This is a genomic window from Streptomyces sp. NPDC001492 (assembly GCF_053597275.1).
Window position 1 is genome coordinate 1 of the sequence record NZ_JBSFHW010000060.1, and the last position, 54,333, is coordinate 54,333.

A 54,333-nucleotide genomic window follows, 5' to 3' on the forward strand; every position below is an offset into this window, starting at 1 on the left:
CCGATTTTCTATCGCCCCCGCCGCCCCTACCCGTCCCGTACCTGGGGGCTGCCGCCCCCAGACCCCCGCTTCGGCCTGAACGGCCTCGTCCTCAAACGCCGGACGGGCTGAAAAGATCAAACCCGGGCCGGCGCTTCAGACGCTGGCGGCTGAAAAGATCAAACCCCCGGCCGGCGCTTCAGACGCTGGCCGGGCTGAAAAGATCAAACCCCCGGCTGGCGCCTCAGGCGCCGGACGGACTGAAAAGATCAAACCCGGCCGGTTTCCTACGCGGGGCGATGGCCGTGGTTGGAGCGGCCTTTCTTCAGGCGCCACTTGCGTTTGCGGGTTTTCTTCGACATGTCCCTCGTACTTAGTCGAAGGCGGGACAGCCGTCGAGGGGTCACGCACGGCCGATGGGGGCCACCACCGCTTCCGTCAGCTTGGTCAGGTCCTCGGGGGAGAGTTCCACCTCCAGGCCGCGGCGGCCCGCCGAGATGCAGATCGTGGCGTGGGCTGCGGCCGAGGCGTCCAGGACCGTGGGGAGCTTCCTGCGCTGGCCCAGGGGGGAGATGCCACCGCGGACGTAGCCCGTGGTGCGTTCGGCGAGGGCGGGGTCCGCCATCGCGGCCCGTTTCCCGCCGACCGCCGAGGCCAGGGCCTTGAGGTCCAGCTGGCCCGCCACGGGCACCACGGCCACCGTCAGGGCGCCGTCCACGTCCGCGACCAGGGTCTTGAAGACGCGGTCCGGGGACACGCCCATCGCCTCCGCTGCCTCCTCGCCGTAGGAGGGGTGGGACGGGTCGTGGTCGTAGGAGTGGACCGTGTACGGCACCCCGGCCGACGTCAGGGCGACCGTCGCGGGGGTGCCGCCCTGCTGCTGGTTCTTCTTCGGCTTCTTCGCCATCCCGGCCTTCGCGGTGACTGATGTGGTGATTTCAGTTGAGGCTTGTGCGGCCGCGCGTCAGGTCCGACGCCGGCAGTGACGGCAGGTTACGGATGATCGCGGTCTCGGAGCGAAGGAGTTTCAGCTCGTCGCGCAGCCGGGACGCGGTGTCCGGGGCCTGGAGCAGGCGCTGCTTGGTCGGGGTGTCCAGCATCATCGCCGCCGCCACCAGGTAGGAGACCACGGACGGTTCGTCCGGGAGGTCGGCGCCGGTCGTCAGGGACCGTTCGCGCGCGCCCGCCAGGCGTTTCTGGTACTGGCGGAATGCCCGCAGCACGCCTTCGGCCAGCGCGCCCGCCTCCTCGCCCGGTTCCTCCGGGAGCTCTTCCAGGTCCGCCGTCAGGAAAGGGCCCGACGCGTCCACGGACACCAGGCGGGCCCGGGTCGTACCCGTCGCCAGGACCTCGAAGGTGCCGTCCTCGCGTTCGCGGATGGTCGCCGCGTCCGCGACGCAGCCCGTCGAGTGGAACGACTTCGCCGGGTCGGCGCCGAAGCCGGCCGCGGGCCCGAGGTCGGGCAGGGCCGTGGGGTCCGGCATGCCGGGGGCGCTCGGCGCCACCTCGTGGCCGTCGCGGATCGCCACGACGGCGAACCGGCGCGGTTCGTCCTCGGGTGTCTTGAGCAGGTCGCGCATCATGGCGCGATAGCGCTCCTCGAAGACGTTCAGGGGCAGTACCAGCCCCGGGAACAGCACCGAGTTCAGAGGGAAGAGCGGGAGACGGACGGTGGTCACGACGCAAGAGCCTAGTGGTCGGCGGAGCGGGCGCGTCCGGCGCGCCCACTCCGTGGATGCCGGGGCGAGGGCATGAGGCCCGCCGTACGGGCGAGGATCTCGCCGCGCACCTTCAGGAAGAGCGCCAGCGGATCGTCCGACAACCGGCCCCACGGGAAGGACGTGGCGTACGGGCCGATCCGGTGCAGTTCGGTGAGCGCCTCCTGCCAGCGGTCCAGGCGTACGAGGACGTACATCAGCTTGTTGCGGATCTCGGCCGGCCACGGGTCGGCCGCCGGGAAGCGGGCGGAGAAGGCGATCGCCCGGTCGGCCGCCGCGTCCAGCCGTGCACGCGGCACCTCGGCGCCCACGCCGTCCGTCAGACAGGTGAAGGCCGCCCGCGACGGCAGCGCCTGGATGAGGGAATCGGCCGGGGCGTCCTGCGCCGCCAGGTCCGCGAAGTCGAAGCACTCGCGGTGGGAGCCCTGCCAGGAGGCGGCCAGATAGCGCAGGGCCGCCACATGGCAGCCGTAGTGGTGCGGAGCCCGGCGCAGTGCCGCCTCCCACAGCTCGCCGAAGTACTTGGGACCCGCGGCGCTGCCGCGCGCATGGTCCAGCGCGAGCCGCCAGGGCACGGGGTCGTGGTCGTCGCCGCGCGCGGCAGCCGTGATCAGAGGGCTGACCTCGCGCAGCAGCTCCGCGCGTGCAGGGGAGCGCCAGGCGTCGTCCACCGCGAGCTGGGCCGTGATCAACAGCACGTCCGGGTCGTGCGGGGTGGCGGTGGACCACGCCCCCAGCCATTCCGGGCGGGCGTGCGCGAAGGCCGCGAGACGTCTCGTGTACCGGTCACGGGTCTCCCAGTCGCCGCGCGTGCGCGTGTCGGCGAGCAGCGCGGAGGCGGGGCCGTGTTCGCCGCCCGCCGCCGCGACCAGAGCGGAGCCGAGGCGGTCGTCGGGCACGTCGAGCAGCACCTCGTCGTCGGCGGGGAGTCCGGCGGCGCGGAGGCCGTCGGCGGGGAGTCCGGCGGCGGGGCGCGCAGCGGTCCGGGAAGTCCGGGCCGCGCGGCTGAACGGATGCAGCAGAGCCATGGTGTCGACCATTGAAAGGCCGCTGGTGAGCCCGGCGCCAGAGCCCCCGGACAAGTCGTGGAAAGTTGTACGCCGATCGGTCAAGTGCAGGTAAAGGGTGACTGTTCGCCACCTGTTGGGTTGCCGTGTGTGAAACGCAGGTGTTCCCAGGACTTCAGTTCCGTCTCAGCAGCCGCGTCGCCCCCGCGGCCACCGTCGTCGCCAGGATCCAGCCGAGCATGATCATCGCCGCCGCCAGCCACTGCCAGCCGCCGCTCAGCTGCCAGACGCCGACCTGGCCCAGGTCGATGACGGGGAGCAGCAGGTCCAGCGCGAACAGGGCCGGGTTCCACGGCGGGTGGGCCCCCGGCTGCAGCGGTGGATGGCTCGCATGCGCGAAGGCCAGCGAGCCCGCCGCCCACAGCACCGCCATCCATACGGCGGCCCGGCCCGGCCGGTACCCGTAGGCCACCGTCCAGTCCTGCGCGTATCCCCACAGCTTGGCGGCGATCGGCAGGCTCTCGCGGCGCCGGCGCTGCTTGGCGAGGAGCACCTCGCGCGCGTCCTCGTCCTCGCCGCCGGCCCGCAGTACGGAGGCGAGCCGCTCGTACGGCTCCGGGTTGTACTCGGCGGTCGCGGCCGTCACCCAGTCCAGCCGCTCGGTCAGCGGGAAAGGGCCCTGCGGCACCAGGTTCTCGTACTGGAATCCGCCCATGTGCAGGTTGCCGGGACCGGGCCAGGCGCTCGCCCGGTCGACCAGGTTGACCACCCGCGCGCCCGAGAGCACGACCTTGCCGCGCTGCGGCCGCTCCCCGAGGAAGCGCAGCTCGGGGGTCTGCACCCGGCGCAGGGACAGCTCCTGGTCGTCGGTGAAGGTGAACCGGGCCCGCTCCAGGTCGACCGCGTCCTCGAAACGCCCGTCGTCCAGGCGCACCCCGCCCTGGCACTCGAAACGCTGGATCCGCGTCCCGCGCGCGGGCGTCGCACCGCTCAGCATGGCGGCGCCGACACCCGCGGGCGTCAGATACAGCGTGCGTCCGACGCTCAGCTGGGGCGCGTTCAGTGCGAGCCGGCCGTACGCGTTGGCCAGCCGGGCGCCGCGCAGGCTCAGCGACACGCCGATCTTCGCGCTGCGCAGGCTCAGCTCGCCGTGCGACTCCAGCAGCTCGGCCTGCAGGTCCTGGCCGACCATCATGCCGTCGCCGGCGATCGAACGGCCGCTGCGGTCGCGGTGGACGATCGCCTGGTTGAGCAGCAGATCCGTACCGATGTGCGCGTCGGTCAGCCGGATACCGTTGAGGAAGCGGCAGCGCGGGAGGTGCAGATCGCCCTCGGTGCGCACCCGGGCGGCCTCCAGGCGGGGCACCGAGCAGTCCACCATCCGCATGGTCGTGAAGTGGGCCTCCGGCAGCAGCACGTCCCGCTCGAAGCGGCAGCCGCGCATCTCGACGTACGGCACCACCACGCCGCCCGCCAGGTCCAGGGAGCCGCTGATCTGCACCCCGCGCAGCTTCAGCGAGGACACCCGGCCCGCGAGCGCGGGCGGGCCGTCCAGCAGCAGCCAGCACACGATGCGCGCCCGCACGGTCCGCTCGGGCCCCCAGGGGTGCCCGCCGTGCGGATCATCGGCAACGGAGTCCCCGCTGCTCAGGTCGTACACACTGCCGTTGCGGAAGGCCTGCCACATGCCGGCCTCGGCGGCGGTCAGATCGTCCGGCAGGTCTCCGGCGCGAAAGCCGGCCCCTTCGGTCACTGCGCTTCCATCCCCCTGGTCCCTCGTAGCGGTCGCACAACCGTTCATGCCCGCTGTGTGACGCCCCGAACGCTAGACGTGAAGGCGATCTTCCGGGTTCCGCCGGGGTTCTGTATCAGCCATTGGAACGCGCGGACGGCGCCGAACCCCGGTCTGAGAGAATTGGGCACGTGATCTCCCGAATCGATCTGCGCGGCGACGCCCTCCCCGAGGGCCCCGCCCTGCGCGACCTGCTGCCCCGAGCCGACTTCGACGTTCAGGCCGCCCTGGAGAAGGTGCGTCCGATCTGCGAAGCCGTGCATCATCGGGGCGACGCGGCGCTGATCGACTTCGCCGAGAAGTTCGACGGGGTCAGGCTGGACCAGGTCCGGGTGCCTGCCGAGGCGCTCACGCGCGCGTTGGAGGAGCTCGACCCGGCGGTCCGCGCGGCCCTGGAGGAGTCCATCCGGCGCGCCCGCCTCGTCCACCGCGAGCAGCGCCGTACGACCCACACGACCCAGGTCGTGCCGGGCGGTTCGGTCACCGAGAAGTGGGTGCCGGTGGAGCGCGTCGGGCTGTACGCGCCGGGCGGCCGCTCGGTCTACCCGTCCTCCGTGGTCATGAACGTCGTCCCGGCGCAGGAGGCCGGCGTCGAGTCCATCGCCCTCGCCTCGCCCGCCCAGGCCGAGTTCGGTGGGCTGCCGCACCCGACGATCCTCGCCGCCTGCGCCCTGCTGGGCGTCGACGAGGTGTACGCGGCCGGTGGCGCGACCGCCGTCGCGATGTTCGCGCACGGCACCGAGTCCTGCGCGCCCGCCAACATGGTCACAGGCCCCGGCAACATCTGGGTCGCCGCAGCCAAGCGCTACTTCACCGGCAAGATCGGCATCGACGCCGAGGCCGGCCCCACCGAGATCGCGGTCCTCGCGGACGACACGGCCGACCCGGTGCACGTCGCCTCCGACCTGATCAGCCAGGCCGAGCACGACCCGCTGGCCGCCGCCGTCCTGGTCACCGACTCCGTGGCACTCGCCGACGCGGTCGAGAAGGAGCTGGAGCCGCAGGTCGCGGCCACCAGGCACATCGAGGACCGGATCGTGCCTGCTCTGCAGGGCCGGCAGTCCGCGATCGTCCTCGTCGACGGCATCGACGAGGGCCTCAGGGTCGTCGACGCCTACGGCGCCGAGCACCTGGAGATCCAGACGGCGGACGCCGCCGCCGTGGCCGACCGGGTGAAGAACGCCGGCGCGATCTTCATCGGCCCCTGGGCGCCGGTCTCCCTCGGCGACTACGCGGCCGGCTCCAACCACGTGCTCCCCACCGGGGGTTGCGCCTGCCACTCCTCGGGCCTGTCGGTCCAGTCCTTCCTGCGCGGCATCCACATCGTCGACTACACGAAGGACGCGCTGGCCGAGGTCGCGCACCACGTGGTCACGCTGGCGGAGGCTGAGGACCTGCCCGCGCACGGCGCGGCGATCAAGGCACGGTTCGGGTGGAAGGTACCGGCGAGCAAGTGAACTTCGGAATCGACGATCTCCCCGTACGGGACGAGCTGCGCGGCAAGTCCCCTTACGGCGCGCCCCAGTTGGACGTCCCCGTACGGCTGAACACCAACGAGAACCCCTATCCGCTGCCCGAGCCGCTGGTCGAGCGCATCGCGGAGCGCGTCCGCGAGGCCGCCCGTGACCTCAACCGCTACCCGGACCGCGACGCCGTCGAGCTGCGCACCCAGCTCGCCAAGTACCTGACGGACACCTCCGGCCACCAGGTCGGCCCGGCCAACGTCTGGGCCGCCAACGGCTCCAACGAGGTCATCCAGCAGCTGTTGCAGACCTTCGGCGGACCGGGCCGTACCGCGATCGGCTTCGAGCCGTCGTACTCGATGCACGCGCTCATCGCGCGCGGCACCGGCACCGGCTGGATCTCGGGCCCGCGGGGCGCGGACTTCACCATCGACCTCCCGGCCGCCGAGCGCTGGATCGCCGAGAACAGGCCGGACGTCGTCTTCATCACCACCCCCAACAACCCCACGGGCAACGCGGTTCCCCGCGAGACGGTCCTCGCGCTGTACGAGGCCGCGCAGGCGGCGAAGCCGTCCGTGGTGATCGTGGACGAGGCGTACATCGAGTTCAGCCACGGCGACTCGCTGCTGCCGCTGATCGAAGGCCGGCCGCATCTCGTCGTCTCGCGGACGATGTCGAAGGCCTTCGGCGCGGCCGGTCTGCGCCTCGGCTATCTCGCCGCGCACCCGGCCGTCGTCGACGCCGTCCAGCTGGTCCGGCTGCCGTACCACCTCTCGGCGGTCACCCAGGCGACCGCGCTGGCCGCCCTGGAGCACACCGACACGCTGCTGAAGTACGTCGAGCAGCTGAAGTCGGAGCGGGACCGGCTGGTGAGCGAGCTGCGCGCGCTCGGCTTCGACGTCGTCGAGTCCGACGCGAACTTCGTGCAGTTCGGGCGGTTCGAGGACTCCCACACCGCCTGGCAGAAGATCCTCGACCGGGGTGTGCTGGTCCGGGACAACGGCATCCCGGGGTGGCTGCGGGTGTCCGCCGGAACCCCCAAGGAGAACGACGCGTTCCTGGACGCGGTACGTGAACTGAAGAAGGAGCACAGCGCATGAGCCGGGTAGGACGCGTGGAGCGGGTTACCAAGGAGACCTCGGTGCTCGTCGAGATAGACCTCGACGGCAGCGGCAAGGTCGATGTGTCGACAGGGGTCGGCTTCTACGACCACATGCTCGACCAGCTCGGCCGGCACGGTCTGTTCGACCTCACCGTGAAGACCGAGGGCGACCTGCACATCGACTCCCACCACACCATCGAGGACACCGCCCTCGCGCTGGGCGCCGCCTTCAAGCAGGCGCTGGGCGACAAGGTGGGGATCTACCGGTTCGGCAACTGCACGGTGCCCCTGGACGAGTCGCTCGCCCAGGTGACCGTCGACCTGTCCGGCCGCCCGTACCTCGTGCACACCGAGCCCGAGAACATGGCGCCGATGATCGGCGAGTACGACACCACGATGACCCGGCACATCCTGGAGTCCTTCGTCGCCCAGGCCCAGATCGCGCTGCACGTGCACGTGCCGTACGGGCGCAACGCGCACCACATCGTGGAGTGCCAGTTCAAGGCCCTCGCGCGGGCGCTCAGGTACGCGAGTGAGCGCGACCCGCGCGCGGCCGGCATCCTCCCGTCCACGAAGGGCGCGCTGTGAACGGCCTCTCCACGGTCCTGATCGTCGTCGGCCTCTTCCTGGTCGGCGGCATCATCTCCTTCGTCAAGCAGCAGATGCCGAAGAGCCTGATAGTGCTGCTGTCGGTCAGCGCCGCGATGTGTCTGGTCGCGGGTGTCCTGAGGCTGGAGGTGTGGAATTGAGCAACTCCAAGAAGGTCGTGGTCTTCGACTACGGCTTCGGGAACGTCCGCTCCGCCGAGCGTGCCCTCGCGCGCACCGGTGCGGACGTCGAGATCACGCGTGACTTCGACAAGGCCATGAACGCCGACGGCCTGCTGGTGCCGGGCGTCGGCGCCTTCGCCGCCTGTATGCAGGGCCTGAAGGAGGCGCGCGGCGACTGGATCGTCGACCGGCGGCTGTCCGGCGGCCGTCCGGTCATGGGCATCTGCGTCGGTATGCAGATCCTGTTCGCGCGGGGCATCGAGCACGGCGTGGAGACCGAGGGCCTCGACGAGTGGCCCGGCTCGGTCGAGCCGCTGCAGGCCGAGATCGTGCCCCACATGGGCTGGAACACCGTCGAGGCGCCCGCCGACTCCGAGCTCTTCGCCGGCCTGGACGCCGACGCGCGCTTCTACTTCGTGCACTCCTACGCCGTCCACGACTGGGCGCTGGAGACGCACAACCCGACGATGCTCGCCCCCAAGGTGACCTGGTCGACGCACGGCAAGCCCTTCGTGGCGGCCGTCGAGAACGGCGCCCTGTGGGCCACCCAGTTCCACCCCGAGAAGTCCGGCGACGCCGGAGCCCAGCTCCTCACCAACTGGATCGGAACACTGTGAGCAAGCTCGAACTCCTCCCCGCCGTCGACGTCCGCGACGGCCAGGCCGTACGCCTCGTGCACGGCGAGTCCGGCACGGAGACCTCGTACGGCTCCCCGTTGGAGGCCGCCCTCGCCTGGCAGCGGTCGGGCGCCGAGTGGCTGCACCTGGTCGACCTGGACGCCGCGTTCGGCACCGGCGACAACCGCGAGCTGATCGCAGAGGTCGCGAAGGCGATGGACATCAAGGTGGAGCTGTCCGGCGGCATCCGCGACGACGCCTCGCTGGCCGCCGCCCTGGCCACCGGCTGCACCCGGGTGAACCTCGGCACGGCCGCCCTGGAGACCCCGGAGTGGGTCGCCAAGGTCATCGCCGAGCACGGCGACAAGATCGCGGTGGGCCTGGACGTGCGCGGCACGACGCTGCGCGGCCGCGGCTGGACCCGCGACGGCGGCGACCTCTACGAGACGCTGGAGCGCCTCAACAAGGAGGGCTGCGCGCGGTACGTGGTGACGGACATCGCCAAGGACGGCACTCTCCAGGGCCCCAACCTGGAGCTGCTGAGGAACGTCTGCGCGGCGACCGACCGCCCGGTCGTGGCGTCCGGCGGCGTGTCGTCCCTGGACGACCTCCGTGCCATCGCCGAACTGGTACCCCTCGGTGTCGAGGGCTCCATCGTCGGGAAGGCCCTGTACGCGAAGGCGTTCACCCTGGAAGAGGCCTTGGAGGCTACGTCTTGAAAACGGACACAGTGCGATGACGTCCGAAGCCGTACGACGAGTGCAGAGCGCAAGTCCCTGGGAAGAGTCCTTCGGTTTTGCACGCGCCGTCGCGGCGGGCGACCGTGTGCTGGTGGCGGGCACGACGTCCTTCAAGGGCAGCGTGCTGTACGGGGAGGGCGACCCGTACGAGCAGGCCAAGGTGGCCTTCACCAGCGCGATCGAGGCGATCGGTGAGCTCGGGCTCGGCATCGAGTCCGTGATCCGCACGCGCCTGTACCTGACCCATGCGCGGGACGTGGACGCCGTGGGCCGGGCCCACAAGGAACTGTTCGACACGGTGCGTCCGGTCTCGACCCTCCTCGTGGTGGAGGGTTTCGTGGACCCGCGCATCCTGGTCGAAGTGGAACTGGAAGCCTTCCGAGGCTAAAGGCATACAGAGGAGCCGTGGATTCATGACCCTGGCGGTCCGAGTCATCCCCTGCCTGGACGTGGACAACGGCCGGGTCGTCAAGGGCGTCAACTTCCAGAACCTGCGCGACGCGGGCGACCCCGTCGAGATGGCCAAGGTCTACGACGCCGAGGGCGCCGACGAACTGACGTTCCTGGACATCACCGCGTCCTCGGGCAACCGCGAGACGACGTACGACGTGGTCCGCCGTACGGCCGAGCAGGTGTTCATACCGCTCACGGTCGGCGGCGGCGTCCGCACGGCCGAGGACGTGGACAAGCTGCTGCGGGCCGGTGCCGACAAGGTGGGCGTCAACACCGCCGCGATCGCCCGCCCCGACCTGATCCGCGAGATCGCGGAGCGCTTCGGCCGCCAGGTGCTGGTCCTGTCGGTGGACGCGCGTCGCACTCCCGAGGGCACCTTCGAGGTCACCACCCACGGCGGCCGTCGCGGTACCGGCATCGACGCCGTCGAGTGGGCGCACCGGGCCGCCGAGCTGGGCGCGGGCGAGATCCTGCTCAACTCGATGGACGCGGACGGCACGAAGGACGGCTACGACCTGGAGATGATCGCGGCGGTCCGCAAGCACGTCACCGTCCCGGTGATCGCGTCGGGCGGCGCGGGCAGGCTGGCCGACTTCCCGCCGGCGATCGAGGCGGGCGCGGACGCCGTGCTGGCGGCGTCGGTGTTCCACTTCGGAGATCTGCGGATCGGAGAGGTGAAGCAGACGCTGCGGGAGGCGGGGCACCCCGTCCGTTAGCAGTCCTGGCCCCGGTTGCCTGACGGCGGCCGGGGCTTTTCCGTCTGCAGATAGAAAAGAGAAGTTGCGCAAAATATATTGTGCAATATTTCTTTCGCATCTAGCGTGGGGGCATGGCAGACAGGAAGAAGGACCGCCGCATCACGGACGTGGGCACGCTCAAGGCCCTCGCACATCCGTTGCGGGCGCAGTTGTACCGACGGCTGATCGTTGTGCGGGCGGCGACCGCGTCCCAGCTTGCCGAGCAGGTCGACGAGGCCGTTGCGCTGGTCAGCTATCACCTGAGAAAACTCGCCGACCACGGGCTGATCGAGGAGGCCGAGCCGCGGAGCGGGGACGGGCGCGAGCGGTGGTGGCAGCCCGCCTCCGACGGCCTGAGCATTCACGACGAGGACTTCCGGGACGCCCCCGAGAAGGCCGCCGCCCACACCGCGGCCAGCAGGCTCTTCTTCGAGCAGCGCGCCGACATGTACCGCCGCTACCTCGACGAACGGGCCCACTGGAGCGACGCGTGGACGACGGCGTCCGACGACTCCGAGTGGCTGCTGCGGCTCACTTCGGACGAACTGGCCGAGCTGGCCAAGGAGATGAGCGCCCTGGTCCGCCGCTATGAGGAGCACGGCCGCGCGGCCGACGCCGCAGGCGACACGGAAGGCCGCGAGAACGTCGCGGTGCACACGTACGGCTTCCCCTTCCGTCTCTGATTCCGTCTCTGAGAGGACCTCCCGCATGACCACCGCTCTCGACGGCACGGCCACGGTCACGGCTCAGCCGCCCGCACACCGCGACCCCAACGTCCTGCGCTGGCTTGCCGCCTACACCTCGTCGATGGTCGGCGACACCGTCTACTACGTGGCCCTGTCCTGGGCCGCCGTACAGACGGGATCGCCCTCGCAAGCAGGCATGGTCATGGCAGCGAGCGCCGTACCCAGGGCCCTGCTGATGCTGGGTGGAGGAGTGATCGCCGACCGGTTCGGGCCGCGGAAGGTCGTCATCGGCAGCGACGCAGTGCGCTGCACGGCCGTGCTGGCCGTGGCTGCCCTGCTGTTCGTCACCAGCCCCGGTCTGTGGCCGCTTGCCGTTCTCGCCGTGGTCTTCGGCACCGTCGACGCCGTGTTCCTGCCCGCCGTGGGCGCCCTGCCACCGCGCATCACCAGCCGGGGCCAGTTGACGCGCGTCCAGGGCATGCGGGGGCTCGCGATCCGCTTCGGTTACGTCGTCGGCGCGCCGCTCGGCGGCCTGGGGGCGGCGATGGGAGGTGCGGCCGCCGCGTTCGGGCTGGCCGGGCTGCTGATCGCGGTGTCGATACCGCTCCTGATCTCCGTACGCATACGGGAGCTGCCTCCGGACGACCAGGTCGGTGCACGTCGGACCGCCTGGCGGGACCTGTGCGACGGGCTGGGCTACATCCGTCGCCACCGTGTCCTCGCCCCGCTGACGCTGGCCATCGCCCTTGGTGACCTCGGCTTCGTCGGGCCGCTCAACGTCGGCGTGACCCTGCTGGCCGACGAGCGCGGGTGGGGTGCCTCCGGCATGGGCTGGGTGGTCGCCGGGTTCGGCATCGGCGCGGGGGCCGCCTCGCTGCTGCTGACGGTGCGGGGGCGCCTGCCGTACGCCGGGCACGTCATCGCGTACACAGCTTTCGCGGCAAGCGCTGCCATCGGCGCCCTGGCGTATGTCCCGCACGTCGTCGAGGCCGTCGGGGTGGCTCTTCTCATCGGCCTGCTCGCCGGCCTCAGCGGGTCCCTGTGCGGTGCCCTGTTGCAGACCCAGGCCGACCCGGCCTACCTCGGCCGGGTCACCGCGGTCACCGGCCTGGTCAGCCTCGGCATCGCCCCGCTGACCATGCCGCTGTTCGCCGCGGTGACCGGCGCCTTGGGCATCGCCCCGGTCTTCGTCGCCAGTGCGGCCGTGTGCGGGCTCGCCGGAGTCGTAGCCCTGTGCGTCCCCGCCCTGCGCCGCGCCGAACTGCCCCGCTGACCGCGGCCGCCAAGGTGCTTCAGATCCCCAGCTGCTTCGCCTCGTGCAGCTTTGCGACCGCGTCCTTGTCGCCGTCCAGTTCCACCTCGGCGGCGTTCTGGCGGCCGTAGGAGAAGAGCAGCAGCTCCGACGGCTCGCCGGTCACCGTGACCACGGGGGTGCCGCGGTGGGCGACCGCCGTCTGGCCGTCGGGGCGGCGCAGTACCAGGCCCGTCGGGGCGCTGCGGCCCATCAGACGGGCCGTGCGTTCGAGGCGGGACCACAGGGTGTCCTGGAAGACCTGGTCCAGCTCGCGCGGCGCCCAGTCCGGCTGTGCACGGCGGACGTCCTCCGTGTGGACGTAGAACTCGACGGTGTTCGACAGCTCGTCGACCTGCTTGAGCTGGAACGGCGAGAAGCGCGGCGGGCCGGTGCGGATGAGCTGGATCAGCTCCTCGTACGGCTTGGCGGTGAACTCCGCCATCACCCGCTCCAGGCGCGGCGCGAGCTGCTTGATCAGCATGCCGCCTGCGGCATCGGGGCGGCGTTCGCGCACCACCACGTGCGCGGCGAGGTCACGGGTCCGCCAGCCCTCGCAGAGGGTCGGGGCGTCCGGGCCCTCCGCCTCCAACAGGTCGGCCAGGAGAAGTCGTTCACGCTTGGCGAAAGTCGACATGGAGTCAGCCTACGACCACCCTCCGGGTCCGCCCACCCGGTCTCCGGCCACCACCCCTCACCGACGTGCTTCGCGCCGCCTTTTCCAATCAGTGGACACCGCTCCGTCACTGTCAGTGGCGCGCGGCACAATGGCACCCATGACCAGCACGCCACCCCCCAGCAGCCTCGACCCGGAGATCGCCGCGCGCCTCAAGCGCAGCGCCGACGGGCTCGTCCCCGCCATCGCCCAGCAGTACGACACCGGTGAGGTGCTCATGCTCGGCTGGATGGACGACGAGGCGCTGCACCGCACCCTCACCACCGGCCGCTGCACGTACTGGTCGCGCAGCCGCCAGGAGTACTGGGTGAAGGGTGACACCTCCGGCCACTTCCAGTGGGTCAGGTCGGTCGCCCTCGACTGTGACGCCGACACCGTGCTGGTCAAGGTCGACCAGGTCGGCGCCGCCTGCCACACCGGCGCCCGCACCTGTTTCGACGCCGACGTGCTCCTCAAGGACGGCGCCGGTTCCGGCGAACCGTCCACGGATCAGTAAGGTCTGCCGGCATGGACCTAGAGACCTTCCGCAAGCTGGCCACCGACCGGCGCGTCATCCCGGTCACGCGCAAGCTCCTCGCCGACGGCGACACGCCGGTCGCGCTCTACCGCAAGCTGGCCGCCGAGCGCCCCGGCACCTTCCTGCTGGAGTCCGCGGAGAACGGGCGCTCCTGGTCCCGTTACTCCTTCGTCGGTGTCCGGTCCGCCGGGACACTGACGGCACGCGACGGGCAGGCCCACTGGCTCGGCGCCCCGCCCGTCGGCGTCCCCGTCGACGGTGATCCGCTGGTCGCACTGCGCGCCACCATCGAGGCCCTGCACACCCCGCACCAGGAGGGCCTGCCGCCCTTCACCGGCGGCATGGTCGGCTATCTCGGCTACGACATCGTGCGCCGCCTGGAGAAGATCGGCCCGGGGGAGCGGGACGATCTCCGGCTGCCCGAGCTGACCATGCTCCTCACCAGCGACCTCGCCGTCATGGACCACTGGGAGGGCTCGGTCCTGCTGATCGCCAACGCGATCAACCACAACGACCTCGACACCGGCGTCGACGAGGCCTACGCGGACGCGGTCGCCCGCCTCGACGCCATGGAGGCCGACCTCTCGCGCGCGGTCGCCCAGCCGCCCGCCGTGCTCCCGCCCTCCGAGCTCCCCGAGTACACCGCCCTGTGGGGCGGCCCCGACTTCCAGGAGGCCGTCGAGGACATCAAGGAGCGCATCCGGGCCGGGGAGGCCTTCCAGGTCGTCCCCTCGCAGCGCTTCGAAACGCCGTGCACGGCCAGCGCCTTGGACGTCTACCGCGTGCTGCGCGCGACCAACCCCTCGCCGTACATGTACCTGTTCCGCTTCGACGGCTTCGACGTCGTCGGCTCGTCCCCCGAAGCCCTGGTCAAGGTCGAAGGCGGGCATGCGATGGTCCACCCCATCGCCGGGACGCGGCACCGCGGGGCCACCCCGCAGGAGGACCAGGCCCTCGGCGACGAGCTGCTCGCCGACCCCAAGGAGCGCGCGGAGCACCTCATGCTCGTCGACCTGGGGCGCAACGACCTCGGACGGGTCTGCGAACCGGGCTCGGTGGAGGTCGTGGACTTCATGTCCGTCGAGCGCTACTCGCACGTGATGCACATCGTCTCGACGGTCACCGGAAAGGTCGCCGAGGGCCGCACCGCCTTCGACGTCCTGACCGCCTGCTTCCCGGCCGGCACCCTCTCCGGCGCCCCCAAGCCCCGGGCGATGCAGATCATCGACGAACTCGAGCCGTCCCGGCGCGGGTTGTACGGCGGCTGCGTCGGCTACCTCGACTTCGCGGGCGACTCCGACACCGCCATCGCCATCCGCACGGCCCTGCTGCGGGGCGGCACGGCGTACGTCCAGGCGGGCGCCGGCATCGTCGCCGACTCCGACCCGGTCGCCGAGGACCAGGAGTGCCGCAACAAGGCCGCGGCCGTGCTGCGGGCCGTCCACACGGCCAACCGGCTGGGCAAGTAGGACCCTTCCGGCGACAAGTGGGGTGCTTCTCACGTGAACCCCGGGTGACGGTTCGCCCGGGGTTCGGGCGATAGTGGAGTACGTGACTGCTGCTCCTCACCCCCGTTCCGAAGCCGACGGACCCGCGCGGTCCGGTCGCCGGAGTCTCGCCCTTGCCCTGCTGTGCGGTGCGCTCGGCGCGGCCGTGGCGCTGCTGGCCACCCGTCAGCGCTGGTCGGAGGGGACCGCGACGGTGGCCGGCGGCGCCTTCCCCCTGACCGCCAAGGGCAGCGACGTCACGGGCGTACCCGCGGCGCTCGCCATAGTGGGCCTCGCCGCGCTCGTCGCCGTCTTCGCCGTCCGCAAGGCGGGCCGCCTGCTGGTCTCGGCCCTGCTGACGCTCTCCGGCGCCGGCACCATCGCCGCGGCCCTGCTGGGCGTCTCCGACAGCTCCGCGCTCGACGAGAAGGCCGCGCAGGCCGCCGGCGACACCTCGGCCACCGTGGACGCCCTCACTCACACCGCCTGGCCGTACGTCGCTGCCGTGGGCGGCGCCCTGCTCCTCGTCGCGGGCCTGCTCGCCCTGCGCTACGGCCGGAACTGGCCCGCGATGTCCGGCCGCTACGAACGCGACGGCGCGCCCCGACCCCGCCGTCAAGCAGCGACGGTGGATCCCGACCGCCCCGAGGACCTGTGGAAGGCCCTCGACCGGGGCGAGGACCCGACCGGCGCGTAGCGCCCCGCGGCGGAGCCGCACATCAACACCGCCCCGCTCCCTCAGGGGTGGCTGCCCTCTCCGGCGTCGACGCGCTGGGGGCGACCCCGCGGGCGTCCCGCATGCGCGCGTACGGGACAATGTCCGTGAGCGTCCGGCTCAGACACGTAAACATCAGCGAGGAGCAAGTCATGGCGGGCAGCAGCCACGGTCACACCCCGGCCGCCTGGACCGGTGTCACGATCGCCTTCATCGGTTTCTGCGTCTCGGGTGCCTTCATGGTGATGGCTCAGCCCGTGGGCTTCTGGGCCGGCATGGCGATCGTGGTCGTCGGCGGCATCGTCGGCTGGATCATGAGCGCGATGGGCATGGGCCAGCCCAAGGACGCGCACCAGACGTTCCAGGACGCGCTCGAGCAGAGCCAGGCCGCCGCGGGCGCGAAGAGCTGACTGACGCACGACTGCCGCTGAGGGGCGATCCGGCACCGGATCGCCCCTCACGCGTGCGTGGCGCCCACCCGGGGGGACAATGCGAGACGTGAACGCCGAGAGCCGGCCCGTGACGCCGTCCGAGACCGAATCCACGGTGGCGGCGCGGCTCGCCGTCCCCGCGGGGGTGCTGGCGGCCGTCGCCGGTGCCTTCGCGTACGTGGGAGCGGTCGACCCGTACCAGCCCGGCCACTACCCCGTCTGCCCCCTCTACCGGCTGACCGGCCTCTACTGCCCCGGCTGCGGCGGCCTGCGCAGCGCGCACTCCTTCATCCACGGGGACTTCCTCGCGGCACTCCAGGACAACGCCCTCGCGGTCGTCGGCTATCTGGGCTTCGCCGTGCTGTGGACCGTATGGGTGGTGCGCGCGGTGCGCGGCCGGCCGTTCCGTGTCGAGCTCGGGAGCCGGCAGCTGTGGGTCCTGGGGACGTTGTCGCTGGTCTTCACGGTTGTCCGGAACCTGCCGTTCGGTGGCTGGCTACATCCTTGATCAATGGGCGAATGTCCAGGTACTGGGACCGGCGTCAACCGGATGTGAGGCCTGCCCCTCCCTGCGGATACCATCGCAGTGACCATCTGTTTTTCCCCAGGGGTCAGCTTGGCTCAATAGCTTGAACAGTCAACCGTCTGGAAGGGGGCCGCTCGCGTGAGTGTGCTCGACGAGATCATCGACGGAGTCCGTGCCGACCTCGCGGAGCGGCAGGCGCGCGTCAGCCTCGACGAGCTCAAGGAGCGCGCGGCGAAGGCTCCCGCGGCCAAGGACGGCCTGGCCGCCCTGCGCGGCGACGGTGTGAAGGTCATCTGCGAGGTCAAGCGCTCCAGCCCCTCCAAGGGCGCCCTGGCCGCGATCGCCGACCCGGCCGGCCTCGCCGCGGACTACGAGGCGGGCGGCGCCGCCGTCATCTCCGTGCTGACCGAGCAGCGCCGCTTCGGCGGCTCGCTGGCCGACCTGGAGGCGGTCCGCGCCCGCGTGGACATCCCGGTCCTGCGCAAGGACTTCATCGTCACCTCGTACCAGCTGTGGGAGGCCCGCGCGTACGGCGCCGACCTCGCACTGCTGATCGTTGCCGCCCTCGACCAGCCGGCGCTGGAGTCGCTGATCGAGCGCGCGGTCTCCATCGGCCTCACCCCCCTGGTCGAGGTCCACGACGAGGACGAGGTCGAGCGCGCGGTGGACGCGGGCGCCAAGGTCATCGGCATCAACGCCCGCAACCTCAAGACCCTCGAGGTCGACCGCGGCACCTTCGAGCGCGTCGCCCCCGAGATCCCCGACGGCATCGTCAAGATCGCCGAGTCCGGCGTCCGCGGCCCCCACGACCTCATCGCCTACGCCAACGCCGGCGCCGACGCGGTCCTGGTCGGCGAGTCCCTGGTCACCGGCAAGGACCCGAAGTCGGCGGTGTCCGACCTGGTGGCGGCGGGCGAACATCCGGCTCTCCGGCACGGCCGGGGCTGATCACCCGCTAGGCTGACGCCGATGACTCTCACTGCGACGACCCTGGACCGGTATGCCCGCCTCGCGCGCGGCTGCCGCCCGCGTGGTTGCCGCGCGCCCGCGCGCCGGGTGCACGGCCGCAGGGTGCGATACGTCATCGGGGACGAACCCGGGCAGGTCAACGGCCGTCGATGGCAGCGGCCTTTCAGGGGCGCGGGGCTAAGTTTGACTTGCGGCTACCGCCGCGCGGGCGCGATCAGCCTCAACGGGCTCGCGGTCGATTGACAAACCCCCCGCCCCACGGCGATTAGTGTCCTTTCAAACACTCACCGTGAGGTTTCCGCATGCCCAGCGACTTCTTCATTCCCGACCCGGAGGGTCAAGTCCCCACGCCCGAAGGCTACTTCGGCGCATTCGGCGGCAAGTTCATCCCGGAGGCCCTCGTCGCCGCCGTGGACGAGGTGGCCGTCGAGTACGACAAGGCCAAGCACGACCCCGAGTTCGCCCGCGAGCTCGACGACCTGCTGGTCCACTACACCGGCCGCCCCAGCTCCCTCACCGAGGTCCCCCGTTTCGCCGCGGAAGCGGGTGGCGCCCGGGTGTTCCTCAAGCGCGAGGACCTCAACCACACCGGCTCCCACAAGATCAACAACGTGCTGGGCCAGGCCCTGCTCACTCGGCGCATGGGCAAGACCCGCGTCATCGCCGAGACCGGCGCCGGCCAGCACGGCGTCGCCACGGCGACCGCCTGCGCGCTGTTCGGTCTCGAGTGCACGATCTACATGGGTGAGATCGACACCAAGCGCCAGGCCCTGAACGTGGCCCGGATGCGCATGCTCGGTGCCGAGGTCGTCGCCGTGAAGTCCGGCAGCCGTACGCTCAAGGACGCCATCAACGAGGCCTTCCGCGACTGGGTCGCCAACGTCGACCACACCCACTACCTGTTCGGTACGGTCGCCGGCCCGCACCCCTTCCCGGCCATGGTCCGCGACTTCCACCGCGTGATCGGCGTCGAGGCCCGCCGCCAGCTCCTCGAACAGGCCGGACGCCTGCCCGACGCGGCCATCGCCTGCGTCGGCGGCGGCTCCAACGCCATCGGCCTCTTCCACGCCTTCATCCCGGACGCGTCCGTGCGCCTCATCGGCTGCGAGCCGGCCGGCCACGGCGTGGAGACCGGCGAGCACGCGGCGACGCTGACCGCGGGCGAGCCCGGCATCCTGCACGGCTCCCGTTCCTACGTCCTGCAGGACGAGGAGGGCCAGATCACCGAGCCGTACTCGATCTCGGCCGGTCTGGACTACCCGGGCATCGGCCCCGAGCACTCCTACCTCAAGGACAGCGGCCGCGGCGAGTACCGCGCGGTCACCGACGACGCGGCGATGCAGGCCCTGCGCCTGCTGTCGCGCACCGAGGGCATCATCCCGGCCATCGAGAGCGCGCACGCGCTGGCCGGCGCCCTGGAGGTCGGCAGGGAGCTGGGCAAGGACGGCCTGATCGTCGTCAACCTGTCCGGCCGCGGCGACAAGGACATGGACACGGCCGCCCGTTACTTCGGCCTGTACGACACCGACGCCGAGGTCGCCGCCAACGAAGCCGACGTCGCGGAGATCGAGGGGGACGCCAAGTGAGCGGCGCTGCATTGAACAGTGAAAAGGGCCAGCTGCTGACGGACACCCTCGCCGCCGCGAAGGCGGAGGGGCGCGCCGCACTCATCGCCTACCTCCCGGCCGGGTTCCCGACCGTGGACGGCGGCATCGAGGCGATCAAGGCCGTCTTCGACGGTGGTGCGGACGTCGTCGAGGTCGGGCTGCCGCACAGCGACCCCGTCCTCGACGGTCCCGTCATCCAGACCGCGGACGACATCGCCCTGCGCGGCGGAGTCAAGATCGCCGACGTCATGCGCACGGTCCGCGAGGCGCACACGGCCACCGGGAAGCCGGTGCTCGTGATGACGTACTGGAACCCGATCGACCGCTACGGCGTCGAGCGCTTCACCGCCGAGCTCGCCGAGGCCGGCGGCGCGGGCTGCATCCTGCCCGACCTGCCGGTGCAGGAGTCGGCCCTGTGGAGGGAGCACGCCGAGAAGCACGGGCTCGCCACGGTCTTCGTGGTCGCGCCCAGCAGCAAGGACGCGCGGCTCGCGCAGATCACCGCGGCGGGCAGCGGGTTCGTGTACGCCGCCTCGCTGATGGGCGTCACCGGCACCCGTGAGTCGGTGGGCGCGCAGGCCCAGGACCTGGTGGAGCGCACCCGCGCCACCGGCTCCGACCTGCCCGTCTGCGTCGGGCTCGGGGTCTCCAACGCGGAGCAGGCCGCCGAGGTGGCAGGCTTCGCCGACGGCGTGATCGTCGGCTCGGCCTTCGTCAAGCGGATGCTGGACGCGCCGGACGACGCGGCCGGTGTCGAGGCCGTCCGCTCGCTCGCCGGTGACCTCGCGAAGGGCGTGCGCAGACAGGTGTAGACGGGCAGTTCATCTCATATGGGTCCGCTCATTTCATACGGGTCCTCCGAACGAGTGGATCTGGGGCCGGGGAGGCGCATTGCGCCTCCCCGGCTTCGTTCTGGGGGTGTGAGCGAGAAGAACCGTGACGGAAAGCGCACCGCCCGGGAGCGGCTGGCGGTCGAGCGTGAGAAGCAGAAGGCCGCGGAGAAGCGACGGCGGACGCTGATCGTGGGCGCGAGCGTGGTCTGCGTCCTGGGCCTCGCGGCGGTGATCGGGGTGGTCGCCGCCAACGCGGGCAAGGACAAGGAGAAGAGCTCGGGCCCGGTCGTGGCGCCTTCCGGGGCGCAGGGCAAGGACGGCCTCGCGATCGCCGTGGGAAAGGACGCCGCCAAGCCGACGCTCACCATCTGGGAGGACTTCCGCTGCCCGGCCTGCCAGGCCTTCGAGACGGTGTACCGCCCGACACTCCATGAGCTGACCGACTCCGGCAAGCTCAGAATCGAATACCACCTGGTCCGGCTCATCGACGGCAACCTCGGCGGCACCGGCTCGCTGCGCGCGGGCAACGCCGCCGCCTGCGCGCAGAACGCCGGAAAGTTCCGCGACTACCACGACGTGCTCTACGAGAACCAGCCCAAGGAGACCGTCGACACCTTCGCCAACAACGCCAAGCTGATCGACCTGGCCCGCAAGGTGGGCGGCCTCGACACGGCGGCCTTCCGCACGTGCGTCAACGACGGCAGGCACGACAGCTGGGTCGACAAGTCGAACGCCGCCTTCAAGGCCGGCCGTTTCAGCGGGACACCGACCGTGCTGCTCGACGGAAAGAACATCTACCAGGACCAGACGCTGACACCGGCGAAGCTGAAGCAGATGGTGCTGGCGGCGAACAAGGGGTAAGGGTTTCACGCCCGCCCGTTATGGACCCGTAGCCGGGCTGCCTGCCGTCGGCCCGGCCCGGCACGGTAGCGTCGACCCTGCCATGGAAGAACTTGCCTACATTCCGAGCCCGTCGCGCGGGGTGCTGTATCTCGGCCCCATCCCGCTGCGCGGCTACGCGTTCTGCATCATCATCGGCGTCTTCGTCGCGGTCTGGCTCGGCAACAGGCGCTGGATCGCCCGTGGCGGGCGGGCCGGCACGGTGGCCGACATCGCTGTCTGGGCGGTGCCCTTCGGCCTGGTCGGCGGTCGCCTGTACCACGTGATCACGGACTACGAGCTGTACTTCAGCAAGGGCCGCGACTGGGTGGACGCCTTCAAGGTGTGGGAGGGCGGCCTCGGCATCTGGGGCGCGATCGCGCTCGGTGCGCTCGGCGCCTGGATCGGCTGCCGCCGCCGGGGCATCCCGATGCCCGCGTACGCCGACGCCGTCGCACCCGGCATCGCCTTCGCGCAGGCCATCGGCCGCTGGGGCAACTGGTTCAACCAGGAGCTCTACGGCAAGGAGACGAACGTACCCTGGGCGCTGCACATCACGTCCTCCGCGGACGGCCGGGTGCCCGGGTACTACCAGCCGACGTTCCTCTACGAGTCGCTGTGGTGCATCGGCGTCGCGCTGCTCGTGATCTGGGCCGACCGCCGCTTCAAGCTGGGACACGGCCGGGCGTTCGCGCTGTACGTCGCCGCGTACTGCGTGGGCCGGGCGTGGATCGAGTACATGCGCGTCGACGACGCCCACCACATCCTGGGCCTGCGTCTCAACGACTGGACCGCGGGGATCGTGTTCCTGCTCGCCGTGGCCTACATCGTGGTGTCGGCGAAGAAGCGGCCCGGCAGGGAAGCAGTGGTCGAGCCGGGTGCCGCGGAGGAAGCGGCCGAGGCCGACGGCGAGGCCGCCGTGTCCCTCGACAAGGACGAGGCGGACTCCTCGGCGTCGAAGGAGTCGGACGCGGAGGGCTCCGCAGCGGAACCCGAAGAACCCGCAGAACCCGAAGCCGCCGAGGCCGAGGCGGAGGACAGCGCGAAGGACAGCGCCGAGTCGGCCAAGAAGAGCTGACCGTTCGGTCGTACGTCGACGGGGGCGCCCGGGCCACGAGGTCCGGGCGCCCCCGTTTCAGTTGCGGCGGGCGAGGGACAGCGTGCGGTGCGCTGCCGCCACCACCGCCGCGTCGATGAACCTCCCGTCCGGCAGGGCCTGGGCGCCCTGCTCGGTCATCGCCGCCTTGACGATCGTCTCGGCCTCCTCGACCTCCCGCTCGGTGGGGAGGTAGGCCCGTTCGATGATGGGGAGCTGGCGGGGGTGGATGGCCGCGCGGCCCAGGAAGCCGAGGGTGCGGCCGTGAGCGCAGGAGGCCGCCAGGCCCTCCAGGTCACGGATGTCCGGGTGGACCGACTGCGGTGCCGGGGGCAGGCCCGCCGCCCGGGCCGCGACGACGATCCGGGAGCGGCACCAGTCGAGGCCCGCGTCCTCGCGCACGCCCAGATCGGCCCGTAGGTCCGCCTCCCCGAGGGCGATGCCGCGCAGGGCCGGGTGGGCGGAGGCGATGGCGTGGGCGTGCTCGACGGCCAGGGCGGATTCCAGGAGGGCGTACAGAGCGGGCGCGCCGGTAGCCGAGGTGGAGCGTTCCGCGGTACGGATGATCTGCTCCGGAGAGGAGACCTTCGGCAGCCGCAGCCCCGAGAGACCGGGCCGGCCGGCCACCGCCTCCAGGTCCCGTGGCGCCAACGGGCCGTCCAGGGCGTTCACGCGGACATGGACCGGGACCGGCTGCGCATCGGAGAGGAGTTCGGCGGTGGCCGCGCGGGCGTACTCCTTGCGATCCGGGCCGACCGCGTCCTCCAGGTCGATGACGACGACGTCGGCACCGGCGGCCAGGGCCTTGGCGACCACGTGCGGCCGGTCGCCGGGGGCGTAGAGCCAGGTGAGCGGGGGTGTGGTCATGCGGCGCCCTCCTTGTGCAGGGGCGCGGGTTCGGTCGGGGGTGGGGCGAGGTCGGTCAAGGCGGCTGTGGTTTCGGTGCCGTGGGAGCGGGCTGCCGGGCGGATCGTGCCGAGGTCGGGCGGGGCTGTCTTCGTGTCGGGGGCGGTGGGCAGGGCTTTGGCGGCCGTGTGTGGGTGGTTGCGGGGGGTGTGGAGCCTGGTGAGCGGGGGTGTGGTCATGCGGCGCCCTCCTTGTGCAGGGGCGCGGGTTCGGTCGGGGGTGGGGCGAGGTCGGTCAAGGCGGCTGTGGTTTCGGTGCCGTGGGAGCGGGCTGCCGGGCGGATCGTGTCGAGGTCGGGCGGGGCTGTCTTCGTGTCGGGGGCGGTGGGCAGGGCTTTGGCGGCCGTGTGTGGGTGGTTGCGGGGGGTGTGGAGCCTGGTGGGCGGGGGTGTGGTCATGCGGCGCCCTCGGTCGGGGGTGGGGCGGGGTCGGTCGTGGCGAAGAGGTGGGGGAGGACGTTCTGCGTCATACGGCGCCCTCCTCGCGGAGGGTTGTCAGGTCGGTGGGGGTCAGGCCGAGGTCGCTCAGGACGGCCTCCGTGTCGGCGCCGTGCGGGCGGCCCGCCCAGCGGATCGTGCCGGGGGTGGCGGAGAGGCGGAAGAGGACGTTCTGCATGCGCAGGGGGCCCAGGTCCGGGTCGTCGACGGTGGTGAGGGTGTCCAGGGCCGCGTACTGCGGGTCGGTCATCACGTCCCGTACGTCCTGGATGGGCGCGACCGCGGCCTCGGCCTTCTCGAAGGCCGCGAGGACCTCGTCACGGCTGCGCTCGGCGATCCAGGTGCCGACGGCCTCATCCAGGACATCGGAGTGCCGGGCGCGGTCGGCGCCCGTCGCGAACCACGGCTCGTCGATCAGCTCGGGGCGGCCCACCAGGCACATGACGCGTTCCGCGACCGACTGCGCGGAGGTCGAGACGGCGACCCAGGCGCCGTCGGCGGTGCGGTAGGTGTTGCGGGGCGCGTTGTTGGCGGACCGGTTGCCGGTGCGCTGCTGCACGTAGCCCAGCTGGTCGTACCAGGTCGGCTGGGGGCCGAGGACGGTGAGGATCGGCTCGATGATCGCCATGTCGACGACCTGCCCCTCGCCGGTGCGCTCGCGGGCGGACAGCGCGGTCATGACGGCGTAGGCGGTGGCCAGACCGGCGATGGAGTCGGCGAGGCCGAAGGGCGGCAGCGTCGGAGGTGCGTCCGGTTCGCCGGTGATCGCGGCGAAGCCGCTCATGGCCTCGGCGAGGGTGCCGAAGCCGGGGCGGTGCGCATACGGGCCGAACTGGCCGAAGGCGGTGACCCTGGTGAGGATCAGGCGGGGGTTGGCGGCGGACAGCTCCGCCCAGCCCAGGTCCCACTTCTCCAGCGTGCCGGGGCGGAAGTTCTCGATGACGACGTCGGCGGTGGCGACGAGACGCAGCAGGGTGGAGCGGCCGCCGGGCTTCGACAGGTCGAGGGTGATGGTGCGCTTGTTGCGGCCGAGGACCTTCCACCAGAGGCCGACGCCGTCCTTCGACGGGCCGTGGCCACGGGAGGGGTCGGGCTTCGCGGGGTGCTCCACCTTGATGACCTCCGCGCCGAAGTCGCCGAGCATCGTGGCGGCGAGCGGGCCGGCGAAGAGGGTGGCGAGGTCGAGGACGCGCAGGCCGGTGAGCGGGGCTTCGTTCATGACGCGAACTGCGCTTCGATCTCCGGGCGGCAGGGCATCGACGCCGGCGCGCCGGGCCGCTGGACGGAGAGCACGGCGGCCGGGGTGAGGACGCGGGCGCCGTGGGCGTCGTTTCCGACCGGGACCGTCTCTTCGCGTTGCGGGGCCTTCTCGGCGTAGGTGACGAGGTTGGTGTTCGTGCTGCCCAGTACGACGATGTGGGTCATGGGCGGGATGCCTCCCGGTGGGTGAGGTGGGCCAGGGTGTCGAAGCCGATGCCGTTGAAGTCGCCGATGGAGGTGGCGAGGCGGTTCTTGAGGGGGGTGGTCCAACGGTCGGGGAGGGCGAGGGGGCTGCCGGTGAGGAGGGCGGCGATGCTGCCTGCTGTGGCGCCGTTGGAGTCCGTGTCCCAACCGCCCGACACGGCACGGCAGATGGAGCCGGTGAAGTCGCCGTTCGCGTGGGTGAGGGCGGCGGCGATCAGGGCCGTGTTGGGGACGGCGTGGACCCAGTGGTGGGTGCCGGCGTGGGTGGCGTGGAGCTCGTCCACGACGGTGCCGAAGTCGGCGTGTTTCTCGGCGAGTCGGATGGCGTGGCGGACGGCTCGGGCCAGCCGGGAGCGGGGTGGGACCACCGTGAGGCCGGTACTCAGGCAGGCGTGCACGTCGTGGGTGGCGGTGGCCGCCTGCGCGATGGCGGCCGCCGTGAACATCGCCGCGTAGACGCCGTTGGCGGTGTGGGTGAGGGTGGCGTCGCGATGGGCCTGTTCGGCTGCGGCGGCCGGGTTGCCGGGGTTGGTCCAGCCGTGGACGTCGGCTCGGATGAGGGCGCCGATCCATTCGCGGAAGGGGTTGCGGTGGCGGGCCGTGTGGGGTGGCTCCAGGCCGAGGAGGAGGTTGCGGTAGGCGATGCGTTCGGCGGTGAAGGTGCGGCCTGCGGGGAGTTCGGAGAGCCAGAGGGCGGCCGCGTCGGTGGTGGTGAAGTGTCTGCCGTGGCGTTGCAGCAGGAGGAGGTTGAGGAGGGGGTAGTTGAGGTCGTCGTCCTCGGGCATGCCGTCGATGTTCTCGGCGAGGGAGGTTGCCGCCGAGCGGCGGTTCCAGGGGTGTGCCGAGAGGAGTTCTTCGGGGACGCCGTGGGCGGTGAAGTACGTGTTCAGGGGCCAGTTGCCGGTGGCTTTGGCCAGGTGGCGGATGGCTTGGAGGGGGAGTTTTTCTACGGGTTTGCCCAGGAGGCAGCCGACTGCTCGGCCTAGCCAGGCGGCTTCCAGGTGCTCGTGCGTTGGGGTGGCTGTAGGGGTGGGGCCGCTTACCCGCGCCGGCGGGGTGCCGCCTCTCCTTGGGTCGGGAGCCGCCCCGAGCGGCACGACTGCCCGCAGGCCAAGGGGGGTGACGGCGTTCGGCCAGTCTGGGCACAGGGACTTGATCCGTGCCAGGTCCGTTGGTTCGGTGTCCGCCAACTTGCTTGGCAGGTCCGCCAGTTCGTCCAGCAAGTCCTTTGCCAGCAGTCGCAGGTAGCGCGATGCCGGTTTCGTTGACGCGCCTGCGTGCAGCGGGGCCTCCGTGCCGCCCGCCGCCTTCCATCTCGCTGCGATCGCCGACGGTTCGCGGCCGTCCAGGGTCGCCTGGCGCAGTTCGTGGCCGATCAGGTCCTCCGGCTGGACCCAGGTCAGTCGGAGCATCTTGGGTCTCCGAGGTCGAGGAACGCCGACTCGTGGGCCCTGCGGCGGTGTACGTCCCGTTCGAAGATCTCGCGGGTCACGGCGGTGAGCGTCGCCGCCGGTTGCCACAGGTCCAGGCGGCTCGCCTCCGCGACCTGCTTCGACCAGTCCTCCGGGACCGGGGATCCCAGCGCCCCGGCCAGCGCGCCGGTCATCGTCGCGATCGAGTCGCAGTCGCGGCCGTAGTTCACCGCGCCCAGGACCGCGTGGCGGTAGTCGGCGCGCGACACCAGCAACATGCCCAGGGCGACGGGGAGTTCCTCGATCGAATGGAGGCGGGACGGGCGGCGGGCCCCGAGGGACGGGGCGCGGTAGTCCGGGCCGACCGTGTCGAAGGGGGCGACTGCTTCCCGTAGCGGAATCAGGGCCGATTCGAAGTCCGTGTGGCGGGACGCCGCTTCGCAGACCTTCTCGATCGCCGTGCGGGTGCCGTCCTTCGCGAGGGAGAGGGCCGTGGTGACGATCGAGTCCGGGGTTGCCCCGGGGGTGGCCGCCGCGGCCACCGCGGCCGCGAAGACGCCTGCTGCTTCTCGGCCGTACGAGGACTGGTGGGCGCCGGCGATGTCGATCGCCTCGGCGTAGGCGGCCGGAGGGCTGGCCGCGTTCACCAGGCCCACCGGGGCCATGTACATCGCCGCACCGCAGTTGACGATGTTGCCCGTGCCGGCCTCACGGGGGTCGACATGGCCGTAGTGGAGGCGGGCCACCAGCCATTTCTCGGCGAGGAAGACGCGGTGCAGGGGGAGGGCTTCCTGCTCCAGTTCCGGGATCCAGCGGGGGGTCGTCATCAGGTCCGGGACCAGGTGGTCCGCGATCGCGTACGCGTCGAGGTGGTCACGGACCCGGTCGTAGACGCGGATCAGGGCGTGCGTCATCAAGGTGTCGTCGGTGACGTGGCCATCGCCCTTGTGGTACGGCGCGAGGGGGCGGGCCGTGCGCCAGGACTCGCCGTTCCAGGGGCCGACGATGCCGTGGACGCGGCCGCCGTGGCGTTCGAGGATCTGGTCGGGGGAGTAGCCCTCGACGGGGCCGCCGAGGGCGTCGCCCACCGCCGCGCCCACGAGGGCCCCGGTGATCCGGTCCTCGAGGCTGGTTTTGGGGTTTTTGGACCTCATGGCCCGAATCATCCTCCTGGCGGGGCCGGTTGTGTTGCTTCCAGGAGTTCGGCGAGTTCCACCAGGTCGGTGCCGGTGAGGCGGGGGAGTGCGCAGCCGGAGAGGGTGCGGCAGGCCTCCCGCCAGGACCGCGGGATCGACGCGCTGCCGCCCAGCGCGCCGGTGAGGGCGCCCGCCAGGGCCGGGGCCGAGTCGGCTACCCGGGAGAGGCAGGCCGCGGCCGGTACCGCTTCGGCGATACGGCCGTTCGACGCGGCGGTCAGGGCCAGGGCCACCGGGACCGTTTCGGCCGCGGCGATGCCGTAGCTGTAGACGTGGTCGACGATCTGGTGTTCCAGGAGCGGGATCAGGGTGAAGGCGGTCTCGGCGTCGGCGGCCAGCTCGAGTGCGTGGCGGGCGTTGCGGCTGATCTCCGTGGTCTCGGGGAGTTCGGTGAGGGCCGCGTCGACGCAGGTCTCGACGTCGGCGCCGGACAGTGCCAGGGCGAGTGCCGCCGCCATGGCCCGGGCGCCGTGCACTCCGTCGCCGTCCTGGGTGTAGCGGGCGTCGAACTCGGCGAGGTCGGCGGCGAGTCGGGGGGCGCCGGGGTGAGCCACGGCGAGTACGCAGGCCCGTACGCAGGCCGCGTCGTCGAAGTAGTGGGGGTTGTCATGGCCGGTGGCGGGCGGGCGCAGGCCGGTGGCGAGGTTGCCGAGGCCGGCGCGGACGGAGATGCGGGCGCGGAGGGGGAGGACGGCGGACTCGACCTCCGGTGCGCGATCCGCTGCGGCGGCCACTTCGCTTGCGAGGGCGTTCCAGGTGAGGTCGATGGCGGCTCTTGTACGGCGTTGTCGGCTGAGGTCGGCGAGGGCGGTGTCGTCGCCGGCGCGCAGGAGTGCCTCCGCGGCGAAGGCCGCCCACTCGGCGTCGTCGGAGGGGCCGAGGCGGAGGGGTTCGGGGGGTTGGTTCAGGGCGATGGGGACGGGGAGGGTGGTGGTGGCGTTCTGTTCGGCGAAGGTGTCGAGTTCACGGGTGAGGCGGCGTGTCCACTCGGGCATACGGGCGGCTCGGTGGCGGGCGGCGGGCCAGCCGGCGGCGTCGCCCGCGGCCAGACCGAGCAGGAGCCCGACGGTTCTTCCGGACCCGGCGGTTCCCCGCGGGCGCCGGGGCGCGGCCGCCCCTGCGGGGCCCTGCGGGTGCCGGGGCTCATCCCCCTCGGCGGATCGGTTCCCACCCGCACCACCCGTGCGACTTTCGTCGGCGGGTGCGGGTGACCCCTGTGGTGGGTCCTCGCCGTCGGCGGCTGCGGGGTCGGCCGTGCGTGGCCCCTCTGCGGGGTTCTCGTCGTCGGCGGCTGCGGGTTGGGGCGGGTTTGTGGGGTCGGTCGGCTCTGTCGTTCCCTCGTTCCAGGGGGCGGGCGGGCTCATGAGGGCGTCTCCGTCTCGTCGGTCGCGGCCAGGGTGAAGGCGGTGGGATCAGGGAGCGGGAAGTTCGTGCGCCCCAGCACGTCCGGTGTGGGTTTCCGTGCGGCCGCGCCCTCGTCAGGGACCAGGAGGTCCGCCACCTCCAGTACGTGGTGGCCCGCCATGGCCGGCAGACAGCTGCCCCGGGCCGGGCCGATGGCCGCCGCCCAGGCCGGTGGGATGGCCGAGACCCCCTGGGTCGCTCCGGCCAGCGCGCCCGCCACCGCTGCCGTGGTGTCCGCGTCCCGGCCCATGTTGACCGCCGTGAGGACCGCGTCGCGGAAGTCGCCGTCCGCCGCCGCGTAGGCACCGAAGGCCAGTGCGACCGCCTCGGGGGCCAGGTCGGTCCAGGGATAGCCGCCGATGACGACCGCCGAGCGGACCGCCCGTTCGCCGCGATGGGCCACCGCCACCGCGCGGCGCAGCGAGCGGGCCGTCCAGGAGTCGTCCGGGACGACGGCCAGGGCGGAGGCCACGACGGCGATCGTCGGTGCGCCCGCCATCGCCGCCGCGACGCCTGCCGCGACCGCCTGGCCGCCGTAGATGCCCTCGCCGTCATGGCTCACCGAGCCGTCGATCGCCGCCAGCCGGGCCGCCTCGGCGGGGCGGCCCGCGGCGAAGACGCCGAAGGGCGCCGCGCGCATCGCCAGGCCGTCGCTCCAGGCGTGGCGGTGCTGGGCCGAGATGGGGGCCGCAAGGCCCCGGCGGAGGTTCTCCAGGGTGCCGCGTTCGCTGAAGCCCGCGCCGCGGAACGGGCCCTCCTCGCGGTCCGCGATCCACTCGTGCCAGGCCGCCTCCACATGTGAGGGAGTGAGCGCGGAACCGTGCCGGGCCAGCAGCAGACCGGAGAAGATCGCGTACTCGGTGTCGTCCGTGCCGGCCGGCTTGTCCGTCACGTAACCCGTGATGCGGCCCCAGCGGGCACGGATCTCCGACGGCTTCAGGTTCTCCGCCGGGGCCCCGAGGGCGTCGCCGACCGCCAGGCCCAGGAGCGCGCCGCGTGCCCGCGCGCGGCGGTCGGTGGCGTTCCCCGGCGAGGGGACCGAGGGAGTGCAGGCGATCGATGCCATACGCGGCCTCTTCGGGGAGGGGGCTCGCACAGGGCGCGAACCCTTTGCCCATGTGTCCCACCGTCGGCGGTTGACCTGCGCCTGGCGCAGAGCCAAGTCACCCGGTCGACATCTGTGCGCACATGCGCCCGAGTGAGCACAGAGAGGTAAAGCCGCAGGTTAGCCGAGCCTTTCCTTGCTGGCGGGCGGGGAATTCGGGGCGTACGTTTGCTGTTGTCGAAGAGTAGAACTTGTCCAAAGTTAGCTTTGGCTTAGCTTCCCTGGGGGACTCCCACAATGGCGATCATCGAGACCGAGGCCGCGCTGCACGTGGCGCACCGCGACAACCACACGCACCGGGATGTGAACGGCGGCTGGCTGCGGCCCGCGGTTTTCGGTGCGATGGACGGGCTGGTCTCCAACCTCGCGCTGATGACCGGCGTCGCGGGCGGGGCCGTGGGTCAGCAGACCATTGTCCTGACCGGGCTTGCGGGGCTCGCCGCGGGTGCCTTCTCCATGGCCGCCGGTGAGTACACCTCCGTCGCCTCGCAGCGTGAACTCGTGGAGGCCGAGCTGGATGTGGAGCGGGCCGAGCTGAGGAAGCATCCGGCGGACGAGGAGGCCGAGCTCGCGGCGCTCTACGAGGCCCGCGGTGTCGAGCCGGAGCTGGCGCGGGAAGTGGCCCGGCAGCTGTCGAAGGACCCCGAGCAGGCCCTGGAGATACACGCCCGCGAGGAGCTCGGCATCGACCCCGGGGACCTGCCCTCGCCGCTCGTCGCCGCCGTGTCCTCCTTCGGTTCCTTCGCGCTGGGCGCCCTGCTGCCCGTGCTGCCGTATCTGCTCGGTGCGACCGCGCTGTGGCCGGCCCTGCTGCTCGCGTTCTTCGGGCTGTTCGCATGTGGTGCCGTGGTGGCCAAGGTGACCGCGCGGAGCTGGTGGTTCAGCGGGTTCAGACAGCTCGCCCTGGGCGCCGCGGCGGCCGGTGTGACGTACGCCCTGGGCATCGTGTTCGGAACGGCCGTAGGATAGGGCGGCTACAAGTTATGCGTTGGGCCGCATAAGTAGCCGTTACTCACTGGTTTCGAATGCTTAACCACTGGGCATGAGCCGTAAGCGCTGTGGGCAATGAAGCCTGCCGCGCACCCGCGGGAAGGGCGACGCAGCCCTCCCCGTCTTCCGGGCCGACGGACATCGATCTGTCCCACTCGGTCCCCATAGCTTCCACCGCAGGCGCGGTACCCGCACTGCAGCCGCGCGGTGTCCGCATGTTGGAACGGAATATCCCGGTTCCCGAGAACCGCTCCATCATGTAACCTGCACGAAATTTTGCACCCAGCAGAGGGCCAACGTCGTCCCTCGGCAATCTGCTCCCCCAGAGCCTCAAGAGCCTGGGAGGGGCCCCAGCCACTTGAGACGACGACGGGAGAGCCGATGCGTACGCCGCGCCAGCCGTCCCAGCATTCCGCGAATGGCCAGAACTGGTCCTTCATGGATGCTCGCCCTGCTGCGCAGGGTATGTACGACCCCCGCAACGAACGCGACGCGTGCGGCGTCGGTTTCGTGGCGACCCTCACCGGCGAGGCGTCCCACACCCTGGTCGAGCAGGCCCTGACGGTGCTGCGCAACCTCGAGCACCGCGGTGCCACCGGCTCCGAGCCCGACTCGGGCGACGGCGCCGGCATCCTCTCCCAGGTCCCCGACACCTTCTTCCGCGAGGTGGCCGGATTCGAGCTGCCCGCGGCCGGTGCCTACGCCGTCGGCATCGCCTTCCTGCCGGAGGACGGCACGGCCGAGGTCGTCTCGCGGATCGAGACGATCGCCGCCGAAGAGGGCCTCACCGTCCTCGGCTGGCGCGAGGTGCCGGTCGCGCCCGAACTGCTCGGTGCCACCGCCCGCTCGACGATGCCCGCCTTCCGGCAGATCTTCGTCACCGACAACGCCGCTGTGCCTGCTACGGGTATCGCCCTCGACCGCAAGGCCTTTGTGCTGCGCAAGCGCGCCGAGCGCGAGGCCGGTGTCTACTTCCCGTCGCTCTCCGCGCGCACCATCGTCTACAAGGGCATGCTGACCACCGGCCAGCTGGAGCCCTTCTTCCCGGACCTCTCCGACCGCCGCTTCGCGTCGGCCGTCGCGCTGGTCCACTCGCGCTTCTCCACGAACACCTTCCCGTCGTGGCCGCTCGCGCACCCCTACCGCTTCGTCGCGCACAACGGTGAGATCAACACCGTCAAGGGCAACCGCAACTGGATGGTCGCCCGCGAGTCGCAGCTGGTCTCCGACCTCTTCGGCGACAAGGGTCTGGACCGCGTCTTCCCGATCTGCACGCCGGACGCCTCCGACTCCGCGTCCTTCGACGAGGTGCTCGAACTCCTGCACCTGGGCGGCCGTTCCCTGCCGCACTCCGTGCTGATGATGATCCCGGAGGCGTGGGAGAACCACGACTCCATGGACCCGGCCCGCCGCGCCTTCTACAACTTCCACTCCACGATGATGGAGCCCTGGGACGGCCCGGCCTGCGTCACCTTCACCGACGGCAAGCAGGTCGGCGCGGTCCTCGACCGCAACGGCCTTCGCCCCGGCCGCTACTGGGTCACCGACGACGGCCTGGTCGTCCTCGGCTCCGAGGTCGGCGTCCTCGACATCGACCCCTCCAAGGTCGTCCGCAAGGGCCGGCTGCAGCCCGGCAAGATGTTCCTCGTCGACACGGTCGAGCACCGCATCATCGAGGACGACGAGATCAAGGCGGGCCTCGCCGCCGAGCAGCCGTACGCCGAGTGGATCGAAGCCGGTGAGATCGAGCTGGGCGACCTGCCCGAGCGCGAGCACATCGTCCACACCCACGCCTCGGTCACCCGCCGCCAGCAGACCTTCGGTTACACCGAGGAGGAGCTGCGCGTCATCCTCGCTCCGATGGCCAAGGCCGGTGCCGAGCCGATCGGTTCGATGGGCACGGACAGCCCGATCGCCGCGCTCTCCGAGCGCCCGCGGCTGCTGTTCGACTACTTCACCCAGCTGTTCGCGCAGGTCACCAACCCGCCGCTGGACGCGATCCGCGAGGAGCTCGTGACCTCGCTGCGCAGCTCCCTCGGTCCGCAGGGCAACCTGCTCGACCCGACGGCCGCCTCGTGTCGCAGCGTCGTCCTGCCCTTCCCGGTGATCGACAACGACGAGCTGGCCAAGCTCATCCACATCAACGCCGACGGCGACATGCCCGGCTTCAAGGCCGCGACCCTCTCCGGCCTGTTCCGGGTCTCCGGCGGCGGCGACGCCCTCGCCGCGCGCATCGAGGAGATCTGCGCCGAGGCCGACGCGGCCATCGAGAACGGCGCCCGGCTGATCGTCCTGTCGGACCGTCACTCGGACGCCGAGCATGCGCCGATCCCCTCGCTGCTGCTCACCGCGGCCGTCCACCACCACCTCATCCGCACCAAGCAGCGCACCCACGTGGGCCTGCTGGTCGAGGCCGGCGACGTCCGCGAGGTCCACCACGTCGCGCTGCTCATCGGCTTCGGTGCCGCGGCCGTCAACCCGTACCTGGCGATGGAGTCCGTCGAGGACCTGGTCCGCGCGGGCACCTTCCTCTCGGACATAGAGCCCGAGCAGGCCATCCGCAACCTGATCTACGCCCTCGGCAAGGGTGTACTGAAGGTCATGTCCAAGATGGGCATCTCGACGGTCGCCTCCTACCGCGGCGCCCAGGTCTTCGAGGCCGTCGGTCTCGACGAGGCCTTCGTCGAGAAGTACTTCAACGGCACGGCCACCAAGATCGGCGGCGTCGGCATCGACGTCATCGCCAAGGAGGTCGCCGCCCGGCACGCGAAGGCGTACCCCGCGAGCGGCATCGCGCCCGCGCACCGCGCCCTCGACATCGGCGGCGAGTACCAGTGGCGCCGCGAGGGTGAGCCGCACCTGTTCGACCCGGAGACGGTCTTCCGTCTCCAGCACTCCACCCGCACCGGCCGCTACGACGTCTTCAAGAAGTACACCGAGCGCGTCAACGAGCAGTCCGAGCGACTGATGACGCTCCGCGGTCTGTTCGGCTTCAAGTCGGACCGCCCCTCGATCTCCATCGACGAGGTCGAGCCGGTCTCCGAGATCGTCAAGCGCTTCTCCACCGGCGCCATGTCGTACGGCTCCATCTCGCGCGAGGCGCACGAGACGCTCGCCATCGCCATGAACCAGCTGGGCGGCAAGTCCAACACCGGTGAGGGCGGCGAGGACCCGGACCGTCTCTACGACCCGGCCCGGCGCAGTGCCATCAAGCAGGTGGCCTCCGGCCGCTTCGGCGTGACCTCCGAGTACCTGGTCAACGCCGACGACATCCAGATCAAGATGGCCCAGGGCGCCAAGCCCGGCGAGGGCGGCCAGCTGCCCGGCCACAAGGTCTACCCGTGGGTCGCCAAGACGCGTCACTCGACGCCGGGCGTGGGCCTCATCTCCCCGCCGCCGCACCACGACATCTACTCCATCGAGGACCTGGCCCAGCTGATCCACGACCTGAAGAACGCGAACCCGCAGGCGCGGATTCACGTCAAGCTGGTCTCCGAGGTCGGCGTCGGCACGGTCGCCGCGGGTGTCTCCAAGGCGCACGCGGACGTGGTCCTGATCTCGGGTCACGACGGTGGCACGGGTGCCTCCCCGCTGACCTCCCTGAAGCACGCGGGCGGTCCCTGGGAGCTCGGCCTCGCCGAGACCCAGCAGACGCTGCTGCTCAACGGCCTGCGCGACCGCATCGTCGTCCAGACCGACGGCCAGCTGAAGACCGGCCGTGACGTCGTCATCGCCGCGCTGCTCGGCGCCGAGGAGTTCGGTTTCGCGACCGCGCCGCTCGTCGTCTCCGGCTGCGTGATGATGCGCGTCTGCCACCTGGACACCTGCCCGGTCGGCATCGCCACCCAGAACCCGACCCTCAGGGACCGGTTCTCCGGCAAGGCCGAGTACGTCGTCAACTTCTTCCAGTACATCGCCGAAGAGGTCCGCGAGATCCTCGCCGAGCTGGGCTTCCGCTCCATCGAGGAGGCCGTCGGCCACGCCGAGGCGCTCGACGTCACGCGTGCCGTCGACCACTGGAAGGCGCAGGGCCTGAACCTGGAGCCGCTGTTCCACGTGCCGGCGCTGGCCGAGGGCGCGGTGCGCCACCAGGTCATCGAGCAGGACCACGGCCTGGAGAAGGCGCTCGACAACGAGCTGATCAAGCTCGCCGCCGACGCCCTGGCCGCAGACTCCGCGACCGACGCCCAGCCGGTGCGCGCCCAGGTCGCGATCCGCAACATCAACCGCACGGTCGGCACGATGCTCGGCCACGAGGTGACGAAGAAGTTCGGTGGCGCGGGCCTGCCCGACGACACCATCGACATCACCTTCACCGGCTCCGCGGGCCAGTCCTTCGGCGCCTTCCTGCCGCGCGGTGTCACGCTGCGCCTGGAGGGCGACGCCAACGACTACGTCGGCAAGGGCCTCTCCGGCGGCCGTGTCATCGTCCGCCCGGACCGGGGCGCCGACCACCTCGCCGAGTACTCGACGATCGCGGGCAACACCATCGCCTACGGCGCGACCGGCGGCGAGCTGTTCCTGCGCGGTCGAAGCGGCGAGCGGTTCTGTGTCCGCAACTCCGGTGCGACGGTCGTCTCCGAGGGCGTGGGCGACCACGGCTGCGAGTACATGACCGGCGGTCGCGCGGTGGTTCTCGGCGAGACCGGCCGCAACTTCGCGGCCGGTATGTCCGGCGGTATCGCGTATGTGATCGACCTGGACGTCGACAACGTCAACGCCGGCAACCTCAGCGCCGTCGAGGCCCTCGACGACACCGACAAGCAGTGGCTGCACGACGTGGTGCGCCGCCACCAGGAGGAGACCGGCTCCACGGTCGCCGAGAAGATCCTCGCCGAGTGGGACACCGCGGTGGACCGCTTCAGCAAGATCATCCCCAGCACGTACAAGGCAGTGCTCGCCGCCAAGGACGCCGCCGAGCAGGCGGGACTCTCCGAGTCCGAGATCACCGAGAAGATGATGGAGGCGGCGATCAATGGCTGACCCGAAGGGCTTCCTGAACCACGGCCGTGAGGTCGCCAAGTCCCGTCCCGTCGGCGAGCGTCTGAAGGACTGGAACGAGGTCTACGTCCCCGGTTCCCTGCTGCCGATCATCAGCAAGCAGGCCAGCCGGTGCATGGACTGCGGCATCCCCTTCTGCCACAACGGCTGTCCGCTGGGCAACCTCATCCCCGAGTGGAACGACTACGCCTACCGCGAGGACTGGTCGGCCGCCTCGGAGCGTCTGCACGCGACGAACAACTTCCCGGAGTTCACGGGTCGGCTGTGCCCCGCTCCGTGCGAGTCGGCGTGTGTGCTGGGCATCAACCAGCCGCCGGTGACCATCAAGAACGTCGAGGTCTCGATCATCGACAAGGCGTGGGAGACCGGGGATGTCGCCCCGCAGATCCCCGAGCGCCTCTCGGGCAAGACGGTCGCGGTCATCGGCTCGGGCCCGGCGGGTCTGGCCGCTGCCCAGCAGCTGACCCGGGCCGGTCACACGGTCGCCGTCTACGAGCGCGCGGACCGCATCGGAGGCCTTCTCCGGTACGGCATCCCCGAGTTCAAGATGGAGAAGCGGCACATCAACCGCCGTATCGAGCAGATGCGCGCGGAGGGCACCCGCTTCCGTACCGGGATCGAGATCGGCCGCGACCTCAAGGCGACCGACCTCAAGAAGCGCTACGACGCGATCGTCATCGCCGCCGGTGCGACGACCGCCCGCGACCTCCCGGTCCCCGGCCGCGAGCTCAAGGGCATCTACCAGGCGATGGAGTACCTGCCGCTGTCGAACAAGGTCCAGGAGGGCGACTACGTCACCTCCCCGATCTCGGCCGAGGGCAAGCACGTCGTGGTCATCGGAGGCGGCGACACCGGCGCGGACTGCGTGGGCACCGCCCACCGCCAATGCGCGGCCTCCGTCACGCAGCTGGAGATCATGCCCCGCCCGGGCGACGAGCGGAACCCGGTCTCCCAGCCGTGGCCGACCTTCCCGATGCTCTACAAGGTCACCTCGGCGCACGAGGAGGGCGGCGAGCGGGTCTACTCCGTCTCCACCACCCACTTCGAGGGCGACGAGGACGGCAACGTCCAGTGGCTGCACCTGACCGAGGTGGAGTTCATCGACGGCAGGCTGACCCCGAAGCCGGGCACGGAGCGCAAGATCCCCGCCCAGCTGGTCACCCTGGCGATGGGCTTCACGGGCACCGACCGGGAGAACGGCCTGGTCGAGCAGTTCGGCCTGGAGCTCGACGAGCGCGGCAACATCGCCCGCGACGCCGACTTCCAGACCAACGTCCCCGGCGTGTTCGTCGCCGGTGACGCGGGCCGCGGCCAGTCCCTCATCGTGTGGGCGATCGCGGAGGGCCGCTCGGCCGCCCGCGGCACCGACCGCTTCCTGACGGGCGCCAGCGACCTGCCGGCCCCGATCCGCCCGACGGACCGGGCCCTGATGGCCTGACGGTCCCTCATATACGTCCCGTACAAAGGCGTGCGGAACACCGCAACGGCGCTTGCCCTGTCCCCGACCGGACGATGGCAGGCGCCGTCGCATGTCTGCGGTCGACCGCCGGGCGGGGCGGGCTACGGCACCTTGTACGTCTCCCCGTACACCTTCCACACCAGCGGCGTCTTCAGGGCCAGGTTCCCGTCGTACAGGAACTGCCGCTGGGCCGTCTCGACGCGGCTGGTGTCGAGGTCCGGACGCGCGGTGTGCATGGCCTCGACGCGGATGTCGAGGAAGACGTCCAGGTAGTCCCGCTCGGAGCCGCCCTGTGCGGGGAGGTCCGCCTCGTCCATGGCGCGTTCGCGCAGGCCGTAGAAGCTGTTCGGGCCGGTGCCGGGGCCGTGCTGGACCATGGCGTCGTAGTAGACGAACTGGCCGAGTGTGCCGAGCCCGTCCAGCTTGGCTAGGCGGACGGCCGGGTCGAAGTAGACGCGGTCGCGTTCCTCGTCCTGGGCCTTCCGGAAGGCGGGCAGCTGTGCCTCGGCCTTCCAGGCGGCGGTGAAGTCCGGGTCCAGGCCCTCGTGGGAGTCCGTGCCGTCGACCTCGCGCAGGGCGGGCAGGTAGTCGGCGAGGCCGTTGTCGGGATGGTCCTCGGTGTAGCGCTCGACGAGCGCGAGCAGGTCGTGGGTACCCGTGCAGAAGCCGACGGTGCCGGCGGTGTAGCCCTGGCCGTCGTCGATGTCCTCGATGTAGCCGTAGGCACTGCGCCAGTCCAGCGTCGAGTTCTCGGCGCTGGCCACGAGCTCCTGGGCCAGTTCCTTCTTGGCGGGGGCGGCGAGGCCGGCCGGCAGGTCGGCGATCACCTCCTGGTCCTCCGCGCTCTCGTGCTCGGCCCGGCTCTTGGCGATCTGGCGAGCCTTCTGCGCGGCGCTGGTCGGCGTCCTGCTCCCGCTCCCGCCGGAGGATTCGGCGGGAGCGAGGACGTAGACCACGCCCGTGACGACCGCGGGGAGGGCCGCGAACAGGAGGAAACCGGCACGTTTCATAACGAGAGGGTACGGCCGGGTGATCCCGGTCAGGCGGCCAGTTCCGTGACCTTCGCGACCGTCAGGATCACGAGGAGCGCCAGCAGGGCGACGCAGGCGCCCGCCTGGACGAGGTTGCGGCGCCGGTCGTGGGGCGCGTACGCGTAGGCGAGGGTCACCGCGCCGCCGGCCAGCAGGCCGCCGAGGTGGCCCTGCCAGGACGTGACGAACGCGGAGATCACCAGCCACAGCAGCAGACCGCCCATGAACTGGTTGACGGACCTCATGTCGGCGCCCAGCCGCCGGGCCATGACGTAGTACGCGGCACCGAGCCCGAAGATCGCGCCCGAGGCGCCGACCGCGGCCTGGTCGGGGGCGATCAGCAGGACCAGGACGGAGCCGCCGAGCGCCGACAGGACGTACAGGGCGATGTAGCGGATCCGGCCGAGCTGGGACTCGACCACCCGGCCGATGTTCCACAGCGCCACCATGTTCATCACGATGTGCGCGATCCCGAACGTCCCCCCGGTGGGCGGCAGATGCAGGAAGGCCCCGGTGAGCAGGCGGTACCACTCACCGCCGACCACCCCTTCGAGGTGGAAGTCGGCGGGATAGCCGGCCACCCACCCGTAGTGGCCGCCGTCCGGTCCGACCAGCCCGCGGCCCAGCATCTCGAACCGGTCCACGACCGACGGACGCACCAACTCGCCCAGATACGCGAGCACATTGAGCCCGATCAGGACGTACGTCACCACCGGCGCCGAGGTGACGCGGCCGCCGAACGCCGTACGCGCCTGCCGTACCGACCGGGCGCCCTCCCTCACGCACTCCACGCACTGGTGGCCGACGGCCGCCTCCCGCATGCAGTCCGGGCAGATGTACCGGTCGCAGCGGGTGCAGCGGACGTGGGACTCCACCTTGGGATGGCGGTAGCAGGTGGTGACGGTGGACTCGGATTCCACAGCCGGCTCCTCGGAGGGGTGGGACGGGCAGCGAGCCGGTGGGGACGGCGGCGAACAAAATAGCGAACAGGTGTGGGTGGTGGGAGCGGTGGGGTGGATGTGACGTAACCTCGGCACGGACGAAGGGGGGAGCATGGCCGCGATCAGCCTCCGCAAGATCGAGGAGACCGCGCCCGCGCTGGTCAGTCTGTACAAGAGCGCCGGGGTGTCGCTCCACAAGCACGGGCTCGACGGACTGCGGGCGGCGGTGTACCTCGTCGTCGACTACTCCGGCTCGATGAAGCCGTACTACAAGGACGGCAGTGTGCAGGCGCTCGCCGACCGGGTGCTGGGGCTGTCCGCGCATCTCGACGACGACGGGCGGGTGCCCGTGGTCTTCTTCTCGACGGACGTCGACGCCGAGACCGACATCGCGCTCGCCGGTCACGAGGGCCGGATCGAGAAGATCGTGGCCGGTCTCGGGCACATGGGCAAGACCAGCTACCACCTGGCGATGGACGCGGTCATCGACCACTACCTCGACAGCGGTTCGACCGCCCCCGCCCTGGTCGTCTTCCAGACCGACGGAGGGCCGATCAACAAGCTGGCCGCGGAACGCTATCTGTGCAAGGCGGCCCGCCTCCCGCTGTTCTGGCAGTTCGTGGGCTTCGGGGATCCTGACAGCAAGCAGTTCGACTTCCTGCGCAAGCTGGACGATCTCGCGGTGCCGCAGAAGCGGGTCGTCGACAACGCCGGCTTCTTCCACGCCGGGTCGGACCCGGCGCGGGTGACCGACGCGGAGCTGTACGACCGGCTGGTCGGCGAGTTCCCGACGTGGTTGGCCGCCGCCCGGGCCCGGGGGATCGTGCGGCCCGCCTGAGAGCCCGGGACCGGCGTGCATCACTCGTACGGTGCTCTCACCGTTGGCTTACCCGGGACGCCGTGCCACCCTGAGGATGATCCGACGGGGAGGCGACGAACGTATGGACGGCGCACGATCGGGGAACGAGACGGCCGGCTCCAGGCGCAGGGAGCCGTCGGGCACGGGTGAGAAGCTGGCGGACTGGGCCGACGGGCGGCTGGGTCTGTACGGGCTGGCCAAGGCCAATATGCGCAAGGTCTTCCCGGACCACTGGTCCTTCATGCTGGGGGAGATCTGCCTCTACAGCTTTCTCATCCTGATCCTCACCGGCATCTGTCTCACCCTGTTCTTCGAGCCGAGCGGCGTCGAGGTGATCTACCACGGCTCGTACGTCCCGCTCAACGGCATCTCGATGACCCGGGCCTACGAGTCCACCCTCGACATCAGCTTCGACGTGCGCGGCGGGCTGCTGATCCGGCAGATCCACCACTGGGCGGCGCTGGTCTTCGTCACCGGCATGCTCGTCCACATGATGCGGGTGTTCTTCACCGGCGCGTTCCGCAAGCCGCGCGAGCTCAACTGGCTGTTCGGCTGGACCCTGCTGTTCCTCGGCATCATCACCGGTCTGACCGGCTACTCGCTCCCCGACGACCTGCTGTCCGGCACCGGCATCCGCTTCGCCGACGGCGCGATCCTGTCCGTCCCGATCGTCGGGACGTACCTGTCCTTCTTCCTGTTCGGCGGGGAGTTCCCGGGGCACGACATCATCTCGCGGCTCTTCCCGGTCCATGTCCTGCTGTTGCCGGGGATCATGCTGGGCCTGGTCGTCGCCCATCTGATCCTGGTCTTCTACCACAAGCACACCCAGTACCCGGGGCCCGGACGGGACCAGAAGACCGTGGTCGGCATGCCCTTCCTGCCGGTCTACATGGCCAAGGCGGGCGGTTTCTTCTTCCTGGTCTTCGGCGTGCTGGCGTTCATGGGCGGCATCGCCAGCATCAACCCCGTGTGGGCCTTCGGACCCTACCGCCCGGATCTGGTGACCACCGGCGCCCAGCCCGACTGGTATCTCGGCTTCTCCGAGGGCCTGATCCGGGTGATGCCGGGATGGGAGCTCAACTTCTGGGGCCACACCCTGGAACTCGGCGTCTTCATCCCCTTCACGCTCTTCCCGCTGCTGCTGCTCGCCCTCGGCCTGTACCCCTTCCTGGAGGCATGGATCACCGGCGACAAACGCGAGCACCACATCCTGGACCGGCCGCGCAACATGCCGGTCCGCACCGGGCTGGGCGCGGCCTGGCTGGCCCTGTACCTGGTGCTGCTGATCGGCGGCGGCAACGACATCGTGGCCACCCATCTGCATCTGTCCATCAACTCGATCACCTGGTTCGTGCGGGTCTCCTTCTTCGTGGCGCCGGTCGTCACGTTCCTCGTCACCAAACGGGTCTGCATGGGCCTGCAGCGCAAGGACCGGGACAAGGTGCTGCACGGCAGGGAGAGCGGCACCATCAAACGGCTGCCGCACGGCGAGTTCGTCGAGGTCCACGAGCCCCTCGCGCAGGACCAGCTGTTCACCCTCACCCAGCACGAGCAGAACCCGCCCTACGAGATCGGCCCGCTCGTCGACGCGAACGGCGTACGGCGGCCGGTCAGGCCGGGGCAGCGGGTGCGCGCCCGGCTGGCCCGGGTGATGTTCGGCTCGGAGTCGCACATCCCGAAGCCGACGGTGGAGGAGTACCGGGAACTCACCAGGGGCGATCACCACCACTGAGGACCAGGGCGCGGCACTCCTCGGGCCCGCCCCACGCGGTGCGCAGGGCGCGGGCCTTGGTCAGCCACAGGGACAGGTCGTACTCCGCGGTGTAGCCGATCGCGCCGTGCAACTGCAGCGCCGTACGGGCGGTGGCGTACGCCGCCTCGGATGCCGTGACCTTGGCGGCGGCCACGTCGGCGGGGGCCATGGTGAGCGCGGCACCGAACACCAGGGGGCGGGCGAACTCCAACGCGATCTTCGCATCGGCCAGTCGATGCTTGACGGCCTGGAAGGAGCCAATGGGGACGCCGAACTGGGTGCGCAGCCGAACGTAGGCGACGGTTCGGTCCAGGAGGGCCAGTCCGACGCCGAGGCACTGGGCGGCAGCGGCGAGGCGCCCCCAGGTCAGGGCGGGGGCGACAGCCTCGGAGACCTGCGCACCGGCGGCGAGCAGTTCCCCGCCGGGCGCCGGCGCGAAGAGGCGGCGGGCGGGGTCGAGGGAGGGGTGCGGCCGGCCGGGCGGGGGAGCGAGGCGCAGCTCGGTGCTTCCTGGCGCCACGGTCAGCCGTACGTCCGCCATGTCCGCGTCCAGCGCATACGGCCCCGTCGCGAGCGTCGCCGCCGACTCGCCCGAGGCCAGTGCGGGCAGCAGACGCTTGGCCGGGCCTGTGTCGTCCAGTGCGCCGAGCAGGGCGGCCGCCGAGACCGTCTCCACCACCGGGCCCGGCACCGCATGTCGCCCCAACTCGACGAACGCGACGGCGAGTTCGACCGGACGCGGCCCCAGGCCGCCGTACTCCTCGGGGACCGCCAGCGCGAAGACGCCCGCGTCCGCGAGACGGGACCACAGCGCGCGGCCGCTTGAGTGCTCGCCTCGGCTCCAGTCCCGTACGGTCGAAGGCATGTCGGCGGCGGTCAGCCTGGCGTCCAGCGAGGCCGCGAACGCAAGCTGCTCGGCGTCAAGGAGGAATCGCATGAGTAACGTCCCTTCGAAACGTTCGGCATACCTTCGGGCGCGGGAGTTGCGGTGCAGTTCGGAAGCGCCCTGAAGGGGCGCGGGGCTGTGTTGAACATGCGGCTACCGCCGCGTGGGCGCGCCAAGCCACGACGGCGCCGCAGACGACAAACAACCCGTCGCGGCGGACCCGGCGGAGCCATCAGCGCCCCTTCGGCAGGCCGAGCAGCCGCTCGGCGATGATGTCGCGCTGGATCTCGTTGGTGCCCGCGTAGATCGGTCCGGCGAGGGAGAAGACATAGCCCTCGGCCCACTCCGAGTCCGCCGCCTCGCCCTGTGCGCCGAGCAGATCGAGGGCCGTCTCGTGCAGCGCGATGTCGTACTCGGACCAGAAGACCTTGTTCAGGCTGGATTCCGGGCCGATGGAGGCGCCCTCCAGGAAGCGGGAGGCGGCGGCGAAGGTGAACAGCCGGTAGGCCCGGGCGCCTGTCAAGGCGTCCGCCACCTGCGCCTGGGCGGTGGGCGGGCAGCCCTGCCGCTGCCAGAGACGGTGCAGCCGTTCCGCCGCGGCCAGGAAGCGGCCGGGGGAGCGGAGCATCAGCCCCCGCTCGTTGCCCGCCGTCGACATCGCGATCCGCCAGCCCTCGCCGGGCGCGCCGATCACGTCCTCGTCCGGCACGAACACCTCGTCCAGGAACAGCTCGGCGAACGCCGGTTTCCCGTCGAGGCGGCCGATCGGGCTGACCGTGACACCGGGCGCGCGCAGGTCGAACATCAGGTAGGTCAGGCCCTGATGGGGCTTCGGGGCCCTCGGGTCGCTGCGGAACAGGCCGAAGGCGCGGTCCGCGAAGGCGGCCCGCGACGACCACGTCTTGTGCCCGCTCAGCAGCCAGCCCCCGTCCGTGCGCACCGCCTTGGACCGCAGGGACGCCAGATCCGAGCCCGCCTCCGGCTCCGACCAGGCCTGCGCCCACACCACCTCGCCCGTGGCCATGGGCGGCAGCACGCGCGCTCTCTGCTCCTCGGTGCCGTGCTCGAACAGGGTCGGGGCGAGCAGACTGATCCCGTTCTGACCCACCCGGGCCGGGGCCCCCGCCGCCCAGTACTCCTCCTCGAAGATCAGCCACCGGACCAGGCCGGAGTCCCTTCCGCCGTACGCCGTCGGCCAGTTGACGACCGACCAGCGGTCCGCGGCCAGTCCGGCCTCCCACGCGCGGTGGGCCGCGAAGCCCTCCGCGGTCTCCAGGGACGGCAGGGCAGCGCGCGGTACCCGGTCCGCGAGCCAGGCCCGGGCCTCGGCGCGGAAGGCCTCCTCTTCCTGTGTGAAGGCGAGATCCATCGGCTGCCATCCTTCCCTAACAAGTGTTTGGTAGGTTAGCGTGGGGCTATGACAGTCGTCGAGAGTCCCGTGTACGAGCCGGGGCACGGGCTGCTGAAGGGACGCGCCGCCGTCATCACCGCGGCGGCCGGGGCGGGCATCGGCGGCGCGACCGCGCGGCGTTTCCTGGAGGAGGGCGCACGCGTGCTGATCGGCGACGCGCATGTGCGGCGCCTCAAGGAGTACGAGGCCGAGCTCGCCCGCGAGTTCGGGGCGTCGTCGGTGGCCGCCCTGCCGTGCGACGTCACCGACGAGGGCCAGGTGCAGGCGCTGTTCGAGGCCGCCGTGCGGGAGCACGGGCGGCTGGACGTGGTGGTCAACAACGCCGGTCTGGGCGGCACGTCGGACCTCGTCGACATGAGTGACGAGCAGTGGGCCCGCGTCCTCGACGTGACGTTGAACGGCACGTTCCGGTGCACACGGGCGGCGCTGCGGCTGATGCGGGCGGACGGACGCGGCGGCGTGATCGTGAACAACGCCTCCGTGGTCGGCTGGCGCGCCCAGGCCGGGCAGGCCCACTACGCGGCGGCGAAGGCGGGCGTGATGGCGCTGACCCGGTGCGCGGCGATGGAGGCCGCCGAGTACGGGGTGCGCGTCAACGCCGTCTCGCCGAGCCTGGCCATGCACCCGCACCTGGTGAAGGTGACGACGCCGGAACTGCTGGAGGAACTGACCGCACGCGAGGCCTTCGGGCGGTATGCACAGCCCTGGGAGGTGGCCAACGTGATCGTGTTCCTGGCGTCCGGCTACTCCTCGTACCTGACCGGGGAAGTCGTCTCCGTCAGCAGCCAGCACGCCTGAGGACCGGAGCGGACGACAATGGACCCGTGCCGACCAAGAAGAAGCCCCAGGTGACCGCCGCACCCGCCCGGCGGCGCGAACTCCTCGAGACCGCCGCCGAGGTCTTCGCCGAGCAGGGCTACAACGCCACCACCGTACGCAAGATCGCGGACCACGCGGGCATGCTCGCGGGCAGCCTCTACTACCACTTCGACTCCAAGGAATCGATGCTGGAGGAGATCCTGCGCACCTTCCTCGACGAGCTCTGGGGCGGCTACGACACCGTCCTGGACGCCGGGCTGGGACCGCGGGAGACCCTGGAGGCCCTGGTCACCGAGTCGTTCCGGGAGATCGACCGGCACCGCGCCGCCGTCGCGATCTACCAGAAGGAGAGCAAGCAGCTGCTCGCGCAGGAGCGGTTCGCGTTCCTCGCCGAGTCGCAGCGCAAGTTCGAGAAGGCGTGGCTGGCCACGCTGGAGCGCGGAGTCGCCGCCGAGGTCTTCCGGGCCGACCTGGACGTCCGGCTCACCTACCGGTTCGTGCGCGACACCGTGTGGGTGGCCGCGTCCTGGTACCGGCCCGGCGGACAGCACAGCCCGGAGGAGATCGCCCGGCAGTACCTGTCGATGGTGCTGGACGGGATCGCCGTACGCACGTAACCCGTGGGAAAGCTGGGGAGTCGCCATGGCCGAGGCCTATGTCGTCGAAGCGGTCCGTACGCCCGTGGGGCGGCGCGGGGGAGGACTGAGCGGGGTCCATCCCGCCGACCTCGGCGCCCATGTGCTGAAGGAGCTGATGGCCCGCTCGGGCGTGGATCCGGCCGCCGTCGAGGACGTCGTCTTCGGCTGTCTGGACACGGTGGGGCCGCAGGCCGGGGACATCGCGCGGACCTGCTGGCTGGCGGCCGGACTGCCCGAGGAGGTGCCGGGAGTGACCATCGACCGGCAGTGCGGCTCCTCGCAGCAGGCGGTGCACTTCGCGGCGCAGGCCGTGCTCTCGGGCACACAGGACCTGGTGGTCGCGGGCGGGGTGCAGAACATGTCGCAGATCCCGATCGCCTTCGCGACCCGCCAGGCCGCCGAGCCCCTGGGGTTCACCGAAGGCCCCTTCGCGGGCAGCGAGGGCTGGCGCGCACGGTACGGGGCCCAGCCGGTGAACCAGTTCGTCGGCGCGGAGATGATCGCCGCGAAATGGGGCATCAGCCGCCAGGACCAGGAGGAGTTCGCACTCAGGTCCCATCAGCGGGCGCTGCGCGCCATCGACGAGGGCCGCTTCGACCGCGAGACCGTCGCCCACGGCCCGGTCGCCGTCGACGAGGGCCCGCGCCGGGACACCTCCCTGGAGAAGATGGCCGGGCTGGGGCCGGTCCTCGACGGCGGCACCATCACCGCCGCCTGCTCCTCCCAGGTCTCCGACGGGGCGGCGGCGATGCTGCTCGCCTCCGAGCGGGCGGTACGCGAGCACGGACTGACGCCACGCGCACGCGTGCACCACCTCTCCGTGCGCGGCGAGGACCCGATCCGCATGCTCTCCGCCCCGATACCGGCCACCGCCCACGCCCTGAAGAAGACCGGCCTGACCATCGACGACATCGACCTCGTCGAGATCAACGAGGCCTTCGCGCCGGTCGTCCTGGCCTGGCTGAAGGAGACCGGCGCCGACCCGGACAAGGTGAACGTCAACGGCGGCGCGATAGCCCTCGGTCATCCCCTGGGCGCGACGGGCGTGAAGCTGATGACGACCCTGCTGCACGAACTGGAGCGCACAGGCGGCCGTTTCGGCCTGCAGACGATGTGCGAGGGCGGCGGCCAGGCCAATGTGACGATCATCGAGAGGCTGTGAGACGGCGGCGGACGCTCAAGCGTCGCCGACCGCCAGTGTGCCGATGATGTCCTCCGCTTGGGCCATCACCCCCTCCACCAGCTCCGCACACGAGGGCAGATCCCCGATCACCCCGGCGACCTGACCGGACGCCATCACCCCGAGGTCCGTACGGCCGTCCACCATGGCCGACTTGAGCAGCACGGGGGTGTTCGCCGCGAGCAGGACCTGACTCCAGGTGAGGTCCTTGCCGTGCTTCATGGCGAGCCCGTCGCGCACCAGCTGCCGCCAGGTCAGCCCGGACAGCCTGCGGAAGCCTGCCGCCCTGCGGACCGCGTGGAAGAGGGCCTGCGTGCGGCCGGAGTTCTCCAGGGAGTCCACCAGGTCCGTGCGGAGCATCCGGTGGGGCAGGCCGTCGACCGCCCTGGTCACGGTGATGTCCCGCACGGTCGCCGCCAGATACCGCGCCTTCACCGCGTCCGGCACGGTCGAGTCCGACGTCAGCAGGAACCGTGTGCCCATCGCGATTCCCGCCGCCCCGTACGCCAGCGCCGCGACCAGCCCCCGTCCGTCGAAGAAGCCGCCCGCCGCCACCACCGGTATCCGCACCGCGTCCACCACCTGCGGCAGCAGCACCGTCGTCGCGACCTCCCCGGTGTGCCCGCCGCCCTCGCCGCCCTGCACGATCACGGCGTCCGCGCCCCACGCGGCGACCTTCTCGGCGTGCCGGCGGGCCCCTATGGAGGGGATGACGACCACGCCCGCCTCCTTCAGCTCCGCGATCAGCTCGGCGGAGGGCGCGAGGGCGAAGGAGGCGACCCGCACGCCCTCCTCGATCAGGATCCGCACCCGGTCGCCGGCATCCGAGGCGTCGGCGCGCAGATTGACCCCGAACGGCGCGTCCGTACGGGACTTGACCTCCCGTACCGCCTCACGCAGCCGGTCGACCGTCATGGTCGCGGAGGCCAGGATGCCCAGGGCGCCCGCGTTAGCCGAAGCGGAGACCAGGCGCGGGCCCGCCACCCACCCCATGCCCGTCTGCACGATCGGATGCCGGACCCCGACCAGCCGGGTCAGAGCCGTCTCCCTCATGAACCGACCTCCCTGGCACGGCTGCCGGCCGGATCGATCACCTCACGGATCAGCTCCAGCTCCTCGGCGGTCGGCTCACGCGTCGTCGGCACCCCCTCCGGGACGGCCAGATCGAAGCCTGTCGCCTCTCTGACCTGCTCCACCGTGACACCCGGGTGCAGTGAAGCGAGCCGCATCGAGTGGTCGGGGGTGGCGAAGTCGAAGACGCCCAGATCGGAGACGACACAGGGGATGCGGTGGTAGCGCGCACCGGCCGCACGGTCGTATCCGACACCGCAGACCATGTCGACCTTCTCGACGAACACGCGCCGCGAATGCCTCGGCACCCAGTAACTCGTCGGATTGTTCAGGGTGTTGACCGGCGCGCCCCGCACCCCGAGCAACTGCCGCGTGGGGCGTTCCCAGTCGCCGATGCACGAGATGTTCTGGTTGCCGAACCGGTCGAGCTGGCTCGCGCCCATCATCACGTGCCGGCGGCCGCCGGAGACCAGGGCAAGGTGCTGCCGGTAGGGCAGCCAGCCCTCCGGCGTCCCGTCCGGGCGGACCAGCATCGCCTCGCCGTCGGTCAGCAGCAGGTCCGGGGAGAAGGTGAGCCGGGCGAGGCGGGCGCCGATGGACGGGATCAGTCCCATGGGGCTGGCGAGCACCTCACCGTTGCCCCGCCAGGCCTCGGCGCAGGCGATCACGCAGTACTCGGCGCGGGTGACGTCCGTCATGACTCCTCCCCGACCGCAGACTGATACGCCTGCTCGTCCCCGGACAGGAAACGGGCCGCGAATTCCGGCCACGGCGTGGTCGCGTATGTCTTCTGGAAGGCCTCGTCCCGCGCGTAGTCCGGCGCGCAGGAGGTGAAGTGCGCCCCGTTCGGCGCCTCGACGACGCCCGTCACCGTGTGCCGCTTGACCAGCAAGGTCTGCGGTGCGGCCTCCTTCGTCAACTCGGCCGTGTCGACGATCCGTTCGCACGACAGGTACGCCGCGTCCGCCGCCTCGCAGAACAGGTCGTCGAAGTACGGGTCGGGCCCCAGATACTGCCCGTTGCCCAGCCGGTCGGCGCGGCCCACGTGCACCAGGGCCGCGTCCATCCGCAGGGCGGGCATCGCCACGAACGTCTCCCCGTCCTCGTACGGCGAAGTCACCGTCCGCAGCGCGGGGTTGACCCGCATCACGTCCGAGCCGATGCCGGCCCGCACCGGCAGGAACGGCAGCCGGTTCGCCGCCGCGTGCAGCCCCCACATGAACATCGCCTCATCGATCTCCATCAGCTCGAAGGCACCGCGCTCGCGAGCCGCGCGGTAGTGCGGTTCGAGCGGGATGGAGTCGAGGGTGACGAAGGGCGCCACCAGTTTCCGGATCCGTCCGGCGGCCGCGAGCATGCCGACGTCCGGGCCGCCGTACGAGACGACGGTCAGCTCGCCGATACCGGACCGCAGCAGTGCCCTGACCAGGGCCATGGGCTTGCGCCGTGAACCCCAGCCGCCGATGCCGAGGGTCATGCCGCTGTGCAGACGGGAGACGACCTGCTCGGCGGTCATCGTCTTGTCACTCACGTCTGTGCACCCTCCCTCTCGTCCCTCTCGTCCCTCTCGTCCCTCTCGCCTTTCTCCTTGCCGAAGGCGCCGCGGACCCGGTCGCCCGCCCCGACCGTGTTCGCCTCGTAGGTGAAGCCCTGCTCGAAGCGGTAGCTGCGGCGCACGTCGACCGGGTCGATCCCGTTGATGGCGGCCTTGGCCAGCCGCAGCAGCTCACCGTCCTTCGCGGCTATCTCGCCCGCCAACTCCAGGGCTGCGGCCCGCAGTTCCTCCCGCGGCACCACCCGCCACACCGAGCCGTGTGCGTGCAGTTCGGCGGCGGTCGCGGTGCGGGAGGTGTAGTACAGCGCGCGCATCAGGTGCTGGGGGACCAGCCGGGACAGGTGTGTGGCCGCGCCCAGGGCGCCACGGTCCAGCTCGGGCAGCCCGAAGGTGGCGTCCTCGCTCGCCACGATCACGTCCGCGTTCCCCACCAGCCCGACCCCGCCGCCCAGGCAGAAGCCGTGCACCGCCGCCACCACGGGCACCTCGCACTCGTACACCGCAGCGAACGCCTCGAAGCAGCCGCGGTTGGCACCGGCCAGGGCGCTCGGTCCCCGCGCCTGTATCTCCTTGATGTCCACACCCGCGTTGAACCCGCGCCCGTCCGCCGCCAGCACCACGCACCGCACCTGCGGGTCGCGGCCGGCCGCGCGCACCGCGTCGGCCAGCGCGAACCAGCCGCCCACCGGCAGCGCGTTGACCGGCGGGAAGTCGACCGTCACGACGGCGATGCCATTTTTTCCGGGCCCCTTTTCCGGGGCCGAGGTGGAGACACCCATGCGCACATCAGCTACCTTTCCAACCAACGCCTTTCCACCAAACATTTGTTAGGTGCGAGTCTTCGAAGCTAGCAGCCCTCGGATCGGAGCGGGAGGCCTGTGGATAAGTTGCGGCGGCCGCAGCTGAGCGGCAGGACCGTCGTCGTCACCGGCGGCACCCGCGGTGTCGGAGCGGGGATCGCGCAGGCCTTCGCCGAGGCCGGTGCGCGGGTCGTGGCCTGTGCGCGCAGACCGCCCGACGTCCCGGTCGAGGGCGTCGAGTTCACGTCCCTCGACCTGCGCGATCCACCCGCCGTGCGGTCCTTCTTCGCCGCGCTCCCACGGCTGGACGTCCTGGTCAACAACGCGGGCGGCGGGCCCTACCGGCTGCTCACCGACGCGGAAGCCGAGCGGCACGCGCGCGTGCTGGAGCTCAACCTCCTCGCGCCGCTGACGGCTTCCCTCGCCGCTTACGAACACCTCAGGCGGGCGCAGGGCTCCGTGGTGATGATCGGCAGCGTCAGCGGGAGCCGCCCCTCGCCCGGTTCCGCGGCCTACGGGGCGGCCAAGGCGGGCCTGGAGAACCTCGCCCGCTCGATGGCCGTGGAGTGGGCGCCCGAGGTGCGCGTCAACACCCTCGTCGTCGGGATGGTCCGCACCGAGCTGGCCCACCTCCACTACGGCGGCCAGGACGGCATCGAGGCGGTCTCCCGCACGGTGCCGCTCGGCCGTCTGGCCACACCCGAAGACGTGGGCGCGGCCGCCGTGTTCCTGGCCTCCGACGCGGCCGCCTACATCAGCGGGGCGAGCCTGCTGGTGCACGGGGGAGGGGAGCGGCCGGCGTTCCTGGATGCGGCAACTGCCAACAAGGAGACGTGAGATGAGCGGAATCTGCGACGGGCGGGTCGTGGTCGTCACCGGAGCCGGCCGCGGCCTCGGGCGAGCGCACGCGCGCGCGTACGCGGCGGAGGGCGCCCGGCTGGTCGTCAACGACCTGGGGGTGGGTCTGGACGGGGCACCGGGCCCCGGCAGTCCGGCCGGGCGGGTGGTGGAGGAGATCCGCGCGGCGGGCGGCCAGGCGATCGCCCACGGCGGCGACATCGCCACCACCGAAGGGGCGGCCTCCCTGATCGCGACGGCCCTGGAGGCGTACGGCCGGCTCGACACCCTCGTCAACAACGCCGGCTTCCTGCGCGACCGGATGCTCGTCAACCTCGACGAGGACGACTGGGACGCCGTCCTGCGCGTCCACCTCAAGGGCCACTTCCTGCCGCTGAAGCACGCTGCCGCGCACTGGCGGGCCGAGGCCAAGGCGGGCCGCATGCCGGTGGCCCGGATCGTCAACACCAGTAGCGGCGCCGGGCTGCTGGGGTCGGTCGGTCAGGGCAACTACAGCGCCGCGAAGGCCGGCATCGTCGGCCTGACGCTGGTCGCCGCGGCCGAACTGCGCCGCTACGGCGTCCAGGTCAACGCCGTCGCGCCCGCTGCCCGCACCCGGATGACGGAACGCACCTTCGCCGACACGATGACGGCGCCCGCCGACGGCTTCGATGCGATGGCTCCCGAAAACGTCTCCCCGCTCGTGGTCTGGCTCGGCTCCGCCGCAAGCGCCGGTGTGAGCGGGCGCGTGTTCGAGGCGGAGGGCGGCCGGATCACGGTCATGGAGGGCTGGCGGCCGGGCCCGAGCGCCGACAAGGGAGCGCGCTGGAGTCCCGGCGAGGCGGGCGAGGCGGCGCTGAAGCTGCTGGCGGAGGCGGCGGAGCCGGGCGCGGTGTACGGGGCCTGAGCGGACTCAGCCGGTGAGGCGGGCGGCGGCCTTGCGCTGCTCCTCCGTCATCACCTGAAGGAAGCGGATCACGGTCTCCAGCTCGTCCGTGCTGAACTGCTCGCACGCCGCGGCGATGTCGCGCGCCCACTCCTCGAAGAACGCGAAGAGATGGGCGATCTTCTCCCGGTTCAGCTCGACGAGCACCCGCCGCTTGTCCGTCGGGTGCTTGATCCGGCGTACGAATTCCTTGGCTTCGAGGCGGTCGACCAGGCCGGTGACGGATGCGGGCGCCAGGCCGGTGCGCTCGGCGAGGTCCTTCGCGGTGAGTGGGCCGTGCCGCTCCAAAAGGTCGAGGGCCTTCTCCTCGCTCGGGATCAGGCCCTGCCGGGCGGACACCGCGGAGTGGAACATCACCGTGGCCCCGCTGTTCTCCCGGCCCACCGCGAACAGCCGCAGCAGTGTCTCGGCCCGCCGCGGGTCGTCCGTGGGGACGGCCCCTTCGAGGTTCGGCACCAGCCGCCGTTCGGATCCCGTCTCGCTGCCGCTCATGGGGTCAGCGTAGCAAATATTTCGTTCGGCCGAACTAAGTACTTGCGATCATCGAAGCATCGGTGCAAGTCTTTCGTTCGTCCGAACGAAATAAATCTGGGCTCGACGACGTCCGGAACCCCACGGGAGACGCCATGACCACCACCCTTGCCATGTCCCCGCCCACCGACGCGGCTCCGTACCCACGCCGCTGGGCAGCCGCCGTCGTGATGATGATCGCGGCGCTGATGGACCTGCTGGACGTCACGATCGTCAATGTGGCGATCCCGTCCATCGGCCGCGACCTGCACGCCTCGCAGAGCGAGCTGCAGTGGCTGGTCTCCGCCTATCTGCTGGGCTTCGCCGCCACGCTGATCGTTTCCGGGCACCTCGGGGACCGCTTCGGGCGCCGCGGACTGTTCCTCGCCGGCACCGCGGGCTTCGGACTGGCGAGCCTGGGGTGCGGCCTCGCCCAGACGCCCGGCCAGCTGATCGCCGCACGGGCCGTGCAGGGTGTGCTGGCTGCGGTGCTGATCCCGCAGGTGCTCGGCTCGTTCCGCACCCTGTTCGCGGGCAAGGAGCGCGGGGCCGCGTTCGGGATGTACGGGGCCGTCGCCGGGTTCGCCTCGGCGGTGGGGCTGCTCCTCGGCGGTCTGCTGACCGATGCCGATCTGTTCGGCTGGGGCTGGCGCTCGGTGTTCCTGGTGAACGTGCCGGTTGCGGTGGGCACACTGATCGCGGGCCTGGTGCTGGTGCCGGCCACTAAGGAGCGGTCGGCCGGGCGGCCGGATCTGCTGGGGAGCGCGGTGCTGGCGGCCGGGCTGGTGGCGATCGTGCTGCCGCTGGTGCAGGGCCGGGGGAACGGATGGCCGGTGTGGGGCTGGTTCTGCCTCGCCGCGGGTGTCTGCGCCGTCGCCGGGCTCGGGGTGTTCGAGGCGCGCCGGCGTGGTGCGGGGACGGTGCCGCTGCTGCCGGCGCGGGCGTTCCGGCTGCCCGCGTTCTCGGTGGGCGTGCTGGTGCAGCTGCTGTTCTCGGTCGGCATGCAGGGGTTCTTCCTGGTCTTCGCGCTCTGGCTGCAGGGGAGCGAGCAGTACACGCCGATGCAGGCCGGAGTGGTCACCGTGGCCTTCTCGGTCGGAGGGTTCCTCACCGCGCCTGCCGCGGACGCACTCGCGGTGCGCTTCGGGCGCCTCGTGCTCGGGGTCGGCGCGCTGATGATGGCCGCAGGTCTGGCCTGGGTGTGGGCAGCGGTCACCGACGCGCCCGCCGTACACACCGGCGCGTGGCCGCTGGTGCCCGGCCTGGTGGTCGCGGGGGCCGGACTGGGCTTCCTGGTGGTGCCCCTGGTGAACGTGGTGCTGTCCGCGGTGCCGGGGGAGCTGGCGGGCGGAGCGTCCGGGATCTTCTCCACGGCACAGCAGTTCGGGGGCGCGCTCGGGGCGGCGGTCGTCGGCACGGTGTTCTTCGACCACGCCGGGAACGGCCTGACGGACGCCCTGACGGCGGCGATGCCGTGGGTGACCGGGGCGTTCGTGGTGTGCGCGGCACTGTGCGCGGCACTGCCACGCCGGGCGGTGTCTTCCGGCCCGTCCGGAGCGTGAGGCATTTCAGCCCGTCCGGCCTTTGAGGACGAGGCCGTTCAGGCCGAACGGGGGTCTGGGGGCAGAGCCC

The 54,333-nt window shown here is 71.3% G+C and carries 55 protein-coding genes; 32 read left to right on the forward strand and 23 right to left on the reverse strand.

Going from position 1 to position 54,333, the window contains the following annotated elements:
• Positions 1-382: 382 nt before the first annotated feature.
• The 4 genes from ybaK to ACWC1K_RS44480 form a co-directional block, all read right to left on the reverse strand.
• Positions 383-886, reverse strand: coding sequence for a Cys-tRNA(Pro) deacylase (gene ybaK / locus ACWC1K_RS44465; protein WP_450839240.1), 504 nt, complete (start codon positions 884-886; stop codon positions 383-385).
• 31 nt (positions 887-917) lie between these two features.
• On the reverse strand, positions 918-1,658 hold the full coding sequence (locus tag ACWC1K_RS44470) for an LON peptidase substrate-binding domain-containing protein (RefSeq protein ID WP_450839241.1): 741 nt from the start codon (positions 1,656-1,658) through the stop codon (positions 918-920).
• An 11-nt stretch (positions 1,659-1,669) separates the two neighbouring features.
• Entirely contained in the window at positions 1,670-2,737 is a 1,068-nt protein-coding gene (locus ACWC1K_RS44475) for a hypothetical protein (RefSeq protein WP_450839243.1), read from the reverse strand.
• 142 nt (positions 2,738-2,879) lie between these two features.
• Positions 2,880-4,457, reverse strand: coding sequence for an oxidoreductase (locus ACWC1K_RS44480; RefSeq protein ID WP_450839245.1), 1,578 nt, complete (start codon positions 4,455-4,457; stop codon positions 2,880-2,882).
• Between the two features lie 170 nt (positions 4,458-4,627).
• Between ACWC1K_RS44480 and hisD the strand changes: the two genes are divergently transcribed.
• The 10 genes from hisD to ACWC1K_RS44530 all read left to right on the forward strand — a co-directional run bounded on the left by hisD (position 4,628) and on the right by ACWC1K_RS44530 (position 12,337).
• A complete protein-coding gene (gene hisD, locus ACWC1K_RS44485; RefSeq protein WP_450839246.1) occupies positions 4,628-5,953 on the forward strand; it encodes a histidinol dehydrogenase in 1,326 nt (441 codons plus the stop codon).
• Complete coding sequence (locus ACWC1K_RS44490) at positions 5,950-7,059, forward strand: histidinol-phosphate transaminase (protein ID WP_450839247.1); 1,110 nt, start codon at positions 5,950-5,952, stop codon at positions 7,057-7,059. Before hisD ends, ACWC1K_RS44490 begins: the two co-directional genes overlap by 4 nt.
• A complete protein-coding gene (gene hisB / locus ACWC1K_RS44495; RefSeq protein WP_030932889.1) occupies positions 7,056-7,649 on the forward strand; it encodes an imidazoleglycerol-phosphate dehydratase HisB in 594 nt (197 codons plus the stop codon). The genes ACWC1K_RS44490 and hisB overlap by 4 nt, the downstream gene beginning before the upstream one ends.
• Positions 7,646-7,810 carry a hypothetical protein gene (locus ACWC1K_RS44500; protein ID WP_030932891.1) on the forward strand — a complete coding sequence of 55 codons (165 nt, stop codon included), beginning with the start codon at positions 7,646-7,648 and terminating at the stop codon, positions 7,808-7,810. The genes hisB and ACWC1K_RS44500 overlap by 4 nt, the downstream gene beginning before the upstream one ends.
• On the forward strand, positions 7,807-8,448 hold the full coding sequence (hisH, locus tag ACWC1K_RS44505; RefSeq protein ID WP_450839248.1) for an imidazole glycerol phosphate synthase subunit HisH: 642 nt from the start codon (positions 7,807-7,809) through the stop codon (positions 8,446-8,448). The genes ACWC1K_RS44500 and hisH overlap by 4 nt, the downstream gene beginning before the upstream one ends.
• Positions 8,445-9,167 (forward strand): bifunctional 1-(5-phosphoribosyl)-5-((5-phosphoribosylamino)methylideneamino)imidazole-4-carboxamide isomerase/phosphoribosylanthranilate isomerase PriA, encoded by a 723-nt coding sequence (gene priA, locus ACWC1K_RS44510; RefSeq protein WP_450839250.1) that lies wholly within the window; start codon positions 8,445-8,447, stop codon positions 9,165-9,167. Before hisH ends, priA begins: the two co-directional genes overlap by 4 nt.
• A 16-nt stretch (positions 9,168-9,183) precedes the next feature.
• A complete protein-coding gene (locus ACWC1K_RS44515; RefSeq protein WP_450839251.1) occupies positions 9,184-9,576 on the forward strand; it encodes a RidA family protein in 393 nt (130 codons plus the stop codon).
• 25 nt (positions 9,577-9,601) lie between these two features.
• On the forward strand, positions 9,602-10,357 hold the full coding sequence (gene hisF, locus ACWC1K_RS44520) for an imidazole glycerol phosphate synthase subunit HisF (protein ID WP_389183628.1): 756 nt from the start codon (positions 9,602-9,604) through the stop codon (positions 10,355-10,357).
• A 113-nt stretch (positions 10,358-10,470) separates the two neighbouring features.
• On the forward strand, positions 10,471-11,061 hold the full coding sequence (locus ACWC1K_RS44525; RefSeq protein ID WP_450839252.1) for an ArsR/SmtB family transcription factor: 591 nt from the start codon (positions 10,471-10,473) through the stop codon (positions 11,059-11,061).
• 25 nt (positions 11,062-11,086) lie between these two features.
• A complete protein-coding gene (locus ACWC1K_RS44530) occupies positions 11,087-12,337 on the forward strand; it encodes an MFS transporter (RefSeq protein WP_450839253.1) in 1,251 nt (416 codons plus the stop codon).
• Between the two features lie 19 nt (positions 12,338-12,356).
• Here ACWC1K_RS44530 and ACWC1K_RS44535 read toward each other — a convergent pair whose 3' ends face one another.
• Positions 12,357-12,992 (reverse strand): TIGR03085 family metal-binding protein, encoded by a 636-nt coding sequence (locus ACWC1K_RS44535; protein ID WP_450839254.1) that lies wholly within the window; start codon positions 12,990-12,992, stop codon positions 12,357-12,359.
• 139 nt (positions 12,993-13,131) lie between these two features.
• Here ACWC1K_RS44535 and hisI point away from each other — a divergent pair, with 139 nt between their 5' ends.
• The 11 genes from hisI (at position 13,132) to lgt (ending at position 22,073) form a co-directional block, all read left to right on the forward strand.
• Positions 13,132-13,527, forward strand: coding sequence for a phosphoribosyl-AMP cyclohydrolase (hisI, locus tag ACWC1K_RS44540; protein ID WP_450839255.1), 396 nt, complete (start codon positions 13,132-13,134; stop codon positions 13,525-13,527).
• Positions 13,528-13,538: 11 nt separating this feature from the next.
• On the forward strand, positions 13,539-15,017 hold the full coding sequence (locus ACWC1K_RS44545) for an anthranilate synthase component I (protein WP_450839256.1): 1,479 nt from the start codon (positions 13,539-13,541) through the stop codon (positions 15,015-15,017).
• A 73-nt stretch (positions 15,018-15,090) separates the two neighbouring features.
• Positions 15,091-15,732: a TIGR02234 family membrane protein gene (locus tag ACWC1K_RS44550; RefSeq protein ID WP_450839257.1), complete on the forward strand. Its 642-nt coding sequence runs from the start codon at positions 15,091-15,093 to the stop codon at positions 15,730-15,732.
• A 170-nt stretch (positions 15,733-15,902) separates the two neighbouring features.
• Positions 15,903-16,160 (forward strand): HGxxPAAW family protein, encoded by a 258-nt coding sequence (locus tag ACWC1K_RS44555; protein WP_450839258.1) that lies wholly within the window; start codon positions 15,903-15,905, stop codon positions 16,158-16,160.
• A gap of 79 nt (positions 16,161-16,239) precedes the next feature.
• Positions 16,240-16,689: a DUF2752 domain-containing protein gene (locus ACWC1K_RS44560; protein ID WP_450839260.1), complete on the forward strand. Its 450-nt coding sequence runs from the start codon at positions 16,240-16,242 to the stop codon at positions 16,687-16,689.
• Between the two features lie 156 nt (positions 16,690-16,845).
• A complete protein-coding gene (trpC, locus tag ACWC1K_RS44565; protein ID WP_389086361.1) occupies positions 16,846-17,655 on the forward strand; it encodes an indole-3-glycerol phosphate synthase TrpC in 810 nt (269 codons plus the stop codon).
• Between the two features lie 21 nt (positions 17,656-17,676).
• Entirely contained in the window at positions 17,677-17,919 is a 243-nt protein-coding gene (trpM, locus tag ACWC1K_RS44570) for a tryptophan biosynthesis modulator TrpM (RefSeq protein ID WP_450839262.1), read from the forward strand.
• A 59-nt stretch (positions 17,920-17,978) separates the two neighbouring features.
• Complete coding sequence (gene trpB / locus ACWC1K_RS44575; protein ID WP_450839264.1) at positions 17,979-19,262, forward strand: tryptophan synthase subunit beta; 1,284 nt, start codon at positions 17,979-17,981, stop codon at positions 19,260-19,262.
• A gap of 11 nt (positions 19,263-19,273) precedes the next feature.
• The gene (gene trpA / locus ACWC1K_RS44580) at positions 19,274-20,095 is read left to right on the forward strand and encodes a tryptophan synthase subunit alpha (protein WP_450839266.1); all 822 of its coding nucleotides are present in this window, start codon (positions 19,274-19,276) and stop codon (positions 20,093-20,095) included.
• A 108-nt stretch (positions 20,096-20,203) separates the two neighbouring features.
• Positions 20,204-20,977 (forward strand): DsbA family protein, encoded by a 774-nt coding sequence (locus ACWC1K_RS44585; protein ID WP_450839268.1) that lies wholly within the window; start codon positions 20,204-20,206, stop codon positions 20,975-20,977.
• A gap of 82 nt (positions 20,978-21,059) precedes the next feature.
• Entirely contained in the window at positions 21,060-22,073 is a 1,014-nt protein-coding gene (gene lgt, locus ACWC1K_RS44590; RefSeq protein WP_450839270.1) for a prolipoprotein diacylglyceryl transferase, read from the forward strand.
• Positions 22,074-22,130: 57 nt separating this feature from the next.
• Here lgt and ACWC1K_RS44595 read toward each other — a convergent pair whose 3' ends face one another.
• From ACWC1K_RS44595 to ACWC1K_RS44635, 9 genes are all read right to left on the reverse strand, one after another.
• Complete coding sequence (locus ACWC1K_RS44595; protein WP_450839272.1) at positions 22,131-22,958, reverse strand: HpcH/HpaI aldolase/citrate lyase family protein; 828 nt, start codon at positions 22,956-22,958, stop codon at positions 22,131-22,133.
• On the reverse strand, positions 22,955-23,176 hold the full coding sequence (locus tag ACWC1K_RS44600; protein ID WP_450839274.1) for a hypothetical protein: 222 nt from the start codon (positions 23,174-23,176) through the stop codon (positions 22,955-22,957). The genes ACWC1K_RS44595 and ACWC1K_RS44600 overlap by 4 nt, the downstream gene beginning before the upstream one ends.
• Positions 23,173-23,394 carry a hypothetical protein gene (locus ACWC1K_RS44605; protein WP_450839275.1) on the reverse strand — a complete coding sequence of 74 codons (222 nt, stop codon included), beginning with the start codon at positions 23,392-23,394 and terminating at the stop codon, positions 23,173-23,175. Before ACWC1K_RS44605 ends, ACWC1K_RS44600 begins: the two co-directional genes overlap by 4 nt.
• Before the next feature lie 67 nt (positions 23,395-23,461).
• A complete protein-coding gene (locus ACWC1K_RS44610) occupies positions 23,462-24,652 on the reverse strand; it encodes a CaiB/BaiF CoA transferase family protein (protein ID WP_450839276.1) in 1,191 nt (396 codons plus the stop codon).
• Positions 24,649-24,858 (reverse strand): hypothetical protein, encoded by a 210-nt coding sequence (locus ACWC1K_RS44615; RefSeq protein WP_450839277.1) that lies wholly within the window; start codon positions 24,856-24,858, stop codon positions 24,649-24,651. Before ACWC1K_RS44615 ends, ACWC1K_RS44610 begins: the two co-directional genes overlap by 4 nt.
• Positions 24,855-26,309 (reverse strand): ADP-ribosylglycohydrolase family protein, encoded by a 1,455-nt coding sequence (locus ACWC1K_RS44620; protein ID WP_450839279.1) that lies wholly within the window; start codon positions 26,307-26,309, stop codon positions 24,855-24,857. The genes ACWC1K_RS44615 and ACWC1K_RS44620 overlap by 4 nt, the downstream gene beginning before the upstream one ends.
• Complete coding sequence (locus ACWC1K_RS44625) at positions 26,297-27,463, reverse strand: ADP-ribosylglycohydrolase family protein (RefSeq protein WP_450839280.1); 1,167 nt, start codon at positions 27,461-27,463, stop codon at positions 26,297-26,299. Before ACWC1K_RS44625 ends, ACWC1K_RS44620 begins: the two co-directional genes overlap by 13 nt.
• An 8-nt stretch (positions 27,464-27,471) precedes the next feature.
• Entirely contained in the window at positions 27,472-28,869 is a 1,398-nt protein-coding gene (locus ACWC1K_RS44630; protein WP_450839282.1) for an ADP-ribosylglycohydrolase family protein, read from the reverse strand.
• Positions 28,866-29,975 (reverse strand): ADP-ribosylglycohydrolase family protein, encoded by a 1,110-nt coding sequence (locus ACWC1K_RS44635; RefSeq protein ID WP_450839283.1) that lies wholly within the window; start codon positions 29,973-29,975, stop codon positions 28,866-28,868. Before ACWC1K_RS44635 ends, ACWC1K_RS44630 begins: the two co-directional genes overlap by 4 nt.
• Before the next feature lie 276 nt (positions 29,976-30,251).
• Between ACWC1K_RS44635 and ACWC1K_RS44640 the strand changes: the two genes are divergently transcribed.
• The 3 genes from ACWC1K_RS44640 to ACWC1K_RS44650 all read left to right on the forward strand — a co-directional run bounded on the left by ACWC1K_RS44640 (position 30,252) and on the right by ACWC1K_RS44650 (position 37,443).
• Entirely contained in the window at positions 30,252-30,983 is a 732-nt protein-coding gene (locus ACWC1K_RS44640) for a VIT1/CCC1 transporter family protein (protein ID WP_450839285.1), read from the forward strand.
• Positions 30,984-31,385: 402 nt separating this feature from the next.
• Positions 31,386-35,987 carry a glutamate synthase large subunit gene (gene gltB, locus ACWC1K_RS44645; protein ID WP_450839286.1) on the forward strand — a complete coding sequence of 1,534 codons (4,602 nt, stop codon included), beginning with the start codon at positions 31,386-31,388 and terminating at the stop codon, positions 35,985-35,987.
• Positions 35,980-37,443, forward strand: coding sequence for a glutamate synthase subunit beta (locus ACWC1K_RS44650; protein ID WP_450839287.1), 1,464 nt, complete (start codon positions 35,980-35,982; stop codon positions 37,441-37,443). Before gltB ends, ACWC1K_RS44650 begins: the two co-directional genes overlap by 8 nt.
• A gap of 122 nt (positions 37,444-37,565) precedes the next feature.
• On the opposite strand, the gene ACWC1K_RS44655 is transcribed toward ACWC1K_RS44650, so the two are convergent.
• Entirely contained in the window at positions 37,566-38,474 is a 909-nt protein-coding gene (locus ACWC1K_RS44655; RefSeq protein WP_450839288.1) for a chitosanase, read from the reverse strand.
• 29 nt (positions 38,475-38,503) lie between these two features.
• Positions 38,504-39,415, reverse strand: a complete 912-nt coding sequence (locus ACWC1K_RS44660; RefSeq protein WP_450839290.1) for a rhomboid family intramembrane serine protease — start codon at positions 39,413-39,415, stop codon at positions 38,504-38,506.
• Positions 39,416-39,548: 133 nt separating this feature from the next.
• Between ACWC1K_RS44660 and ACWC1K_RS44665 the strand changes: the two genes are divergently transcribed.
• Both ACWC1K_RS44665 and qcrB read left to right on the forward strand, forming a co-directional pair.
• A complete protein-coding gene (locus ACWC1K_RS44665) occupies positions 39,549-40,274 on the forward strand; it encodes a vWA domain-containing protein (RefSeq protein WP_450839291.1) in 726 nt (241 codons plus the stop codon).
• A 103-nt stretch (positions 40,275-40,377) separates the two neighbouring features.
• Positions 40,378-42,027 carry a cytochrome bc1 complex cytochrome b subunit gene (gene qcrB, locus ACWC1K_RS44670; RefSeq protein ID WP_450839293.1) on the forward strand — a complete coding sequence of 550 codons (1,650 nt, stop codon included), beginning with the start codon at positions 40,378-40,380 and terminating at the stop codon, positions 42,025-42,027.
• On the opposite strand, the gene ACWC1K_RS44675 is transcribed toward qcrB, so the two are convergent.
• Both ACWC1K_RS44675 and ACWC1K_RS44680 read right to left on the reverse strand, forming a co-directional pair.
• The gene (locus ACWC1K_RS44675; protein ID WP_450839295.1) at positions 42,002-42,985 is read right to left on the reverse strand and encodes an acyl-CoA dehydrogenase family protein; all 984 of its coding nucleotides are present in this window, start codon (positions 42,983-42,985) and stop codon (positions 42,002-42,004) included. The two genes, qcrB and ACWC1K_RS44675, sit on opposite strands and share 26 nt — an antisense overlap.
• A gap of 181 nt (positions 42,986-43,166) precedes the next feature.
• Complete coding sequence (locus ACWC1K_RS44680; protein WP_450839297.1) at positions 43,167-44,303, reverse strand: acyl-CoA dehydrogenase family protein; 1,137 nt, start codon at positions 44,301-44,303, stop codon at positions 43,167-43,169.
• Positions 44,304-44,351: 48 nt separating this feature from the next.
• Here ACWC1K_RS44680 and ACWC1K_RS44685 point away from each other — a divergent pair, with 48 nt between their 5' ends.
• From ACWC1K_RS44685 to ACWC1K_RS44695, 3 genes are read left to right on the forward strand one after another with little or no spacing between them, the layout of a single operon-like run.
• Positions 44,352-45,143, forward strand: a complete 792-nt coding sequence (locus ACWC1K_RS44685; RefSeq protein ID WP_450839298.1) for an SDR family oxidoreductase — start codon at positions 44,352-44,354, stop codon at positions 45,141-45,143.
• A 26-nt stretch (positions 45,144-45,169) separates the two neighbouring features.
• Positions 45,170-45,781 (forward strand): TetR/AcrR family transcriptional regulator, encoded by a 612-nt coding sequence (locus ACWC1K_RS44690; protein ID WP_450839300.1) that lies wholly within the window; start codon positions 45,170-45,172, stop codon positions 45,779-45,781.
• Between the two features lie 25 nt (positions 45,782-45,806).
• Positions 45,807-46,964: an acetyl-CoA C-acetyltransferase gene (locus ACWC1K_RS44695; protein ID WP_450839302.1), complete on the forward strand. Its 1,158-nt coding sequence runs from the start codon at positions 45,807-45,809 to the stop codon at positions 46,962-46,964.
• Between the two features lie 15 nt (positions 46,965-46,979).
• On the opposite strand, the gene ACWC1K_RS44700 is transcribed toward ACWC1K_RS44695, so the two are convergent.
• From ACWC1K_RS44700 to ACWC1K_RS44715, 4 genes are read right to left on the reverse strand one after another with little or no spacing between them, the layout of a single operon-like run.
• Positions 46,980-48,035, reverse strand: coding sequence for an NAD(P)H-dependent flavin oxidoreductase (locus tag ACWC1K_RS44700; protein WP_450839304.1), 1,056 nt, complete (start codon positions 48,033-48,035; stop codon positions 46,980-46,982).
• Positions 48,032-48,751 (reverse strand): CoA-transferase subunit beta, encoded by a 720-nt coding sequence (locus tag ACWC1K_RS44705; protein WP_450839306.1) that lies wholly within the window; start codon positions 48,749-48,751, stop codon positions 48,032-48,034. The genes ACWC1K_RS44700 and ACWC1K_RS44705 overlap by 4 nt, the downstream gene beginning before the upstream one ends.
• Complete coding sequence (locus ACWC1K_RS44710) at positions 48,748-49,584, reverse strand: CoA transferase subunit A (RefSeq protein ID WP_450839307.1); 837 nt, start codon at positions 49,582-49,584, stop codon at positions 48,748-48,750. The genes ACWC1K_RS44705 and ACWC1K_RS44710 overlap by 4 nt, the downstream gene beginning before the upstream one ends.
• Entirely contained in the window at positions 49,581-50,387 is an 807-nt protein-coding gene (locus ACWC1K_RS44715) for an enoyl-CoA hydratase family protein (RefSeq protein WP_450839309.1), read from the reverse strand. Before ACWC1K_RS44715 ends, ACWC1K_RS44710 begins: the two co-directional genes overlap by 4 nt.
• Positions 50,388-50,486: 99 nt before the next feature.
• On the opposite strand from ACWC1K_RS44715, the gene ACWC1K_RS44720 reads away from it, so the two are divergent.
• Together ACWC1K_RS44720 and ACWC1K_RS44725 are read left to right on the forward strand one after the other, a co-directional pair.
• The gene (locus ACWC1K_RS44720; RefSeq protein WP_450839311.1) at positions 50,487-51,245 is read left to right on the forward strand and encodes an SDR family oxidoreductase; all 759 of its coding nucleotides are present in this window, start codon (positions 50,487-50,489) and stop codon (positions 51,243-51,245) included.
• Position 51,246: 1 nt separating this feature from the next.
• A complete protein-coding gene (locus ACWC1K_RS44725; protein ID WP_450839313.1) occupies positions 51,247-52,152 on the forward strand; it encodes an SDR family oxidoreductase in 906 nt (301 codons plus the stop codon).
• Between the two features lie 6 nt (positions 52,153-52,158).
• On the opposite strand, the gene ACWC1K_RS44730 is transcribed toward ACWC1K_RS44725, so the two are convergent.
• Entirely contained in the window at positions 52,159-52,683 is a 525-nt protein-coding gene (locus tag ACWC1K_RS44730; protein WP_450839315.1) for a MarR family winged helix-turn-helix transcriptional regulator, read from the reverse strand.
• A gap of 134 nt (positions 52,684-52,817) precedes the next feature.
• On the opposite strand from ACWC1K_RS44730, the gene ACWC1K_RS44735 reads away from it, so the two are divergent.
• Positions 52,818-54,263 (forward strand): MFS transporter, encoded by a 1,446-nt coding sequence (locus ACWC1K_RS44735; RefSeq protein WP_450839316.1) that lies wholly within the window; start codon positions 52,818-52,820, stop codon positions 54,261-54,263.
• Positions 54,264-54,333: the final 70 nt, after the last annotated feature.

What these genes read in the sequence shown, in the direction of transcription:
- ybaK (WP_450839240.1), bottom strand. Translation starts at nt 886, where the DNA reads ATGGCGAAGAAGCCGAAGAAGAACCAGCAGCAGGGCGGCACCCCCGCG.
- ACWC1K_RS44665 (WP_450839291.1), top strand. Translation starts at nt 39,549, where the DNA reads ATGGCCGCGATCAGCCTCCGCAAGATCGAGGAGACCGCGCCCGCGCTG.
- qcrB (WP_450839293.1), top strand. Translation starts at nt 40,378, where the DNA reads ATGGACGGCGCACGATCGGGGAACGAGACGGCCGGCTCCAGGCGCAGG.
- ACWC1K_RS44730 (WP_450839315.1), bottom strand. Translation starts at nt 52,683, where the DNA reads ATGAGCGGCAGCGAGACGGGATCCGAACGGCGGCTGGTGCCGAACCTC.
- ACWC1K_RS44515 (WP_450839251.1), top strand. Translation starts at nt 9,184, where the DNA reads ATGACGTCCGAAGCCGTACGACGAGTGCAGAGCGCAAGTCCCTGGGAA.
- hisB (WP_030932889.1), top strand. Translation starts at nt 7,056, where the DNA reads ATGAGCCGGGTAGGACGCGTGGAGCGGGTTACCAAGGAGACCTCGGTG.
- hisI (WP_450839255.1), top strand. Translation starts at nt 13,132, where the DNA reads ATGACCAGCACGCCACCCCCCAGCAGCCTCGACCCGGAGATCGCCGCG.
- ACWC1K_RS44680 (WP_450839297.1), bottom strand. Translation starts at nt 44,303, where the DNA reads ATGGATCTCGCCTTCACACAGGAAGAGGAGGCCTTCCGCGCCGAGGCC.
- ACWC1K_RS44640 (WP_450839285.1), top strand. Translation starts at nt 30,252, where the DNA reads ATGGCGATCATCGAGACCGAGGCCGCGCTGCACGTGGCGCACCGCGAC.
- ACWC1K_RS44635 (WP_450839283.1), bottom strand. Translation starts at nt 29,975, where the DNA reads ATGGCATCGATCGCCTGCACTCCCTCGGTCCCCTCGCCGGGGAACGCC.
- ACWC1K_RS44625 (WP_450839280.1), bottom strand. Translation starts at nt 27,463, where the DNA reads ATGAGGTCCAAAAACCCCAAAACCAGCCTCGAGGACCGGATCACCGGG.
- trpB (WP_450839264.1), top strand. Translation starts at nt 17,979, where the DNA reads ATGCCCAGCGACTTCTTCATTCCCGACCCGGAGGGTCAAGTCCCCACG.
- ACWC1K_RS44475 (WP_450839243.1), bottom strand. Translation starts at nt 2,737, where the DNA reads ATGGTCGACACCATGGCTCTGCTGCATCCGTTCAGCCGCGCGGCCCGG.
- ACWC1K_RS44695 (WP_450839302.1), top strand. Translation starts at nt 45,807, where the DNA reads ATGGCCGAGGCCTATGTCGTCGAAGCGGTCCGTACGCCCGTGGGGCGG.
- ACWC1K_RS44705 (WP_450839306.1), bottom strand. Translation starts at nt 48,751, where the DNA reads ATGACGGACGTCACCCGCGCCGAGTACTGCGTGATCGCCTGCGCCGAG.
- ACWC1K_RS44525 (WP_450839252.1), top strand. Translation starts at nt 10,471, where the DNA reads ATGGCAGACAGGAAGAAGGACCGCCGCATCACGGACGTGGGCACGCTC.
- ACWC1K_RS44685 (WP_450839298.1), top strand. Translation starts at nt 44,352, where the DNA reads ATGACAGTCGTCGAGAGTCCCGTGTACGAGCCGGGGCACGGGCTGCTG.
- ACWC1K_RS44610 (WP_450839276.1), bottom strand. Translation starts at nt 24,652, where the DNA reads ATGAACGAAGCCCCGCTCACCGGCCTGCGCGTCCTCGACCTCGCCACC.
- hisF (WP_389183628.1), top strand. Translation starts at nt 9,602, where the DNA reads ATGACCCTGGCGGTCCGAGTCATCCCCTGCCTGGACGTGGACAACGGC.
- ACWC1K_RS44735 (WP_450839316.1), top strand. Translation starts at nt 52,818, where the DNA reads ATGACCACCACCCTTGCCATGTCCCCGCCCACCGACGCGGCTCCGTAC.
- ACWC1K_RS44725 (WP_450839313.1), top strand. Translation starts at nt 51,247, where the DNA reads ATGAGCGGAATCTGCGACGGGCGGGTCGTGGTCGTCACCGGAGCCGGC.
- ACWC1K_RS44615 (WP_450839277.1), bottom strand. Translation starts at nt 24,858, where the DNA reads ATGACCCACATCGTCGTACTGGGCAGCACGAACACCAACCTCGTCACC.
- ACWC1K_RS44700 (WP_450839304.1), bottom strand. Translation starts at nt 48,035, where the DNA reads ATGAGGGAGACGGCTCTGACCCGGCTGGTCGGGGTCCGGCATCCGATC.
- ACWC1K_RS44545 (WP_450839256.1), top strand. Translation starts at nt 13,539, where the DNA reads ATGGACCTAGAGACCTTCCGCAAGCTGGCCACCGACCGGCGCGTCATC.
- ACWC1K_RS44715 (WP_450839309.1), bottom strand. Translation starts at nt 50,387, where the DNA reads ATGGGTGTCTCCACCTCGGCCCCGGAAAAGGGGCCCGGAAAAAATGGC.
- ACWC1K_RS44630 (WP_450839282.1), bottom strand. Translation starts at nt 28,869, where the DNA reads ATGAGCCCGCCCGCCCCCTGGAACGAGGGAACGACAGAGCCGACCGAC.
- ACWC1K_RS44650 (WP_450839287.1), top strand. Translation starts at nt 35,980, where the DNA reads ATGGCTGACCCGAAGGGCTTCCTGAACCACGGCCGTGAGGTCGCCAAG.
- ACWC1K_RS44535 (WP_450839254.1), bottom strand. Translation starts at nt 12,992, where the DNA reads ATGTCGACTTTCGCCAAGCGTGAACGACTTCTCCTGGCCGACCTGTTG.
- ACWC1K_RS44620 (WP_450839279.1), bottom strand. Translation starts at nt 26,309, where the DNA reads ATGCTCCGACTGACCTGGGTCCAGCCGGAGGACCTGATCGGCCACGAA.
- ACWC1K_RS44530 (WP_450839253.1), top strand. Translation starts at nt 11,087, where the DNA reads ATGACCACCGCTCTCGACGGCACGGCCACGGTCACGGCTCAGCCGCCC.
- lgt (WP_450839270.1), top strand. Translation starts at nt 21,060, where the DNA reads ATGGAAGAACTTGCCTACATTCCGAGCCCGTCGCGCGGGGTGCTGTAT.
- ACWC1K_RS44560 (WP_450839260.1), top strand. Translation starts at nt 16,240, where the DNA reads ATGCGAGACGTGAACGCCGAGAGCCGGCCCGTGACGCCGTCCGAGACC.
- ACWC1K_RS44600 (WP_450839274.1), bottom strand. Translation starts at nt 23,176, where the DNA reads ATGACCACACCCCCGCTCACCAGGCTCCACACCCCCCGCAACCACCCA.
- ACWC1K_RS44595 (WP_450839272.1), bottom strand. Translation starts at nt 22,958, where the DNA reads ATGACCACACCCCCGCTCACCTGGCTCTACGCCCCCGGCGACCGGCCG.
- ACWC1K_RS44605 (WP_450839275.1), bottom strand. Translation starts at nt 23,394, where the DNA reads ATGACCACACCCCCGCCCACCAGGCTCCACACCCCCCGCAACCACCCA.
- gltB (WP_450839286.1), top strand. Translation starts at nt 31,386, where the DNA reads ATGCGTACGCCGCGCCAGCCGTCCCAGCATTCCGCGAATGGCCAGAAC.
- trpM (WP_450839262.1), top strand. Translation starts at nt 17,677, where the DNA reads ATGACTCTCACTGCGACGACCCTGGACCGGTATGCCCGCCTCGCGCGC.
- ACWC1K_RS44675 (WP_450839295.1), bottom strand. Translation starts at nt 42,985, where the DNA reads ATGCGATTCCTCCTTGACGCCGAGCAGCTTGCGTTCGCGGCCTCGCTG.
- ACWC1K_RS44655 (WP_450839288.1), bottom strand. Translation starts at nt 38,474, where the DNA reads ATGAAACGTGCCGGTTTCCTCCTGTTCGCGGCCCTCCCCGCGGTCGTC.
- ACWC1K_RS44555 (WP_450839258.1), top strand. Translation starts at nt 15,903, where the DNA reads ATGGCGGGCAGCAGCCACGGTCACACCCCGGCCGCCTGGACCGGTGTC.